Origin of the sequence: Hyphomicrobium sulfonivorans, from assembly GCF_013306565.1 — a bacterium.
Taxonomy (GTDB): Bacteria; Pseudomonadota; Alphaproteobacteria; order Rhizobiales; family Hyphomicrobiaceae; genus Hyphomicrobium_A; species Hyphomicrobium_A sulfonivorans.
This window is the reverse complement of sequence record NZ_PZPO01000008.1, coordinates 1-57,671: the sequence shown is the minus strand read 5'-3', so window position 1 is coordinate 57,671 and position 57,671 is coordinate 1. Positions and strand designations below refer to the sequence as shown.

At 61.4% G+C, this 57,671-nt stretch carries 53 protein-coding genes (1 of these 53 running past the window's edge); 21 read left to right on the top strand and 32 right to left on the bottom strand.

Annotated features, from left to right (window positions below; genetic code table 11):
- From C6Y62_RS15870 to C6Y62_RS15860, 3 genes are all read right to left on the bottom strand, one after another.
- Window positions 1-1,472, bottom strand: partial view of a sodium:solute symporter family transporter gene (locus C6Y62_RS15870; RefSeq protein WP_173954751.1) — the 5' portion only. 466 nt of this gene lie to the left of the window's left edge; 1,472 of the gene's 1,938 nt are visible here — the first part of the coding sequence; it begins with the start codon at window positions 1,470-1,472; its stop codon lies off the left edge, out of view.
- A gap of 174 nt (window positions 1,473-1,646) precedes the next feature.
- Window positions 1,647-1,949: a sodium/substrate symporter small subunit gene (locus tag C6Y62_RS16685; protein ID WP_173954750.1), complete on the bottom strand. Its 303-nt coding sequence runs from the start codon at window positions 1,947-1,949 to the stop codon at window positions 1,647-1,649.
- Between the two features lie 392 nt (window positions 1,950-2,341).
- On the bottom strand, window positions 2,342-3,001 hold the full coding sequence (locus C6Y62_RS15860; protein ID WP_173954749.1) for a tetratricopeptide repeat protein: 660 nt from the start codon (window positions 2,999-3,001) through the stop codon (window positions 2,342-2,344).
- 394 nt (window positions 3,002-3,395) lie between these two features.
- On the opposite strand from C6Y62_RS15860, the gene coaBC reads away from it, so the two are divergent.
- From coaBC to C6Y62_RS15815, 9 genes are all read left to right on the top strand, one after another.
- Complete coding sequence (gene coaBC, locus C6Y62_RS15855) at window positions 3,396-4,634, top strand: bifunctional phosphopantothenoylcysteine decarboxylase/phosphopantothenate--cysteine ligase CoaBC (RefSeq protein WP_173954748.1); 1,239 nt, start codon at window positions 3,396-3,398, stop codon at window positions 4,632-4,634.
- A 167-nt stretch (window positions 4,635-4,801) separates the two neighbouring features.
- Window positions 4,802-5,365 (top strand): dUTP diphosphatase, encoded by a 564-nt coding sequence (gene dut, locus C6Y62_RS16540; RefSeq protein WP_417999881.1) that lies wholly within the window; start codon window positions 4,802-4,804, stop codon window positions 5,363-5,365.
- 116 nt (window positions 5,366-5,481) lie between these two features.
- Complete coding sequence (cysK, locus tag C6Y62_RS15845) at window positions 5,482-6,483, top strand: cysteine synthase A (RefSeq protein WP_068462198.1); 1,002 nt, start codon at window positions 5,482-5,484, stop codon at window positions 6,481-6,483.
- Window positions 6,484-6,841: 358 nt separating this feature from the next.
- Window positions 6,842-7,795 (top strand): family 2A encapsulin nanocompartment shell protein, encoded by a 954-nt coding sequence (locus C6Y62_RS15840; RefSeq protein ID WP_173954746.1) that lies wholly within the window; start codon window positions 6,842-6,844, stop codon window positions 7,793-7,795.
- A 10-nt stretch (window positions 7,796-7,805) separates the two neighbouring features.
- Window positions 7,806-9,911 (top strand): family 2A encapsulin nanocompartment cargo protein cysteine desulfurase, encoded by a 2,106-nt coding sequence (locus C6Y62_RS15835; RefSeq protein WP_420844176.1) that lies wholly within the window; start codon window positions 7,806-7,808, stop codon window positions 9,909-9,911.
- 247 nt (window positions 9,912-10,158) lie between these two features.
- The gene (locus tag C6Y62_RS15830; RefSeq protein ID WP_173954744.1) at window positions 10,159-10,851 is read left to right on the top strand and encodes an MgtC/SapB family protein; all 693 of its coding nucleotides are present in this window, start codon (window positions 10,159-10,161) and stop codon (window positions 10,849-10,851) included.
- Window positions 10,852-10,971: 120 nt separating this feature from the next.
- Entirely contained in the window at window positions 10,972-12,009 is a 1,038-nt protein-coding gene (locus C6Y62_RS15825) for a sulfate ABC transporter substrate-binding protein (protein ID WP_173954743.1), read from the top strand.
- Between the two features lie 292 nt (window positions 12,010-12,301).
- Window positions 12,302-13,147, top strand: coding sequence for a HesA/MoeB/ThiF family protein (locus tag C6Y62_RS15820; RefSeq protein WP_173954742.1), 846 nt, complete (start codon window positions 12,302-12,304; stop codon window positions 13,145-13,147).
- 123 nt (window positions 13,148-13,270) lie between these two features.
- On the top strand, window positions 13,271-13,654 hold the full coding sequence (locus C6Y62_RS15815; protein ID WP_068462191.1) for a DUF4189 domain-containing protein: 384 nt from the start codon (window positions 13,271-13,273) through the stop codon (window positions 13,652-13,654).
- Window positions 13,655-13,778: 124 nt separating this feature from the next.
- On the opposite strand, the gene C6Y62_RS15810 is transcribed toward C6Y62_RS15815, so the two are convergent.
- The gene (locus C6Y62_RS15810) at window positions 13,779-14,777 is read right to left on the bottom strand and encodes a 2-hydroxyacid dehydrogenase (RefSeq protein ID WP_068462189.1); all 999 of its coding nucleotides are present in this window, start codon (window positions 14,775-14,777) and stop codon (window positions 13,779-13,781) included.
- Window positions 14,778-15,048: 271 nt separating this feature from the next.
- Between C6Y62_RS15810 and C6Y62_RS15805 the strand changes: the two genes are divergently transcribed.
- On the top strand, window positions 15,049-15,558 hold the full coding sequence (locus tag C6Y62_RS15805; RefSeq protein ID WP_245281905.1) for an SH3 domain-containing protein: 510 nt from the start codon (window positions 15,049-15,051) through the stop codon (window positions 15,556-15,558).
- A gap of 202 nt (window positions 15,559-15,760) precedes the next feature.
- Here C6Y62_RS15805 and irrA read toward each other — a convergent pair whose 3' ends face one another.
- Complete coding sequence (gene irrA, locus C6Y62_RS15800) at window positions 15,761-16,198, bottom strand: iron response transcriptional regulator IrrA (RefSeq protein WP_068462186.1); 438 nt, start codon at window positions 16,196-16,198, stop codon at window positions 15,761-15,763.
- A 355-nt stretch (window positions 16,199-16,553) separates the two neighbouring features.
- Between irrA and fabA the strand changes: the two genes are divergently transcribed.
- The 4 genes from fabA (at window position 16,554) to C6Y62_RS15780 (ending at window position 20,296) form a co-directional block, all read left to right on the top strand.
- On the top strand, window positions 16,554-17,096 hold the full coding sequence (gene fabA, locus C6Y62_RS15795) for a 3-hydroxyacyl-[acyl-carrier-protein] dehydratase FabA (RefSeq protein WP_068462184.1): 543 nt from the start codon (window positions 16,554-16,556) through the stop codon (window positions 17,094-17,096).
- Between the two features lie 82 nt (window positions 17,097-17,178).
- Entirely contained in the window at window positions 17,179-18,411 is a 1,233-nt protein-coding gene (fabB, locus tag C6Y62_RS15790; protein WP_173954741.1) for a beta-ketoacyl-ACP synthase I, read from the top strand.
- 133 nt (window positions 18,412-18,544) lie between these two features.
- Window positions 18,545-19,399: an enoyl-ACP reductase FabI gene (gene fabI / locus C6Y62_RS15785; protein WP_068462180.1), complete on the top strand. Its 855-nt coding sequence runs from the start codon at window positions 18,545-18,547 to the stop codon at window positions 19,397-19,399.
- A 42-nt stretch (window positions 19,400-19,441) separates the two neighbouring features.
- Window positions 19,442-20,296 (top strand): glutamate racemase, encoded by an 855-nt coding sequence (locus tag C6Y62_RS15780; protein WP_173954740.1) that lies wholly within the window; start codon window positions 19,442-19,444, stop codon window positions 20,294-20,296.
- 121 nt (window positions 20,297-20,417) lie between these two features.
- On the opposite strand, the gene C6Y62_RS15775 is transcribed toward C6Y62_RS15780, so the two are convergent.
- Window positions 20,418-21,521 carry a Spy/CpxP family protein refolding chaperone gene (locus C6Y62_RS15775; protein ID WP_173954739.1) on the bottom strand — a complete coding sequence of 368 codons (1,104 nt, stop codon included), beginning with the start codon at window positions 21,519-21,521 and terminating at the stop codon, window positions 20,418-20,420.
- Between the two features lie 24 nt (window positions 21,522-21,545).
- On the opposite strand from C6Y62_RS15775, the gene C6Y62_RS15770 reads away from it, so the two are divergent.
- From C6Y62_RS15770 to aguB, 3 genes are all read left to right on the top strand, one after another.
- Window positions 21,546-21,971 carry a hypothetical protein gene (locus tag C6Y62_RS15770; protein WP_173954738.1) on the top strand — a complete coding sequence of 142 codons (426 nt, stop codon included), beginning with the start codon at window positions 21,546-21,548 and terminating at the stop codon, window positions 21,969-21,971.
- A 318-nt stretch (window positions 21,972-22,289) separates the two neighbouring features.
- Window positions 22,290-23,312 (top strand): agmatine deiminase family protein, encoded by a 1,023-nt coding sequence (locus C6Y62_RS15765; protein ID WP_173954737.1) that lies wholly within the window; start codon window positions 22,290-22,292, stop codon window positions 23,310-23,312.
- The gene (gene aguB, locus C6Y62_RS15760) at window positions 23,313-24,173 is read left to right on the top strand and encodes an N-carbamoylputrescine amidase (RefSeq protein ID WP_173954736.1); all 861 of its coding nucleotides are present in this window, start codon (window positions 23,313-23,315) and stop codon (window positions 24,171-24,173) included.
- 116 nt (window positions 24,174-24,289) lie between these two features.
- Here aguB and C6Y62_RS15755 read toward each other — a convergent pair whose 3' ends face one another.
- Entirely contained in the window at window positions 24,290-25,441 is a 1,152-nt protein-coding gene (locus C6Y62_RS15755; protein WP_068462169.1) for a glycerate kinase, read from the bottom strand.
- 323 nt (window positions 25,442-25,764) lie between these two features.
- Here C6Y62_RS15755 and C6Y62_RS15750 point away from each other — a divergent pair, with 323 nt between their 5' ends.
- Window positions 25,765-26,004: a hypothetical protein gene (locus tag C6Y62_RS15750; RefSeq protein ID WP_173954735.1), complete on the top strand. Its 240-nt coding sequence runs from the start codon at window positions 25,765-25,767 to the stop codon at window positions 26,002-26,004.
- Between the two features lie 306 nt (window positions 26,005-26,310).
- A complete protein-coding gene (locus tag C6Y62_RS15745; protein ID WP_173954734.1) occupies window positions 26,311-26,760 on the top strand; it encodes a nuclear transport factor 2 family protein in 450 nt (149 codons plus the stop codon).
- 689 nt (window positions 26,761-27,449) lie between these two features.
- On the opposite strand, the gene pnp is transcribed toward C6Y62_RS15745, so the two are convergent.
- The 25 genes from pnp to murJ all read right to left on the bottom strand — a co-directional run bounded on the left by pnp (window position 27,450) and on the right by murJ (window position 54,645).
- Complete coding sequence (pnp, locus tag C6Y62_RS15740) at window positions 27,450-29,654, bottom strand: polyribonucleotide nucleotidyltransferase (protein WP_068462163.1); 2,205 nt, start codon at window positions 29,652-29,654, stop codon at window positions 27,450-27,452.
- A gap of 261 nt (window positions 29,655-29,915) precedes the next feature.
- A complete protein-coding gene (gene rpsO, locus C6Y62_RS15735) occupies window positions 29,916-30,272 on the bottom strand; it encodes a 30S ribosomal protein S15 (protein ID WP_420844175.1) in 357 nt (118 codons plus the stop codon).
- 119 nt (window positions 30,273-30,391) lie between these two features.
- Window positions 30,392-31,303, bottom strand: a complete 912-nt coding sequence (gene truB, locus C6Y62_RS15730) for a tRNA pseudouridine(55) synthase TruB (RefSeq protein ID WP_173954732.1) — start codon at window positions 31,301-31,303, stop codon at window positions 30,392-30,394.
- A gap of 8 nt (window positions 31,304-31,311) precedes the next feature.
- Window positions 31,312-31,665, bottom strand: coding sequence for a 30S ribosome-binding factor RbfA (gene rbfA, locus C6Y62_RS15725; RefSeq protein WP_068462268.1), 354 nt, complete (start codon window positions 31,663-31,665; stop codon window positions 31,312-31,314).
- A gap of 226 nt (window positions 31,666-31,891) precedes the next feature.
- Window positions 31,892-34,723, bottom strand: a complete 2,832-nt coding sequence (gene infB / locus C6Y62_RS15720) for a translation initiation factor IF-2 (protein WP_068462155.1) — start codon at window positions 34,721-34,723, stop codon at window positions 31,892-31,894.
- A gap of 38 nt (window positions 34,724-34,761) precedes the next feature.
- Window positions 34,762-35,403 (bottom strand): RNA-binding protein, encoded by a 642-nt coding sequence (locus C6Y62_RS15715; protein ID WP_173954731.1) that lies wholly within the window; start codon window positions 35,401-35,403, stop codon window positions 34,762-34,764.
- A gap of 32 nt (window positions 35,404-35,435) precedes the next feature.
- Window positions 35,436-37,136 carry a transcription termination factor NusA gene (gene nusA / locus C6Y62_RS15710; protein WP_173954730.1) on the bottom strand — a complete coding sequence of 567 codons (1,701 nt, stop codon included), beginning with the start codon at window positions 37,134-37,136 and terminating at the stop codon, window positions 35,436-35,438.
- Window positions 37,137-37,140: 4 nt separating this feature from the next.
- Window positions 37,141-37,773: a ribosome maturation factor RimP gene (rimP, locus tag C6Y62_RS15705; protein ID WP_173954729.1), complete on the bottom strand. Its 633-nt coding sequence runs from the start codon at window positions 37,771-37,773 to the stop codon at window positions 37,141-37,143.
- A gap of 268 nt (window positions 37,774-38,041) precedes the next feature.
- On the bottom strand, window positions 38,042-38,731 hold the full coding sequence (gene trmB / locus C6Y62_RS15700) for a tRNA (guanosine(46)-N7)-methyltransferase TrmB (protein WP_173954728.1): 690 nt from the start codon (window positions 38,729-38,731) through the stop codon (window positions 38,042-38,044).
- Window positions 38,732-38,914: 183 nt separating this feature from the next.
- Window positions 38,915-40,123: a methionine adenosyltransferase gene (gene metK, locus C6Y62_RS15695; protein ID WP_173954727.1), complete on the bottom strand. Its 1,209-nt coding sequence runs from the start codon at window positions 40,121-40,123 to the stop codon at window positions 38,915-38,917.
- 153 nt (window positions 40,124-40,276) lie between these two features.
- The gene (locus C6Y62_RS15690; RefSeq protein WP_173954726.1) at window positions 40,277-40,735 is read right to left on the bottom strand and encodes a helix-turn-helix domain-containing protein; all 459 of its coding nucleotides are present in this window, start codon (window positions 40,733-40,735) and stop codon (window positions 40,277-40,279) included.
- Between the two features lie 144 nt (window positions 40,736-40,879).
- Window positions 40,880-42,637: an apolipoprotein N-acyltransferase gene (gene lnt / locus C6Y62_RS15685; protein WP_338074375.1), complete on the bottom strand. Its 1,758-nt coding sequence runs from the start codon at window positions 42,635-42,637 to the stop codon at window positions 40,880-40,882.
- Window positions 42,638-42,648: 11 nt separating this feature from the next.
- Complete coding sequence (locus C6Y62_RS15680; RefSeq protein ID WP_173954725.1) at window positions 42,649-43,761, bottom strand: CBS domain-containing protein; 1,113 nt, start codon at window positions 43,759-43,761, stop codon at window positions 42,649-42,651.
- An 11-nt stretch (window positions 43,762-43,772) separates the two neighbouring features.
- Window positions 43,773-44,357: an rRNA maturation RNase YbeY gene (gene ybeY / locus C6Y62_RS15675; RefSeq protein ID WP_173954724.1), complete on the bottom strand. Its 585-nt coding sequence runs from the start codon at window positions 44,355-44,357 to the stop codon at window positions 43,773-43,775.
- Window positions 44,358-44,366: 9 nt separating this feature from the next.
- Window positions 44,367-45,365, bottom strand: coding sequence for a PhoH family protein (locus C6Y62_RS15670; protein ID WP_210258094.1), 999 nt, complete (start codon window positions 45,363-45,365; stop codon window positions 44,367-44,369).
- Between the two features lie 109 nt (window positions 45,366-45,474).
- Window positions 45,475-46,818, bottom strand: coding sequence for a tRNA (N6-isopentenyl adenosine(37)-C2)-methylthiotransferase MiaB (gene miaB / locus C6Y62_RS15665; protein ID WP_173954759.1), 1,344 nt, complete (start codon window positions 46,816-46,818; stop codon window positions 45,475-45,477).
- Window positions 46,819-47,000: 182 nt separating this feature from the next.
- On the bottom strand, window positions 47,001-47,918 hold the full coding sequence (olsA, locus tag C6Y62_RS15660) for a lyso-ornithine lipid O-acyltransferase (RefSeq protein ID WP_068462138.1): 918 nt from the start codon (window positions 47,916-47,918) through the stop codon (window positions 47,001-47,003).
- A gap of 68 nt (window positions 47,919-47,986) precedes the next feature.
- Window positions 47,987-48,430: a Fur family transcriptional regulator gene (locus tag C6Y62_RS15655; RefSeq protein WP_173954723.1), complete on the bottom strand. Its 444-nt coding sequence runs from the start codon at window positions 48,428-48,430 to the stop codon at window positions 47,987-47,989.
- 159 nt (window positions 48,431-48,589) lie between these two features.
- On the bottom strand, window positions 48,590-49,075 hold the full coding sequence (gene rimI / locus C6Y62_RS15650; protein ID WP_068462261.1) for a ribosomal protein S18-alanine N-acetyltransferase: 486 nt from the start codon (window positions 49,073-49,075) through the stop codon (window positions 48,590-48,592).
- A gap of 5 nt (window positions 49,076-49,080) precedes the next feature.
- Entirely contained in the window at window positions 49,081-49,800 is a 720-nt protein-coding gene (gene tsaB, locus C6Y62_RS15645; RefSeq protein ID WP_173954722.1) for a tRNA (adenosine(37)-N6)-threonylcarbamoyltransferase complex dimerization subunit type 1 TsaB, read from the bottom strand.
- Window positions 49,801-49,855: 55 nt separating this feature from the next.
- Window positions 49,856-50,449: a malonic semialdehyde reductase gene (locus C6Y62_RS15640; protein ID WP_173954721.1), complete on the bottom strand. Its 594-nt coding sequence runs from the start codon at window positions 50,447-50,449 to the stop codon at window positions 49,856-49,858.
- Between the two features lie 87 nt (window positions 50,450-50,536).
- Window positions 50,537-51,091 (bottom strand): NifU family protein, encoded by a 555-nt coding sequence (locus C6Y62_RS15635; RefSeq protein WP_068462130.1) that lies wholly within the window; start codon window positions 51,089-51,091, stop codon window positions 50,537-50,539.
- 139 nt (window positions 51,092-51,230) lie between these two features.
- A complete protein-coding gene (locus tag C6Y62_RS15630; RefSeq protein WP_173954720.1) occupies window positions 51,231-51,737 on the bottom strand; it encodes a universal stress protein in 507 nt (168 codons plus the stop codon).
- 135 nt (window positions 51,738-51,872) lie between these two features.
- Entirely contained in the window at window positions 51,873-52,931 is a 1,059-nt protein-coding gene (trpS, locus tag C6Y62_RS15625; RefSeq protein WP_068462257.1) for a tryptophan--tRNA ligase, read from the bottom strand.
- Between the two features lie 139 nt (window positions 52,932-53,070).
- Window positions 53,071-54,645: a murein biosynthesis integral membrane protein MurJ gene (gene murJ, locus C6Y62_RS15620; protein ID WP_173954719.1), complete on the bottom strand. Its 1,575-nt coding sequence runs from the start codon at window positions 54,643-54,645 to the stop codon at window positions 53,071-53,073.
- Between the two features lie 236 nt (window positions 54,646-54,881).
- On the opposite strand from murJ, the gene C6Y62_RS15615 reads away from it, so the two are divergent.
- Together C6Y62_RS15615 and C6Y62_RS15610 are read left to right on the top strand one after the other, a co-directional pair.
- Entirely contained in the window at window positions 54,882-55,544 is a 663-nt protein-coding gene (locus C6Y62_RS15615; protein ID WP_068462256.1) for a rhomboid family intramembrane serine protease, read from the top strand.
- A gap of 138 nt (window positions 55,545-55,682) precedes the next feature.
- Window positions 55,683-57,458 carry an OmpA family protein gene (locus tag C6Y62_RS15610; protein ID WP_173954718.1) on the top strand — a complete coding sequence of 592 codons (1,776 nt, stop codon included), beginning with the start codon at window positions 55,683-55,685 and terminating at the stop codon, window positions 57,456-57,458.
- The last annotated feature ends 213 nt before the right edge of the window (window positions 57,459-57,671 follow it).

Here is a 57,671-nt window from a genome sequence, read left to right as displayed (position 1 = left end):
GCCGACGCCACCACGAAGGCCAACGCAAGAGCAGCCATCGCAACCAGCAGCGACAGTGCTCGCTGGCCTGTGTTTGGCGCGTCCGCATCGTCCCTGCCGTCGTCCGCGCCATCTGCAAAAGCGCGCGTGATTGCGCGCAGCGCAGCGTTGGCGCTGACCAGCGCGGCCGCCAGCGCAACCATACCCAACACACCGAGTGCTCCGGGCGCAAAACCGGTCATCTCCGGCAGCGCTAGCAGCACTGCGTCGGCATCGATCACCACATCCTGCAAGCTGAGCGAGCCGGTGAAATCCGGCAGCTCGGTACAGGCTGCTGCTACGGTTGCAGCATCGGTCGCCGCCCGCCCGCAGATGTGCAGCAGGTCGAGGCGACCGTAGGTGAAAATCCATTCCGGCAAATCAGCCAGAGGCGTACGCTCGGCGATCAGGTTGGTCAGCGCAAATCTGGTGAACGCTGCTGCGGCGGGAATGAGGGTCAGCAGCAGCACGGCGAACGCGAGCGCCCACAAAGCCGAGGAACGCGCCCGCGTGCCAGAAGCGTCCTTTGCCGGAAGCAACCCGAACAGGGCCGGCAGAACCGCAACGCCCAGCGCCAGCCCGAGCACAAGCCCGAGAAAGTTTGTCGGCGTCAGCGCCACAAACGGCGACATCATCGGTCGCAGAAAAGCAGGATCGGCCAGGTCGCTCTCCAGCAGCATCTCCTCAAGGCCCTGCACCTGCCACAGCACGTTGGCATAGGCGATCTGAGGCACCGGCAGCCCGAACCACACCATCGACAGCACGACCAGTGGCACCAGCAGCGCAAAGATCATCAGCGCCAGCAGCGCACCGTCGCCCCAGCGCCGTCCAACAGCGCCACGGACGATGAAGCAGAGCAGCACGAAAACCGCAGCGATCGCGGTGGCCGGGAGATACGCCAGCCCCAACAGGCGCGAACCGACCAGACCGGCCGCCATCAATTGCGCGGTCAGCAGCGCCACCATGGCCACTGCCGTTGCAAGCGTGATGGCGATCTGCACGCCGCGGCCCGGCAACCTGCGCGCAAACAGATCGGGCAGCGATGTCGCGTCCGACTGCGAGAAGCGTGGCGCAATCACGAGCTGCAACAGAAGCAAGCCCGCCGCCAGACCGATGCAGTAGGCGAGCCCGTCGTGGCCAAGCGCGAACACCGCGCCGGTGAGACCGAGAAAGAACGCACCGGAGATGGCTGTAGCGCCTATTGCCATCCCTGCGACGGCATTGGATGGAGCGACGGCTGCGGTTGAAGCCAAGCGGGCATACCAGGCGGGCAGGGCAGCAAGCACGAGGCCCAACGCCCAATAGCCACTCTCGCTCTCTGACGGGAACAACCCCGAGCCGGTAGCCCACTTCCACGCGGAAGCGCCTGCAATGGCGACAAGCAGCAAAGTCGCGATCAGCAGGCCGCAGCGGCCGGACACAGCAGCTTGCTTCTCGACCGGGCCAGACACCATCTCAGCGCGCGCCTCCGTATCTTAGTGCACGATCGCTCGTCTTTGCATCGCGATGCGGCTCTAGCCCTTCGATGGGACCGATGCTTCACGCCTCGGACTGATAGGGTCCGAAGCGATCACAGAAGTTTCTCAAGACCGATGATTCACGCTTCGGACTGATAGGGTCCGAAGCGATCATGGTCTAGTGGCACGGCGATTTTGCCAGCGAGCCGAACCCCACGCCACGAGCAGGAGACCAAGCAGGATGCCCTGCGCCGCCATGAAATATCCGAGCGGAAACGCCAGCACGTCGACCAGATTCAGCGCTTGCACGAAGCTGGGTACCAGAAACGCGAGCGCTGCCCACATACACAGCGCAAATAGCGGCAGGCGCGCGGCGCGTACGGAATTTTCCGTCGGGTTTGATTGCCCTTGCACGCTCTCATCCGCTCCGACAATGCGGGGCGCATCGCTTTCCGAAATCGGTCTGTCCTGCACCACGATCCCCCGCACAGCGCGCGGTGCGCGCACCGCCAGTGGCAACTTCAACGCCGTTTGCGACAGCGTCGTGGCGCGCGGCTATCGCAGCGGACAGAAACCGGTGATTTGCGGCTTCCCCCGCCTCGCCCTGGCCCCGCAATCGATGGCTGCAAACACACAAAAGGCGGGGCGATACGTACCCGCATCCCCCCGCCTCTCGGGATAGCTCCCTAGACTTGGACCTTTTATTTTTCAGGACTGACAGAATGGTCCGAGGATTCGCCAGCGGCCGCACCATGTGCGACCAAACGACCTGCGTCAAGCCATGGGTTGGGCCAAAGACTGGGGATGAATCGCTGATGTAAAGCAGGAGCTTGTACAGCGAACATTTCGAGCCGCTGTCAACTGGCTCAGGAAACCTCAGGCCGGCATTCAGCGTCGGATGGCAGGGGATCACATTGGCGCATGCCGGAGCATGTGCGCAGCGCCTTTTGGAGTGTTTCAGACCGCTCACCATCCACCGCGCCGAAGTACAGCCCGTTAGCCTTCAGCCCGCACTGATACATCTTCACCATGCTTTTGCCGCCCAGCCGCATCGCGAGATTGTAATCTTCGTAAGCGGCGTCGCTCTGGCCAAGGGACTGGCGGATGTGCGCCCGCGTATCGAGCGCGAACGGGCTGTCCGGAGCCAGCTTTAGCGCCCGTTCAACATCGGCGATGCCCTCCGCGGCGCGGTCCAGCTTGTAGTAGGACCAGGCGCGATTATTCAGCGCCAGCGGAAAATCCGGTGTTATCGCAAGCGCGGCGTCATAATCCTGCAAGCCTTTGTCGAAATGGCCGACGAGCGAATAGGCCAGGGCGCGCATCGCATAGGCGAGGCTGAGCTCATCGCTTGGCAAGCCGGGCGTTTCGATCAGGATCGAGCAGCCCTCGATGCGGCGCTCATTGTCCTCGCTGTGGCAGTCAACCTTCGCGTTGGAAGCGGCTGCTCCTGCCGGGGCCGCCACAGACACGGTGACCGCGACGGCAACGCTTGCCAGCATCGCAACAGCACGACGGACGCCCACCATAGTCTCTCCCCATTCACACCGGATCGATCCACATACGGCCAAGCGGATGTTGGGCCCAAGCATATGTTGGGCATTGAGCGGACCCTCGCTAGTCCAGGCCCCTCAAAAATCTTGAGCCATGCCGGCCCCACGATCCGAGTACCCCCTGAAGTGCCGAGATTTTACGTGTAGCACTTCGGCAAGGGTGGCCTAATTCATCCAGTGCGGCAGCAAAAAAATACCGCTGACCCGCAGCCCTAACGCCATCATACTTCGGCATGTTCCGGCCCAGCAATCGCGGTTCACGGTTCCGCATGCTAATGAGGCAGCACCTCTGCCGCGCTGCCTGCTCCTTAACCCATTTTCCGTCGGCAGCGTGTTAGCCTTAACGCCTTCCCAAAGGTGAGCGTGCCACGTGAAACAGCGGCGAATACTACTGATAATCGGCGGCGGCATTGCCGCTTACAAATGCCTCGAACTCATCCGCCGCCTGCGCGATGAGGGCGCCAGCGTGCGCGCGGTGATGACCAAAGCCGCCACCGAATTCGTCACGCCGCTTTCCGTCGGCGCGCTCAGCAACGGCCCGGTGCTTACCAACCTGTTCGATCTCAACGCCGAGCAGGAGATCGGCCACATCCGCCTGTCGCGCGAGGCCGACCTGATCATCGTCGCGCCCGCCACTGCCGATCTGCTGGCCAAGATGGCTGGTGGCCATGCCGACGATCTTGCATCGACCGTGCTGATGGCCACGGACAAGCCTGTGCTGGTCGCCCCGGCAATGAACCCGCGCATGTGGATGCACCCCGCGACCCGGCGCAACGTCGCGCAGCTGCTCAATGACGGCATCCATTTTATCGGTCCCAATGTTGGCGAGATGGCCGAGAGCAATGAAGCCGGTCCAGGTCGTCTCGCAGAGGTGCCCGAGATCATCGCAGCAGCGTCACGTCTGCTGAATGCCGACGGCGCATCAGCCGCGCAAGGCGGTCCGCTTGCGGGCAAGCATGTGCTTGTGACCAGCGGGCCCACGCACGAACCAATTGACCCAGTGCGCTACATCGCCAATCGCTCCTCCGGCAAACAGGGACACGCGATCGCACGCGCAGCAGCTGCGCTTGGCGCTGACGTCACGCTTGTGACCGGGCCGGTTGCGCTGGCCGATCCTGCCGGCATCAATGTGGTGCACATCGAAACGGCGCAGGAAATGGCGCAAGCCGTTGCTAACGCGCTACCCGCCGATGTCGCGATCTTCGCCGCTGCAGTTGCTGACTGGCGCACCAACGCGCAAAAGCAGGCCAAGATCAAAAAATCAGCGGGTGGCAAACCGCAACTCGAACTCACCGAAAATCCTGACATCCTTGCAGGCGTCGGCAATCGCACCGAAGGGCGTCCGACCCTGGTCATCGGCTTTGCAGCCGAGACGGAAAACGTTGTGGCGGAAGCCACGCGCAAACGTCAGACCAAGGGCGCGGACTGGATCGTTGCCAACGATGTGTCCCCCGCACGCGGCGTGTTCGGCGGTGACGGCAACACCGTCCATCTCGTTACTGCGCACGGCGTCGAGGATTGGCCAACACTCAGCAAGGATGAGGTGGCCGCGCGGCTGATGGCGCACATCGCAGATCATTTCAATTCAAAGGCGTCGGTAGCGGAATGACAACGAAGGGCAAACCTGCATCAAAAGCTGCAGCCGTGCGCAGGGCTGCCGTCCGCGCCACAAAACCGACGCGCGTCTCCGCACCCGGCAAACCGGCGCGAACCGCGGCACCGGCGCAATCGAAGCAAAAGAAATCATCGACAGCCACGCGGGCGGTAAAGAACAAGGTGAAGGTGCGCGTCGTTCAGCTGGCCCACGGACAAGGCCTGCCCCTGCCTGCGTATCAGACGTCGGGCGCAGCCGGCATGGATCTGCTGGCAGCCATCGATGTCGCCCACCCGATCACGCTTGCTCCCGGCGCGCGTGCTTTGGTGCCAACCGGCCTGACGATAGAACTGCCACAGGGTTATGAGGCCCAGGTGCGCCCGCGCTCAGGGCTGGCGCTTAAAAACGGTGTCACGGTTCTCAATAGCCCCGGCACCGTCGATAGCGACTATCGCGGTGAGGTGGGCGTCATTCTCGCTAATCTTGGCCAGGCGCCGTTCGATATACGCCGTGGCGATCGCATTGCGCAGATGGTCATCGCAGCTGTTCTGCAGGCGACGCTGGTCGAAGTTAAAACCATTTCAAATACGGCGCGCGGCGATGGTGGTTTTGGTTCCACCGGAAAGACAATCGCAAAACAAAAAGCAACATTACGCAAATCACGCGATAAAAAGAAAGCTATCCCTCCGCTTGCTGCGGCGCCAAAAAAATCAGGTTCAAGCAAAGCCCGTACCCGCAATCGATGATCGGATGCCCGACTTGACAGCACGAGCCAATCACTCAACGTGAGAAGATGAAGCTGAGGCGTTTAATCCGTGCACCCGGCGGATCAGCCGATATCGCTCAATCAGAAGGCTCCTCGATGACCAACACCACCGAGTTCAAAACCCTGGCTGCAACGCAATCGTGGGGGCGCGGCCGCGTCTATGATTCAATCGCGGAAACGATCGGCCACACGCCGCTCGTGCGGCTGTCCAAGATAGCGAACGCCGCAAAGGTGAAAGCGGACATTCTGCTGAAGCTTGAATTCTTCAATCCGCTTTCGTCGGTGAAAGACCGCATCGGCGTTGCGATGATTGACGCGCTCGAAGCGGAAGGCCGCATCACCCCCGGCCGCACCGTGCTGATTGAGCCAACATCGGGCAACACAGGCATCGGCCTTGCATTCGTTGCTGCGGCCCGCGGCTATCGACTGATCCTTGTGATGCCCGAGACAATGTCGCTTGAGCGCCGCAAGATCCTTTCGCACCTTGGCGCCGAACTTGAGCTGACGCCAGGAGCTGGCGGCATGCCCGCAGCGGTCGAACGCGCAGCCGAGCTGGCGAAGACAATCCCCGGCGCCATCATTCCGGGCCAGTTCGACAACCCCGCAAATCCGCTGGTTCACGAAAAGACGACGGCGGAAGAAATCTGGAACGACACCAACGGCAATGTCGATGCGATCGTTCTTGGCGTCGGTACTGGCGGCACGCTTACCGGCGTCGGCCGCGCGCTGAAGCCACGTAAGCCGGGCCTCAAGATCATCGCGGTTGAGCCATCGACAAGTCCGGTTCTTTCCGGCCAGCCACGCGGCCCGCACAAAATTCAGGGCATCGGCGCAGGCTTCATTCCGTCCATTCTCGACACCGGTCTGATCGACGAGATCGTTACCGTTTCGAGCGAACAGGCGTTTGAGGTTTCGCGCCTGGTGGCGAAGGTCGAGGGGATTCCGGGCGGCATTTCGACGGGCGCCAATGTGGCCGCTGCTCTGTCGATCGCCGAACGCCCTGAGTTCGCCGGCAAGACCATCGTCACCGTCGCGCCTTCGTCGGCCGAACGGTATTACACCAGCGATCTGTTCCTTGATCCGTCAAAGCCCGCCTGATCGTTTGCACAGCGGAACAGCGCTACTCTTCAAAAAAAGGCGGCTCCTAAAAGGGGTCGCCTTTTTGCTAACAACGTCACCTTCAAAAAAACGAACAACCCCGCGCAAAACGACAATATAACGCCCCTTAAAAACTCGAATTTCAATTAAACGAACGTCCATCCGTAATAATGAACCAAAACTGTTTTGGGAATGCTTATTTCCATTGCGAGTGCCAATATTAGAATATAAACCCGCCTTCAGACGCTAAGTCGAAAAACTTCATATTTCCAAATGCAGGCCGAAACAAAAAGGCCCGCATATACCGCGCTGCCCGCAGGTCAGCGTGCGAGCCAACGTGTGCAAGAAAGGTTTCTCAATGGCTGAGGAAGGCGTAGGTCGCGGAACACTGGCAGAAGGGGCGGCGAGGCAATTAGCCAACGCCACCAAGACGCGGGCGCAATGGGGTGGAATTACGCCGCGCTGGCTCATTCCGTTCCTGCCGTGGACACCAGTGGAAGCCGGCATCTACCGCCTCAACAAAGTGAAGGAAACGCGCGGCGCAACTGCAAGCTCCACTCTGGACGTACAGTGCAGCCCGCCGCGTGACAGCGACCCGGATCTGCCTGAGACATTCGTCGACTACGAAGAGCAGCCGCGCGAATACTTCCTGAACGCGGTCACGACGGTGCTCGACGTTCAGACCCGCGTATCCGATCTTTACAGCCACCCATTCGATCAGATCCAGGAGCAGTTGCGCCTGCTGATCGAGAAGGTGAAAGAGCGGCAGGAAAGCGAGCTGATCAACAACAAGGAATATGGCCTGCTCGCCAACACTGCACCGTCGATGCGCATTACCGCGCGCAGCGGCGCTCCGACGCCTGACGATCTCGACGAGTTGATCGCGAAGGTCTGGAAAGAGCCGTCATTCTTCCTCGCGCATCCGCGTGGCATCGCCGCCTTCGGGCGCGAATGCACTCGCCGTGGCGTACCGCCGCCCACCGTCAATCTGTTCGGCTCACCGTTCCTCACCTGGCGCGGCATCCCGCTTGTTCCGTCGGATAAGGTTCCGCTGACGCCGGAAGGAAAGTCCAAGTTCCTGCTGCTGCGCACTGGTGAGAAGAAGCAGGGCGTCGTCGGCCTGTTCCAGCCCGGCGTGCCCGGCGAAGTTGCTCCCAGCCTTTCGGTTCGCTTCATGGGTATCGATCGGCGCGCAATCGCATCATACCTGATCTCGCTTTACTGCTCGCTTGCCGTTCACACGGAAGACGCACTGGGCGTTCTGGATGATGTTGAGGTGGGCAAGTACCATGACTACCCCGCAGCGAAGTGAAGTGAGCGCCGTGGCCGATACGGCAGAAAACGCGACGCCATCCGTCGCAGGTGACGCGGTGCAATCTGCACCGCCCACCGCCGTGCCAGACGTGGCAGCAATTGCTCGTCTGGCTAATGCGTTGTATGCGACGCCGCCAGCCAGTCCCTATCCTGGGCCTGGCGCGGCGCTGCCGTCGGCGCACGTGTTTGCATCGGAGTCTGCCTATAACTCCGTTCCCGGCACGCCAACGCTGCATCCGCCGCTGACGCCGAACCAGAATCCCGGCCGGCCAGCGCTGCCTATTCCGGAGTCGGGAGCGGCGCAGCCATCAGCGCATGTGTTTGCCGCCGAACCGGCGTCGCGTAATCCGCAACAGATCCAATCCGCACCGGCGCTTGCCAGCGGCAGCCCGACAGGCCCCGGCCTGGATACGCTTGAGCTGCCGTCATTCTCTCGGTCACCACAGAACACACCAAGCACAGGTGCAGCGGCACCTGCACGACCAATGTCAGGTGCTCCCGCACCGTCGCGGCCCGCGACCAACGAGCTCGACTACGCAGCCGTGCCGTTTTCTCTTGGCGGCACGCTATCGCTGGTGCCCGAATTTGACGACGGCGATCTGTCATACGGCAACGACACGCTGACGGGGCCGGCCTATGGCGCTGCATCACCCGGCAACAGCTTTGCGTTCCTTGACCGTTCGACGGCGGCGCCATTCGATCCCGCGCCGAAGTCCGGCAATGGCGCAACACCCGCTGCAAAGTCGGCGTCTACGCCCGCGTCAGGCACGCCGTTCGCATACGCTTACAGCGCTTCTCCGCTCGATGTCAGCGCGCTGGATCTGAACGCGCTCGGCTACCAGCATCAGCCTGCCGTCGCCGGCTCACCGCAGGCCATATCGGGCGTGCACCCATTCGATCCGCGCGCCATCCGCAGGGACTTCCCGATCCTGCGCGAGCAGGTAAACGGCAAGCCGCTTGTCTGGCTCGATAACGGCGCGACGACGCAGAAGCCCCAGAGCGTTATCGACCGGCTGGCGTATTATTACGCGCACGAAAATTCCAACATCCATCGCGCGGCGCACACGCTGGCTGCACGCTCAACCGATGCCTATGAAGATGCGCGCGCCAAGGTGCGCACCTTCATCAACGCGCCGTCACCGGAAAGCATCATCTTTGTCCGCGGCACAACCGAGGGCATCAACCTGATCGCCAAAGCGTGGGGCGGGCGCAATGTCGGCGAAGGCGACGAGATCATCGTCTCGCATCTTGAACACCACGCCAACATTGTGCCATGGCAGCAGCTCGCCGCCGAGAAAGGTGCGATCCTCAAGGTTGCGCCGGTTGATGACAGCGGCCAGATCATACTGGAGGAGTTTGAAAAGCTCTTCACGCCGCGCACGCGCGTCGCTTCGTTCAGTCAGGTGTCGAATGCGCTCGGCACGGTGACGCCCGTTGCCGACATGGTTGCGATTGCACACCGGCACGGCGCCATTGCCATCGTTGATGGCGCGCAGTCGGTTTCGCACATGCCCATCGATGTGCAGGCGCTGGACGCAGACTTCTTCGTGTTCTCGGGACACAAGATGTTTGCACCCACCGGCATCGGCGCTGTTTACGGTCGTCCCAGCATACTGGAGGCGATGCCGCCATGGCAGGGCGGCGGCAACATGATCAGCGATGTCACGTTCGAAAAGACAACCTTTCATGGCGCCCCGGCGCGCTTTGAAGCTGGAACCGGCAACATTGCGGACGCTGTCGGCCTTGGCGCTGCGATCGATTATCTGTCACGCATCGGCATGTCGAACATCGCCGCTTACGAGCACGAATTGCTGGAGTATCTGACGCGCGGCCTGTTGACCGTTCCAGGGCTGCGTATCATCGGCACCGCAACCGAAAAGGCCGGCGTCGCATCGTTCGTTCTGGATGGATGGCGCGTCGAAGAAGTCGGCAAGGCGCTGGCGCAGGAGGGTATCGCTGTGCGCGCTGGCCACCACTGCGCGCAGCCGATCCTGCGTCGCTTCGGACTGGAAGCTACCGTGCGTCCATCACTGGCGCTTTACAACACCACCGACGATGTCGACGCCTTGATCACAGTGCTGCAGCGCCTTCAGGCCAGCCGCGCTCGGCGCTAAAACAACATCAGACGGCGGGCGAATACGTTTCGCCCGCCGCTCGTGCCTCTTCAATACGCCGCTGAATACGCTCAGCCAGCGCCGCGTCGGCCGCTTGACAGATCGCGGCGGCGGATCTCCCCGCACCACTAATCAACTGATTGAAACTTTCATCGCCCTTCGGCGTTTTCCGCGAACACTCTGCGTTGTCCGCGCGGACGTATATCTTTGCGCGGCGCACTTACCGATTTCACCGCGCGGGGCAAAAATGCCCGATCACTACCCGGAAATAATGCTGCACCTTGGCGCCGCCCTGCTCGCTGGCAGCCTGATTGGTTTGGAGCGCTCCATTCATGGACGCCCTGCGGGGTTTCGCACGCACGCGCTTGTATGCCTTGCATCGGCCCTGCTGATGCTCATCACGCTCTATCAGGACGAGTGGCTCGAAACGATCGCGCGCGAAACCGTTCGTGCCGATCCGACGCGTGTTGCGCAAGGCATCATGACCGGCATCGGCTTTCTGGGTGCCGGCGTGATCTTCAAGGAACGCTTCACCGTGCGTGGGTTGACCACTGCGGCTTCGATCTGGATCACCGCTGCCATCGGCATCATGTTCGGTATCGGGTTTTATTTCCCGGCCATTCTCGCCACCGTCGCGACGCTGATCGTGCTGGCGGTGTTCCGGCATGTCGAAGGCTGGCTGACGATCCGCACCTCAGCCTACAATGTCATCCGCTTTACGCGCGATTCCATTCTGCCCGAAGCTGAACTTCGGGCATTGCTCGATCATCACGGCTTTACCATTTCCAAGATCAGCTATCGGCTGATCGCATCGGGAACGATGTTCGAATATCGCATGCTGATCTATTCAGAGGAGGCTGATGCGCCCCAGCGCTTGGTGCGCACCCTTGCCAGCATGCCGGCGGTTCTGGAATTTCGCCTATCGATGACCGGAGAGTGAAGCTGCACCCCGCAAACTTAGCGCATCATCTGTCGCCTTCATAAGCACAGCTATTTTTCTTCGTTCCGCCCTTCGCCTGCATCCGGCTAGCTAGCAATCCGAACCGGGCTGGAGGGATAAATGCTTGCACGAACCATATTGGCTGACCACCGCGTCAAGCCTGTCAGAACCGCCGTCGTCGCCGCTGTTGCCCTGTTAGCAGGTGCGGGCGCAGTTCTCGCGGAAGACCAGAAAACCTTGCTCAACGCCTCCTACGATGTTTCGCGCGAGCTCTACAAAGACATCAACGCGGCATTCATCGCGGCGGAGAAAAGCGCCGGCAAAGACGTTGCCGTCAACCAGTCCCACGGTGGATCGACCAAGCAGGCGCTCGCGGTTGCCAACGGCCTTGAGGCCGATGTCGTCACCTTCAATCAGGCACCCGATATCGACATTCTTGCCAAGGCTGGCGTTGTCGATGCCGACTGGCGCGCCAAATTCCCGAACAACGCTTCCCCTTACACAACCACGTCCGTTTTTCTGGTCCGCAAAGGTAATCCCAAACAGATCAAGGATTGGGATGATCTGGCCAAGCCCGGCATCGAGGTGATCGTGCCGAACCCGAAGACATCGGGTAATGGCCGCTACACTTATCTCGCCGCATGGGGCGATGCGCTGCGCAAGACAGGCAGCGAAGAGGGCGCGCAGGATTTCGTCGCCAAGCTGTTCGCCAACGTGCCCGTTCTCGATGGCGGCGGACGCGGCGCCACGACGACATTCACCCAGCGCGACAAGGGCGACGTGCTCGTTACATTTGAAAATGAGGCTGCGCTCATCGGCCGTGAGATCGGCGCCGACAAGTTCGAAGTTGTGTATCCCAAGGCCAGCATCATCGCCGAGCCTCCGGTTGCAATCGTGAACCCGGTTGTAGACCGCCGCAACAGCCGCGAACTGGCCAAGGCCTACATCGACTTCCTGTATTCACCAGCTGGGCAGGAAATCATCGCCAAGCACGACCTGCGTCCCCGCGATGCCGATGTTCTGAAGGCAAACGCCGCCAAGTTCCCGCCAATCGAAACCTTCTCGGTCGAGGAGCTGCTGGGCGGCTGGGAGGCCGTGCAGAAGAAGCATTTCGCCGACGGCGGCATCTACGACACCATCACTATCGGCAAACAGTAGTTCTACCCACGCTTTCCCTAGCGCTTTTTCCCTAGCTACCCAAACTTGCCCCGGATGCACCCGCATCCGGGGCTCTTTATTTTCAGCCGCATCGCTTTTTTCGACGTTCGTAAAACGCCCGCACCATAACCATGTTTATTGCACGGTGCCGTCATCGGTCGGCATCGGTGGCGCAAGCGGCCAATTTGGCTAAGGTGCCCGTCAGTGAAATCAGACGCGCACCGAACGGCCATGAAGCATAACCATGGTGCTTTGGCTTGGCGCAGCACTCAAACGGCACGGCACAGAAAACATGACTTCCGTTTCACTCTCCGCAACGGAGATCGAGCGCTACAAAAGACATCTGGTCCTCAAGGAAGTTGGCGGCCAGGGACAGCAGGCGCTGAAGCGCGCCCGTGTTCTGCTGATCGGAGCAGGCGGCCTCGGCTCGCCGCTAGCGCTTTACCTTGCCGCGGCGGGCGTCGGCACAATTGGCATTATCGATGACGATCACGTCTCGCTCGATAACCTGCAGCGCCAGATTGCCCACACCACCGCCAGCGTCGGCGCTCCCAAGGTAAACAGCGCAGCGGAAACGATGGCGGCCATAAATCCACACGTCACTGTCGAACCGCTCAACATGCGCCTTGATGCTGACAACGCGCTGGACGTCATCTCCCGCTACGACATCGTCGCCGATGGGTCTGACAATGCCGCAACACGTTACCTTGTCTCAGATGCCTGCTATCTGGCTCGACGCACACTCGTTTTCGGCGCTGTAGGTCCGTTCGACGGATACGTGTCGACCTTCAAGCCACACCTGCGCGGCACCGACGACACACCTTTCCCGAGCTATCGCTGTTTGTTTCCGGAACCGCCACCAGCCAACGAAGGCCCGAACTGCTCCGACGTAGGAGTGTTGGGCGCTGTTGTAGGCGTCATCGGTACTTTGCAGGCAACAGAGGTACTTAAGGAAATCCTGGGATTGGGCACCACGCTCGCCGGTCGGCTGCTAATCTATGATGCACTCGCCGGGCGCTTTGAAAGCGTTTCGGTGGGCTGGGATCCGGAGAATGCCATCAGCGGCGTCAACCCTTCGATAACCGATCTATCAATTCATGCAGCGGCGGCGAATCGCAACTCGACATGCGCGGCATGACAGGATACCGCTTTCATGTTCCACATTTGGACATTGCGTACCGTGTATATTGCCCTTATCGCAGCCCTGCTTCTCCCCTTGCCCGAGTATCGCGAGGCACACGCGCAGCCTGAGCAACAGCAGATGTCTGTGGCTCCCGCGCCCTCCGACGATACGCTCGAGTACGGCGCCATTGCGTTTACGCCCGATGGCTCCTTCTTCGCAGTCTGGAAGATCGGATCGCGACTGGAAGCGGAAGAAAAAGTGCGCGCCGAATGCGCGGACATGGGGCGCGGTGATTGCGAAGCCGTCAGCTTTCGCGGCGAGGTGTGTGCCGCGATTGCCTCCGGGCGCGTTTCCAAGCAGCGCAAGGTCACCTACTCTGGCGGCGGCTTGACCCCACGCGAAGCCGAACGTGTCGCCCTCGACCGCTGCAACAAAAACCGCCGCGCGCGCGGTTCCTGCCAGCTTCGGACAACCGTTTGCGGTGATGGAAGGCTTGATTCAGCAACCGCCAAGGCGCCCTGAGCTGAGCTTGCTTGCCTGCCTGCTTGCCCGCCCGCCCGCCCGCCATGACTCCCTGGTCTAATCGCAAATGCAATAAGGGCGCCCCTCACGGAGCGCCCCAAATAATCTCAACCGAAGCTGCGGCTCAGAACATGGCCGGATGCACACGGTCCGGCGGCGCGTGGCCATCAAGGAAGGTCTTGATGTTGATGATGACCTTCTCGCCCATGTCGATACGACCCTCAACGGTCGCCGAGCTCATATGCGGCAGCGCCACGACGCGATCCGAGTTGAGGATCTTCGGATTGACGGCCGGCTCGTTCTCGAACACGTCCAGACCCGCGCCGGCAATGGCACCTGCCTCGATCAATCGGGCAAGTTCGTTCTCGTCGATCACTTCGCCGCGCGAGGTGTTGACGACATATGCCGACGGCTTCAACAGACGCAACCGCCGCGCCGACAGCAGGTGATAGGTGCCGGGCGTATGCGGGCAGTTCACTGAAACGATATCAACGCGGGTCAGCATCTGATCGAGGCTTTCCCAATAGGTCGCCTCAAGCTCGCGCTCGACATCCTGCGAAACGCGGCGCCGATTGTGATAGTGGATCTGCAGTCCGAATGCTTTCGCGCGGCGTGCTACAGCCTGACCGATGCGGCCCATGCCGATGATGCCGAGACGCTTGCCAAAAATGCGGTGCCCCAACATCCAGGTCGGCGACCAGCCAGTCCAACCGGCGTGGTGCTCCTTAAGGTAGGCAGCGCCCTCGGCGAGCCGACGCGGCACCGCCAAAATCAATGCCATCGTCATGTCGGCCGTGTCTTCGGTCAGCACGCCGGGCGTATTGGTGACGGTGATGCCACGGTTACGGGCGGTGTCGAGATCGATGTTGTCGACGCCGGTGCCGAAGTTGGCGATCAGGCGCAGCTGCGGCCCCGCCTGCGAGATAACCGCGCGGTCTATCCGATCCGTGACAGTCGGAACCAGAACATCGGCGATCTTGAGAGCTTCGGTGATCTGGCCTTGGCTCATAGGCTGATCGTCAACGTTGAGCCGTGCATCGAACAGCTCACGCATGCGCGTCTCGACGACATCCGGTAGCTTGCGCGTTACAATGACGATTGGTTTTCGGGCGCTGTTCGGCATTGGGGGATCGCTGTTGTCTCTTGAATATGCAGGGAATTGTTCAGGGGAAGCACGCTAGGAACCGGCTCCGAACGGCCCCCTACTCAGGCAGGTCTAACAGAAGGCCATTGCAATGACAAAGTGCGGGATTTTCTATCTACTGCAATCGCATCACATTGCCTTCACAGTTTCATATCGGTGCCGGGCGATCTAGGCGGAAAAGCTGTCACCAACGAGGCAAGGAAGACGAATGCGAGCCTTTTTCGCACAATGGCGGATTTGCTTGTTTACGGTGGCTGCGGCCACGCTGACCGTAAGCGCCGTCGCCCAGCCGGCCGGTCCCGGCTCCAGCATTTCAAGCAGCGGCCTGCCGTTACCGCGTTTCGTCAGCCTGAAATCCGACCGGGTCAACATGCGGCAGGGCCCGGGGACCGACTATCCCACCGCCTGGGTATATCGCCGCGCAGGCCTGCCGCTGGAGGTCGTCCGGGAATTCGAAGGCTGGCGCCAGGTGCGCGACGCCGACGGATCAGCGGGATGGGTACTGCAATCGTTTCTTTCCGGGCGCCGCACCGCACTGGTGCTGCCGTGGGAAATCAAGCAGGGGCAGAAAGCACCCAAGGTTGCGCTGCGCAGAAACGATAGCGAGCGCTCCGCCGCGGTCGCGATGATTGAAGCCGGTGTGATCGCCAATCTGGTGAGCTGCGACAGCCGCTGGTGCCTAGTGAATATCGATAAGTATCAGGGCTATATCGAGCAGAAAAAGCTTTGGGGCGTCTATGAAGGCGAAGTGCTGAGATAACCGCGCCCGGTTAGCGGCGCAGCAGATTGGGAGGCCCGTTCCGGCTCTTGGCCTGAAGCGCAACGGCAGCCCGCAGCCTGATATCGCCGTCGGTGGGAAACGAAGCACTCCCCCCCCCCCCCCCAAACCCCAGAAACAAAAACGGCCGCTGATGCGGCCATTTTCTTATTCGATATCTCGACACCACGTGGAGGCGGGTGGCTCAGGCCTTCTTCAGGCGAATGACCACGTCGATATGCGTGATGCGCATGCCCTCGGGCGGCTCCGGCACGCCGTCCACGCGGATTGCATGGCCCGGAATATCGTGCAGCTCACCCTCTTCCTCGTCGAAAAAGTGGTTATGGTTCGAGGTGTTGGTGTCAAAGTACGCCTTGGCGCCATTGATCGCCAGCTCGCGGACCAGACCAGCACGCTTGAACTGATGCAGCGTGTTGTAAACGGTGGCCAGCGAGACGTGCTGTCCGGCTGCCGTAGCTTCCGCGTGCAGGGATTCCGCGCTTACGTGGCGGTCCTCGCCCTCAAACAGCAGGCTGCCAAGTGCCATACGCTGACGCGTCGGCCGCAGTCCTGCCTTGCGGAGAACCTGAGCAACGCCACCACGGGAGGGCTTACCCTCCGAGTGACTATGCGAGTGTGTCATTCTATCGGTCATTCGCTTGCGCCAGATGCCAAATTGATGGGCCACGAAAACATGCGCAGCCTGTCTGATGGGGCTTGATCTGACCGCGTCTCACCGCAGGCGACGTCGGCTCAAGCTAACATTACTGGTGTAGTATAGTCAGACCACCGCCAGCCTGCAACACGGCAGAACGTCAGATATGTGCGCACATCGCCTCTCCCAACCTGACAGGGGCTGCAGGCGCCCTTTTGAAGCCAACATGACTGTGTTAGGAACCCCCACCGGGTTGCGGATGAGCACAACGCGTGCTGCTGGCAGCCTTCGATTAAGCACCCTTATGGGCGCACGCTGTGAATAGAGACTGGGCCAAGAAATCATGACAGAACGCCGCACGAGCTTCGAATATGAGGATCTGCTTGCCTGCGGGCGCGGAGAATTGTTCGGGGCCGGCAATGCCCAGCTGCCCCTGCCGCCGATGCTGATGTTCGACCGTATTAGCCTTGTTTCGGAAAACGGCGGCCAGCATGGCAAAGGCCAGATCGCGGCCGAACTTCAGGTTGCAGGCAATCCCAACCTCGACTGGTTTTTCCGCTGCCACTTTGAAGGCGATCCGGTGATGCCGGGCTGCCTTGGCCTTGATGCCCTGTGGCAGATGACCGGCTTTTTCCTTGGATGGCTTGGCGCACCGGGACGTGGCCGCGCGCTTGGTGTTGGCGAAGTGAAGTTCACCGGCATGGTGGTGCCGACCACTGGCCGCATCGAATATGTCATCGACATGAAGCGCGTGATCCTGCGCAAACTGAAGCTCGCGATTGCCGATGGCGTCATGAAAGCCGACGGCCAAGTGATTTACACAGCTACCGATCTGCGCGTCGGCCTGTTTGAGAGCGGCGAAACGACCGCCCCGGTCAGTTCTTGATCTTGGTGCCGTTTCGTGCTCGCTTCCGCCGAAGAAAATTGCCGGCAGGCGTCATGAGCGCCGGGCGCAAGGGGATGTGCGGATGAGACGTGTCGTCGTCACGGGAATGGGCATCGTTTCCTCGATCGGAAACAATAGCCAAGAGGTGCTCGCCTCCCTGCGCGAAGGAAAATCCGGCATTGTGCGCGCTGACAAGTACGCCGAGCTGGGTTTCCGTTGCCAGGTGCACGGCGCGCCCAACATCGATTGGGAATCGCAGGTTCCGCGCAAACCGCGCCGCTTCATGAGCGATGGCGTGGGCTGGAACTATGTCGCAATGGATCAGGCGATTCGAGACGCAGGGCTGGAAGAAGCCGACATCATCAACGAGCGCACCGGCATCATCATGGGCTCGGGTGGTCCGTCGACGCGCGCCATCGTGCAGGCAGCCGACGTAACGCGCGAAAAAGACCCCAAGAAGGTTGGCCCGTTCGAGGTGCCGAAAGCCATGTGCTCGGGCCCATCGGCCGCGCTGGCAACAAGCTTCCAGATCAAGGGCGTGAACTATTCCATCTCGTCCGCCTGTTCCACTTCCGCCCACTGCATCGGCAATGCCGCCGAACTCATCCAGTGGGGCAAGCAGGATGTGATGTTTGCCGGCGGCTGCGAGGAGCTGGACTGGACGCTGTCGGTGCTGTTCGACAGCATGGGCGCGATGTCTTCCCGCTTTAACGATACGCCAGCCAAGGCCAGCCGTGCCTATGACAAGGACCGTGACGGCTTCGTGATCGCAGGTGGCGCCGGTGTTGTCGTGCTTGAAGAGCTTGAGCACGCAAAGGCACGCGGCGCACGGATTTATGGTGAGGTTGTCGGCTACGGCGCCACTTCAGACGGCTTCGACATGGTTGCGCCGTCCGGCGAAGGCGCGGTGCGCTGCATGCAGTCGGCGCTGAAGGGCCTCGACGGCAAGGGCATCGCGGAAAAGATCGACTACATCAATCCGCATGGCACCGGCACGCCCATCGGCGACCTGCGCGAGATCGAAGCCATCCGCCAGGTCTTCAAGGACGAGATCCCTTACATCGCCGCGACGAAATCGCTGACCGGGCATTCGCTCGGAGCTGTCGGCGTTCAGGAGGCGATCTTCTCGTTGCTGATGCTAAACAACGGTTTCATCTGCGAAAGCGCCAACATCGAAGAGATCGATCCGGCACTGGCAGATGTTCCAATCGTGCGTCAGCGCATGGATAACGTTAGCCTTAATTGTGTGATGTCGAACAGTTTTGGCTTCGGCGGTACTAATGCCACCCTCGTTTTCCGCCGCCTGCCAAGCTAGAACGGCTATAATCTTCCGGCAGTCCGTATGAGACGCGCAAACCGGAAGAGCCAGATAAGCGCGCAAGCACGATCATGATCCAAGTAGCGGACGGATTCGCCGATCCGCATGTAATGGAACGACAGGAACCCCCATGACCGCAATCGACTTCGCCAATCCCGGCCCCATCATGGCAGGCAAGCGCGGACTGATCATGGGCGTCGCCAACGAGCGCTCGATCGCCTGGGGCATCGCCCGTATTCTCGCCGGCCAGGGTGCCGAGCTGGCATTCACCTATCAGGACGGCGCATTCGGCCGCCGCGCCCTGCCGCTGGCACAGTCCATCGGCGCTGAAATCATTGAGCCGTGCAACGTGCTCGATCTGGAGAGCGTTGATCGCGTGTTCGAGCGCGTCACCGAAAAGTGGGGCAACCTGGACTTCGTGGTCCACGCGCTCGCCTTCTCCGATCCGCGCGAGCTTTCCGGCCGCTACGTCAACACCACGCGCGAGAACTTCTCCAACACCATGGTGATCTCGTGCTTCTCCTTCACCGAGGTGGCCAAGCGCGCGCTGCCGCTGATGAAGGACGGCGGCTCGCTGCTGACGCTCAGCTACGGCGGCGCCACCAAGTCGGTGCCTTCCTATAACGTTATGGGCGTTGCCAAGGCGGCGCTTGAAGCTTCGGTCCGCTATCTGGCGGCCGACCTCGGTCCGCAGGGCATTCGCGTCAATGCGCTGTCCGCTGGTCCGATGCGCACGCTGTCCGGCGCCGGTGTTTCCGATGCCCGCGTGATCTTCAATTTCCAGAAAGAGAACTCGCCGCTGCGTCGCACGCCGTCACTGAACGAAGTCGGCGGTTCGGCCCTTTACCTGCTGTCGGATCTGTCCGGCGCGGTCACGGGCGAAGTCCATTTCGTCGACTGCGGTTACTCCACCGTGTCGATGCCGAGCCTCGATGCGCTGAAGCACTTCGATGCCGAATCCGGTGGCCGCAACGCCGCCGAATAAGCAGTCTCTTGACGCCGCGCAATTGCCGGATCACACACGCGCATGATCGGCGTCTTCGACTCAGGTCTGGGTGGACTGACGGTGCTACGGGCACTCGTCAGTCGCTTCCCGGATAAGTCCTTCATATATCTCGGGGATCATGCCAACGTCCCCTATGGCGACCGCTCATCGGCGGAAGTCATCGATCTGACGCGCGCCAGCGTGGAAGCGCTGTTCGCCGAAGGCTGCAAGCTGGTGTTATTGGGCTGCAATACCGCAACCGCGGTAGCCGCCCGTCATCTGCAGCAGACATGGCTGCCCGCCAGCCAATGGCGCGAACACAACGTGCTGGGTATCGTCGCTCCAACTGTCGAAGCGGCCACGCAGACGCCGTGGGCAGTGTCGGCGCCGCAATACCCCCAGAAATACAACACTGACGTCATCGGCGTATTCGGCACCACGCGCACCATCTCCTCGGATGTCTACCCGGAGGAGATCCGCAAGCGCTGCCCGAAGGTCACCGTCGTGCAGCAGGTGTGCTCGCGCCTTGCCGGTGCCATCGAGCACGAAGCGCCAGAGCCAGAGCTGGAGCAGCTTGTCGAGGAAGGCGTGCGCGGACTGCTTGCGCAGACCGATGGCATTCCTCCGCATCGGGCCATTCTGGGTTGCACACACTTCCCACTGGTCGAGCACCTGTTCCGGCGCCATCTGCCGCCGTTCACGCGCATTCTCTCGCAGCCTGAGGTCGTCGCTGACAGCCTTGAGGATTATCTGGCGCGGCACACGCGCTTCACCGCCGGCGATCCCGCTGGCCGGCTGACGCTGCTCACCTCCGGCAACCCGGATGAGATCAGCGCACGCGCGCAGGTGTTCTGGCCGGACGTCGCCGCCTTCACCTGCGCGAAAACGAAAGTCTGATCGGTTCGCTGCGTTGCGCGTTGCGGATTATCGTTTCGCTCTGCGCCGCAAAAACGAAAACAGCCGGCGAAGCTGTGCGCTCCACCGGCTGCATTCGATACAATCAACAGTGTCCCGCCGATCAGTTACCCGGCATGGTGTTGAAGCGGGCCTTCTGCTCGTCGCTCAGCGAGTCATAGAAGCCAGACAGCGCGGGCCGCACTTCGTTCATCGCAGTGACGGTTGCCTTGAGGCGCTTGCCCATCGCGTCGAGACGCGCTTCCGTTGTGGCTGGAACCTGCGCCGGGCAAGTCTCCTGAAGCATCGCGGCCGCCTTGGCAGAAACCGCGTCCAGCTTGTCCAGCGCCGCCTTCTGCTCCTCGTTCGGATCAACCGTTGCGATGATCTCCTGCGTCGGCACGTTCACGAACGCTTCGTTCTGGTTGGAACACAGCGCAGCCGGGCTGGCCGCCTTGTCACCACCCAGCACATCAAGCGCCTGACGCTGTTCGGCGGTCAGCGAAGCATCGAAGCGTGCCAGCGGACCGCGCACCAGATCGATGCCCTGCACCATCGCGTCGAGACGCTTCTGCAGCGCGTCGAGGCGACCAACAGGCGTCAGCGGCGGCGACTTCGGGCATGAATTGCCCAGCACGTTGCCAGCCTCATTAGACGCCGCTTCCAGCGCCTTCAGATCCGCAAGCTGCGTGCCTGTTGGGTTCACGCTCGACTTGATCTGCGCGATCGGCAGGCCCGATACACCGGGTGCAAAGCCGCTGCACGTCGACAGATCGGCGCTCTGGCTTGCAGCTGCGTTGCTGTTGCTATCGCCATTGTCACCGCCATCGGATGCAACCGATGAGCCCGCTCCCGATGCATCCGAAGCATCGCTCGGCGCAGCAGCCGCGCTGTTCGACGGGCCGGAGCTGTAAATGTCCTGATGCGAAGACTGCGCATAGGTGTAGCTGCTATCGGTGTTGGTCCAGGCCGTTGCACCATAACCGCCGCTCGGCCAGGCATAGGCGCCATTCGGCCAGAACAGACCGCCCATGATGTAGTCAACGTTGTAGTTCCAGAACGGCGCCGTTGCAGCGTATGGCCACCACGCGAACGACCACATATCACCCAGCGCGAACGGCCAGAACACCGGGCCAGCCCAACCCCAACGGCAGTTGAAGCAGTTGAAGTTGCGGGCGTTCCAATGGCTGTTCCAGAAGCCGTTGTGATCCCAGCGGCCCCAGTTCACCGGACGATTCCAGTTGTTCCAGTGATGGTTCAGCTCATCCCGGTGCGCCAGATCGCGGTTCAGGTCGTCACGGTCGCGAATGCGGTCTCCGGCGTGATCATCGGGACGATGATCACCGATGTGGTCCGCCGGACGGTGATCGCCTGCATGGTCATCCGGCCGATGGTCGTCATGGTCCGGGCTATGGTCGTCGGCGCGGTGCTGATCGCGGTCGCGAACATCGCGCCGATCATCCCGGGCATGATCCCGATCAATGTCGCGGTGTTCCATGCGCGGAGCGGAATGCATTTCGGGCCGGAATTCCGGATGAAACTCGGGCCGGAAGCCACCGCCCATGCGGCCAAAGTCGGCCCGACCGCCAAAATGACCACCGCCGAAGCCGCCGCCGAAATGACCGCCACCGCCAAAGCCACCGAAGTGACCGCCGCCGCCGAAACCGCGCGCCTGTGAATCGGTCGCCGATACCAGTGCGCCCACGGAAATGCTTGCCGCCAGCGCAATAATTGAGCCGCGAACCATGAGTTCCCTCCGGGAAATAAGCTATTTTCAGGCCAGCGCCCGATAAGCCATGCATACACGGCAACTCGTAATGGCCCCCCAACACCGGCAGGAACGTTGCAGGACGGCAAATAAAGCATTGAGAAGCGAGTTATCCGGGTATGTGACAGCGTCATTTGCAATGGTGACGCTGCGGCACGATATGAGGCTCCCTATCGGGTGCCGTGGCGGCTATTGATCGTGCCAACGCACCGACAACAGGAAGTGATGATGCAGCCCGACGACCTAAACACCACCGTAGTCGTTCCGCCGGAATGGGCGATTCTGAAGGCGGTATGGACCGCCTGGCCGGCCAACGCCGATGAATGGAACGGCGACCTCGAATCCCCCCGTCGTGACGTAGCCGAGCTGGTGCGTGCGCTGGCCGAGACGAACACCGTGCGGCTGCTGGTCAATGGGGCGGAGGCTGAAGCATCGGCACGCGCGGTGCTGGGCGGCACGGCCGACATCATTCAGGCGCGGTATGGCGACATCTGGCTGCGCGATACCGGACCGATCTTTTCGCGCTCGGACCTCGGCCCCATCGCACTGCGCTTCGCCACCAACAGCTGGGGCGGCAAATACGACCTGCCCGACGACGCTACCGTCGGCGACGACATCGCGCGCATCGCCGAAGCGCCCGTGCGCCGCTTCGACTTCGTGCTTGAAGGTGGTGCCGTCGATCATGATGGCGAAGGCACAATCCTCACCACGCGGCAGACACTGCTGAACCCGAACCGCAACGGCTGGTCGAAAGAGCAGGCTGAAGCTGCTCTGGCGCAGGCATTCAGCACCCGCAAGGTGATCTGGATCGATGAGGGCCTGCACAACGATCATACCGATGGCCACGTCGACAACATCGCGCGCTTTGTTGGCCCCGGCCGCGTGGTGTGTCAGGCGCCGGCCGGCGATGACGATCCCAACCGCGAGACGCTGAACGCCATCGCTGCGTCGCTGGAAGCTGCAACGGATGCATGCGGTCGCAAGCTGGAGGTGACGCGCGTTCCGGGCGTTGGCCTCTATCGCAACGCGCTCGGCGAAATCTCGCCTGCTTCGCACATGAACTTCATCATCGCCAACGGACTTGTCATTGTGCCGGTGTATGGAACCTCAACGCAGGAAGCGGCGCTTGAAGCTTTGCGGGGCGTGTTCCCCGACCACAAGGTAATCGGCGTATCCTCGAAGGGCTTGCTCGGTTGCGGCACCGCAGGCGGCGGCTCCTTCCACTGCATCACCCAGCAGGAACCACGATAAATGGCCAATCGCACCATCACCGTCGCCGCCATCCAAACGCATTTCGGCAACGATGTCGCCGACAACATCGCGCGCACGGAAAAGTTCGTGCGTGCGGCGGCGGCTGAAGGCGCGCAGGTCGTGCTACCGCCTGAACTGTTTCAGGGCATCTACTTCTGCACACGGCAGAACCCGAAGTGGTTCGAGACCGCATTCGCAACGGAAGAGCATCCGTGTGTGATCGCGATGCGCAAGCTGGCCGCTGACCTCGGCATTGTAATTCCAGTGTCGTTCTTCGAGAAGGACGGCCCGCGCTATTACAACAGCATTGCCATTGCCGACACCGACGGCAGCATCCTCGGCGTCTATCGCAAGAGCCACATTCCCGATGGCCCCGGCTATCAGGAGAAGTATTACTTCCGGCCGGGCGACACCGGCTTCAAGGCCTGGAAAACGCGCGCAGGCAACATCGGCGTCGGCATCTGCTGGGATCAGTGGTTCCCGGAATGCGCGCGCGCGATGGCGCTGGCCGGAGCAGAAGTGCTGTTCTACCCGACCGCGATTGGCTCTGAGCCCTACGACACCAGCCTCGACACGCATCTGCAGTGGCAGCGCGCGATGCAAGGCCATGCGGTTTCGAACGCCATTCCCATTGTGGCCGCCAACCGCATCGGACTGGAAAAAAACGAAGGCGCGGAGCAGCGCTTTTACGGCCATTCGTTCATCGCCGACCATCGCGGCGAGATCGTTGCGGAGCTGGGGCGCGATACCGAAGGCGTGCTTGTGCACACGTTCGATCTCGATGAGATCCAGAGCTACCGCGCCGATTGGGGTTTCTTCCGTGATCGCCGCACCGAGCTCTATGAAAAGAGCATCATCTAAGCGATCACACACACCACATAAGCACAAAAAAAATCGGGCCCATCAGGGCCCGAAATTTTGTGTTCGATACTGTGTGTGCTTCGCCCACTTCCGCCCGGAAGGCAGAAGACTAAGCATCACTTCGCCATCTGCTGACCGATCGCGATCAGACGCGCTGAGCGCTCAGCCGCATTCTGAAGATTCTGCCGCGTCTTCTCGATCGCGGTATCGAGCGTCATCACGTTAGCCGTCGCCGCTTCAAGCCCGGCGATGCCGTGCTCGAAAATTCCGCGCGCGTCGTCTGACAAACCGCCACCGATAGCAATCACCGGCACGCCATGCTTGCCGGCTGCGTTGGCAACACCCGACGGCGTCTTGCCGAACGCTGTCTGGAAATCGACGCGGCCTTCGCCCGTGAACGCCAGCGAAGCGCCTTTCATATGCTGCTCAAGACGCGTTGCCGCGACCACAAGCTCCACACCGCGCTTCAGCGTTGCGTTGGTGAATGCCATCAGCCCCGCGCCAATGCCGCCGCCTGCGCCGGCACCGGCGCGGTCAGCCACATCGACACCAACGGAACGCTTAATGACCTTGGCGAAATGCTGCAGATTGCTGTCGAGCTGCTCCACCATTTCCGGCGTTGCGCCCTTCTGCGGTCCGTAAACGCGCGAAGCACCGGTCTCGCCACACAGCGGATTGGTGACGTCGCACGCAACGTTGATGCGCACCTTCGCCAGCCCCGGATTGATGGTGGACATGTCCACTGCCTGGATCTTGTCGAGGTCGCCGCCAGCGATCAGGTCGGGAATGATGGTGCCGCCGAAATTGACGAAGCGAACACCCAGCGCCTGCGCAAGCCCCGCGCCACCATCGTTGGTAGCTGAGCCCCCGATGCCGAGAATGATCTCCTCCACGCCACGGTCGATCGCATCCGCAATGAGCTGCCCCGTGCCGAACGTCGTGGCCTTCAGAGGGTCGCGCTGGTCGCGCGGCACCAGTGGCAAACCGGACGCCTCTGCCATTTCGATGACGGCGGTCTTGCCGTTGCCCAGCAGGCCATAGGACGCCAGCACCGGCGCCCCCAGCGGACCGCACACCTCAACCTTGACGATTTCGCCGCCCGTCGCATCGACAAGCGACTGGACCGTGCCCTCGCCGCCGTCGGCCATCGGCACCTTTACGTAGGTTGCGTCCGGCCAGACCCTCTTGAGACCGGCTTCGATCTCACTCGCCACTTCAAGCGAGGAAAGGCTTTCTTTGAAGGAATCTGGGGCAATGACGATCTTCATATGGCACTTCTTCTGACGGACGCTCGCGCGCCAACGGCTAATGGGCGAAAGGGTGTGGTGAAAGCCTGCACTGTGTCGCGCGGCTGCTTAAAGTTGCTTTCTTCCAGCACCCGTGGCTGGGGGGCCATCATGGCACATAGTTAAGGCGAACAAATTGATTGTTCAGTCCTGGGTAAACTGCAAGCAGGAATGTCGTGCGTTACAACCGGGGCTCAGCATGTCACTGCCGGACACCGGTCCCCGCCAATGCCTGCAAGTTTCTCTCAGCTTAGCAAGCCGTCGTACAATCCGCACAACCCAAGTTCGCAAAGGATACAGCCCACGTGACCAACTTCACCGTACGCCAAGGCTGCCGCTACCGCGCCACCCTCACCCTCGGCATGCTGGAAAGCCTCGCCAGCAACACCATGATCGCTTCGAAGCTGGAGGATGCCGGCTTTGCGGAGGTGAGTGTTGAAGGACAAGGCTCCGTTCGTCAGGCTACTGCCCTTTGGCCCAATGGCGATACCAGCGCCGCAATGCCAAAACAGGTGACCTCAGTAGAAGAGATTGGCGCAGCTTGAAGCCATAGGTTGTGCGCGACAAAATGGCATAAATCCATCCAGCCTGTAGTTTCTACGTCGAATTCATTATTGAACAATCGGCATTTGGCATTAAATCACAGTGATTTAAACGTGGATCATTGACCGCGATGACCTAGGTTTGCCCTGCAACGGTTGACCGATACGAGACTTGCCATTGAAACGAAACGGGTACATTCTACAACCTTAGGGCGTATGCGACGGCTCGCACTAAATGCGGGCCGTTACATTACGGGCTGGACTTATGTGGGCAGCCCATGATTGCCTGTTGCAGGAGGGAGGGCACGGATGCTGGATACCTATCAGGCCAAACTGACATTGTATGCGACGCATTCTGCCTGGAGCGAGGGCGATATCGAAGGCGTCCTCAATTGCTATACTGACGACCTCATCTACTATTCCAACGCCAGCGCTACCGGCGATGCACCTTTGATCATCCATGGCCGAGAGAACTTTCGGCTGATGCTTGAGCGGATCAGCGGCGCCGCCGAAAGCATGTCCATCGTCGACTTTTTCCGCTTCGGCGACGACAACGTTGGGCGCGCCACCGTTCAGGGCTTCATCAAGCACCGCGTCACGCGTCACACGCTGACGGGCACCTTCCGCCAGGAAGTAACCTACCGCGGCAATCGGATCTGCCAAATGCGTGAATATCACGATGCCGCCCGGATGCGCACATTCTGGCACATCGTATCGCAGGACGAGATCATCGACCGCGTGTTGATGTCCGCCTGCTGACGCTGCCCCTTCAGGCCACCTCGCTTGCCTTCCTCTTTGGCGTCGGGAGCCTAGGCGCCACCTCTTCACAGCCCAGAATTTCGGTCTCCGCTCTACAGAAGCTATCTTCCGCTACCATGTCGCTTTTATGCGATACCAACTGAACGACAGTCCGACACGGGGTTTGTCTGCCCCCCAATCGGCACTCCGCACGCGTTTGATGTATAGGGTTCCAGCCCGCGTTTGGTGGATAGCAGTCGCGCTGCAATGCGCCTCCGCGACGGTCGAATACTGCAAGCAACGGGGTCGCCTAAGGGTCTTGTCATCTTTTGACAGCACCGCGGACGTGTTTGCGTGCGGATAGTTTCCGCATCTGCTTGGTGCCTTCGACAAATCAGCGAGTTGCGACGTCGTGCAGCTCCTCGACGGAGCGGGCCGCGGCCGTGCATTGCCAGTGCTCCACCTTGGCAAAGATCTGCGCAGTGGGATTGGGGGCGTACGAGTAGCGCGGCAGTAGCCAAGCGTGGTCTCGCGCATCCGAGGTTCCAGCGCGACCAGTTCCAACCGGAGCAGTAATCTAAAAAGCGAAAGGCCCCGCTCGAGACGGGGCCTTTGCCATATTCAGAAGCGCGCGAGAACACCCGCCGCTTTTCATTCATCTGCGCAGGCAAGTCTGAAGCCGTTAGATCCTCAGAACTGCCAGCAGTGCTCTAGCCGTTATCGCGACGCGGACGACGGTCGCGACCGCCACCATTGTCACGACGCGGCGGACGCGTTGCGGACATTTCCGGCTCCGGCTCTTCGCCCTCAGCGCGCGGAATTTCCTGACCCGTGGTCTGATCGACAATCTTCATCGACAGGCGCGTCTTGCCGCGCTCATCGAAGCCGAGCAGCTTCACGTAGACTTCCTGGCCTTCCTTCACAACTTCGCCGACAGTCTCAGGACGACCCTGCGAGAGCTGCGAAATGTGAACCAGACCATCCTTCGCGCCGAAGAAGTTCACGAAGGCGCCGAAGTCCATGATCTTGACGACCTTGCCCTTGTAGATCGTGCCGACTTCCGGCTCCGAAGCGATCTCCTTGATGCGCTTCAGAGCAGCTTCGATCGATTCACGCTTCGAGGCAGCGACCTTCACCGTGCCGTCGTCACTGATGTCGACCTTGGCGCCGGATTCAGCAACGATCTCGCGGATCACCGAGCCGCCCGAACCGATCACTTCACGGATCTTGTCGGTCGGGATCTTGATCGTCTCGATGCGCGGTGCATGCTCGCCCAGTTCGGTGCGTGCCGTGCCGAGCGCCTTGCCCATCTCACCAAGAATGTGCATGCGGCCGTCGCGCGCCTGATCGAGCGCAACACGCATGATCTCTTCGGTGATGCCGGTGATCTTGATGTCCATCTGCAGCGCGGTGATACCGTTTTCGGTACCGGCTACCTTGAAGTCCATGTCGCCGAGGTGATCTTCGTCGCCAAGGATGTCGGACAGAACGGCGAAGTCTTCGCCTTCCTTGATGAGGCCCATGGCGATGCCCGCCACCGGCGAATTCATCGGAACGCCTGCATCCATCAAAGCCAGCGACGTGCCGCAAACCGTGGCCATCGATGACGAACCGTTGGATTCGGTGATCTCCGAAACGACGCGGATCGTGTACGGGAACGCTTCCTGCTCCGGCATCACCGGATGGATGGCGCGCCAGGCCAGCTTGCCGTGGCCGATCTCGCGACGACCTGGCGAGCCCATGCGGCCCGTCTCACCCACCGAGTACGGCGGGAAGTTGTAGTGCAGCATGAAGCGCTCTTTGCGGGTGCCTTCAAGTGCATCGATGAACTGCTCGTCTTCGCCGGTGCCAAGCGTGGCGACAACCAGCGCCTGCGTCTCACCGCGCGTGAACAGCGCCGAACCGTGCGTGCGCGGAAGAACATGCACATCCGAAACGATCGGACGCACGGTCTTCAGATCGCGACCGTCGATACGGCGGCCGGTCTTCACGATGTCGCCGCGCACGATCTCGCTTTCCAGCGCCTTGAACGTGTCGGACAGCAGCACCTGCTCGTTCGGATCGTCGGGGATCTCGATACCAGCCTTGACCTTGGCCTTGGCCTCAGCCTTCAGCTCATAACGCTTCTGCTTCTCCTTGGTGGAGAACGCAGCGCGCAGATCGGCCTCTGCCAGCTCACGCACCTTCGCAGCATACTTCTGCGAGTCCGGAAGCTTGATATCCCACGGCTCTTTCGCGGCCTTCTCGGCCAGCTTGATGATCGCCTGGATGACCGGCTGGAAGTGGTTGTGACCGAACATCACCGCTTCAAGCATCTGCTTCTCGGAAAGCTCCTTGGCTTCCGATTCAACCATCATCACGGCATCGGTTGTGCCGGCGATGACGAGGTCAAGCGCACTTTCAGCCATCTCGTCGAGCATCGGATTGAGCACGAACTCGTTGCCGATGAGGCCAACGCGGGCTGCACCGATCGGGCCGAGGAACGGCACACCGGACAGGGTCAGCGCAGCGGAAGCCGCAACCAGACCCAGAATGTCCGGATCGTTCTCCATGTCGTGCGAAAGCACGGTGATGACGACCTGCGTCTCGTTCTTGAAGCCCTCAACGAAGAGAGGACGGATCGGACGGTCGATGAGGCGCGAGGTCAGCGTCTCCTTCTCGGAGGGACGGCCTTCGCGCTTAAAGAAGCCGCCGGGGATCTTGCCCGCAGCGTAGGTCTTCTCCTGATAGTTCACGGTAAGGGGGAAGAAGTCGATGCCGGGCTTCGGCGACTTGGCGGCAACAACGGTCGCTAGAACGCTGGTTTCGCCATACTGAGCATACACAGCAGCGTCTGCCTGACGCGCCATACGCCCGGTCTCAAGCGTAAGCTTGCGGCCGCCCCAGTCGATTTCTACACGATGGATATCGAACATGATCGTTCTTTCTTTCTCTCGTCTCGTGACGTTGCACAACCGACCGGATTGCCGGCTGCGCTATGCTCCGGCATCAGGCCGGTCGAGAGGCTCATTGCCTCTTCGTCAGGGCTCAGAAATGCGTAAGCGCAAATTTCTGACTAGAACTTTCAAACAAAAACCCCAGACCCGCTTGGCATCCATAAAGGAATGCGGCGGGATCCAGGGGTTGCGGCGGATAGCCGAATTTTAGGGGATCACAGCTATCCGCGCGCCTGTCCTTTAGCGGCGGATGCCGTGCTTTTCGATGATGGTCTGATAGCGCTGTACGTCCTTGCGCTTCACATAGTCGAGAAGCTGACGGCGCAGACCGACCATCTTAAGCAGACCGCGACGCGAATGGTTGTCTTTCTTGTGCGTCTTGAAGTGCTCGGTGAGGTGATTGATGCGAGCCGTGAGGATCGCGATCTGCACTTCAGGCGAACCGGTATCGTTGGCCTTGATAGCGTTTTCCTGAATGAGCGCGCTCTTGCGCTCAGGAGTAATCGACATCGGGCATCCTTTCAGTTGGAAGTGGAAAATGAGGGCCAAACCCTCGGGCTGCGGCCACTGCCGGGATGTCGTCCAGCAGGGTCGCAATTAGGTGGGCGTCTTATACACGAGCCGGGCGCTCGGGCGAGCACAAAACCGACGCGCACAGTGCCTTACTCGTTAACCGGTGGTTGCACTCTGTCCCCGCCGGATCTTCTTTCACGGCCTCAGCCGAAATTGAACACGCGGGTCGGACGGAACTCGCCCTTTTCCAACTCGCCCAAGGCAAGAATGCGGCCTTTGAAGTGAGCCCAGGCGGCGCCCGTCATCACCGGCGCGTCACGCCCGCGCACCAGCACAGACTGCCCACGCGACAGATTTGCCGCATCGTTCTGGCTCATGCTCAGCCCCGGAATCTCGTCCAGTGCCGCCTCGACGGGTTGCAGATAGCTCATCACATCGCCCTGCTCGGCAGCTTCAACCAGTTCGACAAGCGGGATTGCGATTTCTTCGTCGAAGCCACCGACTCTGGTCCGGCGCAACGCCACAACATGCGCCGCGCTGCCCAGCATGCGGCCCATATCGCGGGCCAGCGCACGAACATAAGTGCCCTTGCCGCAGTCCGCCTCAAGCACGGCGGTTGCTTCATCCGCCATTGCAACGAGACGCAGGTCGTCAACCACAATGGTGCGCGCTTCCAGCACCACCTGCTCGCCGCTGCGGGCCAGATCGTAGGCACGGTTGCCGTTGATCTTGATGGCGGAGAATGCCGGCGGCACCTGGCTGATCTCGCCGATGAAGTCCTCAAGGATGTCTTCGATCTCAGCCGGCGATGGCAGCACGTCGGACGTGCGGACGACCTTGCCTTCAGCGTCGTCGGTGTCGGTCTCAGCGCCAAAGCGCACCGAAAACCGATACGATTTTTCGCCATCGACGGCGAACGGCACGGTTTTCGTCGCTTCGCCAAGCGCGATCGGCAGAATACCGGTTGCGAGCGGATCGAGCGTGCCCGCATGCCCCGCCTTTTGCGCACCGAACAGGCGGCGAACCGCGCCGACGGCCTGCGTTGACGTCATGCCAATAGGTTTATCCAGCACGACCCAGCCATGCACCGGGTTGCCTTTTTTACGTCGCGCCATGCGAGGGATCAGTCCTTGTCCACGTCCTGTCGAACCTTCTGGCTGGCCAGCAGCGCATCGATGCGGCAGGCCTCCTCGAAGGTTTCGTCGCGGCGGAAACGCAGGTCAGGTGCAAACTTCAGGTTCACCGACCGGGCAACTTCGCCGCGAATGTATTTCTTGTTCCGATTCAACGCAGCGATGACCTCATCGGTGCCGCTGTCGCCCAGCGTAACGATGTAGACGGTCGCGAGCTTGAGATCCGGCGACAGGCGCACCTGAGGCACGGTGATCACATGCCCGGCGATGACATCGTCCTGCACTTCACTGCGCGAAAGCATCTCTGCCAGCTTGTGCCGGATAAGCTCACCCACACGAAGCATACGCTGCGTTGGCGCCGCCGCCGACGCCGTTTTTTTTGATCTTGTCACTGGAAATAATCCATTGCCATGACGGGATTGAACCACCATTGGCATCGAACAAAATGCCTGTGCCGCCATTACAGGGGAACACAGACCACGAAGCCGGCCAGGCACTGAGACAGCTGCCAGTCCGGCCTTTTAAAGCCTTCCCGCCCGCTTCGATGCGGACGGGAAGAAACATCTGTCGTCAGAGCGTGCGCTGCACCTTCTCGATGGTAAAGCATTCGATCTGATCGCCGGCGCGCATGTCCTGGTAGTTGGCGAATGCCATACCGCATTCCTGACCGGCCGGAACTTCCTTCACCTCGTCCTTGAAGCGACGCAGCGTCGAGAGCGTGCCCTCGTGGATCACCACGTCGTCGCGGATGAGACGTACCTTGGCGCCACGCTCCACCTTGCCTTCGGCGATGCGGCAACCGGCAACCTTGCCCGTCTTCGTGATGTTGAAGACTTCGAGGATCTGAGCCTTGCCCAGATAGATCTCGCGGATCGTCGGCTCGAGCAGGCCGGACATCGCCGCTTTCACATCATCGATCAGGTCGTAGATGATGTTGTAATAGCGGATCTCGATGCCATCACGCTCAGCGAGCGCCTTGGCCTGGGCGTTGGCGCGGACGTTGAAGCCCACGATGACAGCCTTCGAGGCACTGGCAAGCGCCACGTCGGATTCGGTGATGCCACCGACGCCGGAGTGCACGATCTGCGCAGCGACTTCATCCGTTCCAAGCTTGCGCAGCGAGCCGGCGATAGCTTCCACCGAGCCCTGCACGTCGCCCTTGACGAGCAGCGTGAAGTCCTTGCGGCCAGCTTCCTTGAGCTGCTGCATCATCTGCTCGAGCGTACGGGCGGAGCCAGCAGAGCCGAGCGCATCGCGACGCTTGCGGACACGGTAATCAGTGATCTCGCGGGCGCGGCCTTCGTTCTCGACGACAGCGAACTGATCGCCAGCTTCCGGAGCGGAGTCGAAGCCCAGGATCTCAACCGGAACCGACGGACCGGCCGCAACCGTATTGGCGCCACGGTCATTGATGAGCGCGCGCACACGCCCCCAAGCCGTACCTGCCACAACGATATCGCCAACCTTCAGCGAGCCGCGCTGAACCAGCACGGTGCCCACAGGGCCACGGCCGCGTTCCAGCTTGGCTTCGACAACAATGCCTTCCGCCGAGCGATCGGGGTTGGCCTTGAGGTCGAGAATTTCCGCCTGCAGATGGATGGACTCAAGCAGCTTGTCGAGGTTCATGCGCTTGAGCGCCGAAACTTCAACGTCCAGCGTGTCACCCGAAAGGCTTTCCACGACGATTTCGTGTTGCAGCAGCTCCGTCTTCACGCGGGTCGGGTCGGCCTGCGGCTTGTCGATCTTGTTGATCGCAACGATGATCGGCACACCCGCCGCCTTGGCGTGGTTGATGGCTTCCACCGTTTGCGGCATCACGCCGTCGTCAGCAGCCACAACCAGCACGACGATGTCGGTCACCTTGGCACCACGCGCACGCATGGCGGTGAACGCCTCGTGGCCCGGCGTATCGATGAAGGTCACCTTCTCGCCGGACGGCGTCGTCACCTGATAGGCGCCGATGTGCTGGGTGATGCCACCCGCTTCACCGGAAACGACGTTAGCCTGACGAATTGCGTCGAGCAGCGATGTCTTGCCGTGGTCGACGTGGCCCATGATGGTGACAACAGGAGCACGCGACTCCATTGCACCTTCATCGTCCTTTTCGCCGATAAAGCCGGTTTCAACGTCAGCTTCCGAAACGCGACGCGGCGTATGCCCAAATTCCTGCACGATGATCTCGGCCGTATCGACATCGATCACATCGTTGATTTTGTGCATCGCGCCTTCTTTCATCAAATACTTGATGACGTCGACGGCACGCTCGGTCATGCGGTTCGCGAGTTCCTGAATTGTGATCACTTCAGGGATCACAACCTCACGCACGATCTTCTCGCGCGCCTGCGAAATGCCCATAGCCTTGAGCTTTTCGCGCTCGCGCTTACGACGCAGCGAGGCAAGTGAGCGCTCACGCTGCTTCTCGTCGAAGGCGTTATTGATCGTCAGCTTGACGCGCTCGCGCTTCTCGTCCGGCTTCACGGCAGGCGTGCGGACACCGGGCTTGCTATTGCGATTGCCGCCCTTGGCGCCACGATTTTCGTCGTCGTCATTCTTCTGCGGCGGCGGCGCAACGCGATTGACGCGCGGCTTCGTAACTTCCGGCTGTGATACCTCGGCCGGCTTCGCCCGCGAATGCAGCGGCAGATCGAGTTCACGCGGACGTCCACCCTCGCGCGGTTGCAGCGCGGGGTTATACGACGCGCGCTGACGCGGGGCCGAATGATCACGGTCACGTTCGCCACCGCGATCCGATGCCGGACGCGGAGGACGACCACCGCCAGATCCGGCAGGCCCGCGGCCTGCGTAACCCTGCGATGTGCCAGACGAAGATGACGGTGCACCACCACGGCGATCGGGCGCACGGGCAGGCTCTGCTCTTGCAGCCGGAGCTGGGGCGGGCGCGGGAGCTGGGGCCGGTGCGGGCGCAGCAGCAGGCGCCTTCGCTTCCGGCTCTACCGGTGCTGCGGGTGGCGGCGGCGGAGCTGCGGCAGCAGCAGCGGCACGCGCGGCAGCTGCCTTGCGCTCTTCTTCGGCGCGATGCTCCGCTTCCACACGCTCACGGTCATCGCGCTCACGGGCTGCGGCCAGGGCACGGGTCCGGGCATCGCGCTCCTCGTTCGAGAGACCACGTCCCTGTGAGCGATCAGCAGCCGGAGCACTTTCAGCACGGGCCGGTCTGCGCGGCGGTGGCGTAGTCTCAGAGGCTGGTACGGGCGAAGTGCCCCCCGCCTCGGCTGGACCAGCCAGCTTACGCGTCTTGCGCTTTTCGACGACAACCGACTTGGAACGGCCGTGGCTAAAATTCTGCCGGACATGGCCGCTCTCGACCGTCCGCTGCAGGGACAGTGGCTTGCGCCCGCCTCCCTGGAGGGTCTTGTCGGAGGTGTCCTTGGTTTCTGTCATGCTGTGCTCGTTCGACTCCGAAGATCCGCATCCTGCCTTCAGGATACGTTTAAGCCAGACCGATAGCGCCTCAAGCGCTCAGCCTGGCCAAGAAACGTTTTCGTGGCTCCGCCTTGTATGAGGCCAGCATGTACCACATTTGACCGCCCCATGGCCAAGCTCAATTGTTCGATGGTGAGCCAATCAACAATGGTTGAAGGCTTTTCCTTATCCCGTTGGATGGCCGAATACTTGCGATCAAGCTTTCGCCGGCCTTCTGCGGTGCCATCGCTACCGTGCAAAATCGCCACGGCACGCCCACTATCCAACAGCTTCTCGACCTTTTCGGCCCCCGTGACAACCAGTCCCGCCTTATTTGCAAGGGACAACGCACTCACCAGCCGCGCCTCAAACAGCGCGTCGATGCGCTCCGGCAGGTCTTCTGCCGCTTTCACCTGACGCTTCAGGCCCTTGGCGAACGCATTTGTTTTGACCGCAGAACGAACTGCGTCGCGTTCGCAGGCAACCCAAACCCCTCGGCCGGGGAGCTTGCAGGCCACATCGGGTACAATTTCACCCGCTGGGTCAGCAACAAAGCGGATCAGATCGTCCGGAGCAAGCTCACGGCGCGTGGCGACACAACGGCGGAGCGAACCCCGCACCTCGTCATCGTCCGCATCTTTGAGCGCCTTCGAACCCAATCCGCTGCTCCTTTCCCGGCCTGCATCCCAAATCAGCCTTCGGTGCCGGCAGTATCGCCGGAACCATCGGCCACGGCTTCGGCTGCGTCTTCCGCGTCAGCGTCAGCCTCACCCTCAGCAAATTCTTCGCCCTCAGCCGGCTCATCGGCGACCTGAGGCTCCAGATCCTCAGCCGATATCCAACCGGCCAGAACGCGGGCCGACATGATCATGTCTTCCGCTTCCTTGCGGCCGACATCGAAGCTGTCGAGCACGCCCTTATGACGCACCGGCTCGGAATCCTTGTCCTTCTTGCGCTCGGTCCATCCGATCAGATCATCGGTTGCGCAATCGGCCAGATCCTCAAGCGTCTTGATGCCATTCTCGCCCATCGCCACCATCATGGCAGTGGTGACACCGCTCACCTTGGCGATCTCGTCATCGACGCCCAACTCGCGGCGGCGCGCATCACGGTCGGCCTCCTGCTTCTCCAGGAACTCGCGCGCACGCGTCTGGATCTCGTTGGCCGTATGCTCGTCGAAACCTTCGATATTAGCAATCTCTTCAAGGTCGACGTATGCGACCTCTTCAATCGACGAGAAGCCTTCGGTGACGAGAAGCTGAGCGATCACCTCGTCAACGTCGAGGGCCTCCATCAGCATGTTCGACCGCTCAGCGAATTCCTTCTGGCGGCGCTCGGACTCTTCCTGCTCGGTCAGGATATCGATATCCCAACCGGTCAGGTTCGAAGCCAGGCGCACGTTCTGACCGCGGCGGCCGATCGCGAGCGAAAGCTGGCTCTCCGGCACCACAACTTCAATGCGGTTGGAGTCTTCGTCCAGAACAACCTTGGTCACTTCAGCCGGAGCCAGAGCGTTCACGATGAAGCTCGCCGCATCCGGATTCCACTGGATGATATCGACCTTCTCGCCCTGCAGCTCGTTCACAACGGCCTGCACGCGGCTGCCGCGCATACCGACGCACGCACCGACGGGATCGATAGAGCTGTCCTTGGAGATAACCGCGATCTTGGCGCGGCTGCCCGGATCGCGGGCGACGGACTTGATCTCCACCACGCCGTCATAGATTTCCGGCACTTCCTGCGCGAACAGCTTGGACATGAACTCCGGCCGGGCGCGCGACAGGAAAATCTGCGGACCGCGCGGCTCACGGCGCACGTCATAGATGTAGGCGCGGATGCGGTCGCCGTAGCGCACGTTCTCGCGCGGGATCATCTCATCGCGACGGATGATGCCTTCGGCGCGACCCAGATCGACGATGACGTTGCCGTACTCGACACGCTTCACCGTGCCGTTGACGATCTCGCCGATGCGATCCTTGTACTCGTTGAAGTGACGCTCACGCTCGGCTTCGCGCACCTTCTGCACGATCACCTGCTTGGCGTTCTGCGCGGCCACGCGGCCGAAATCCAGCGGCGGCAGCGGCTCAGCAATAAGGTCGCCGATCTGGGCGTCCCCGTTGCGGCGCTGCGCATCCTCAAGGTTGATCTCGGTGGAGTCGTTCTCGACGACCTCAACCACTGCCAGCACGCGCGAAAGGCGGGCCTCGCCGGTCTTCGGATCGATCTCGCAACGGATATCATTCTCGGCGCCGTAGCGCGATTTGGCAGCCTTCTGGATGGCGTCTTCCATCGCCTCGATAACGATCTTGCGATCGATCGATTTCTCGCGCGCAACCGCTTCGGCGATCTGCAGCAGCTCCAGCCTGTTTGCGCTGACACCAGCCATAGACATGGTCTTATTCCTCCTCGGACTCCGTCACCGGCGCTTCTGCGCCATCGGAGAGTGCCTTACCTTTTTTTGCGCGGCTCAGAGCCTCGCGGATCAAATCGTCGGTCAACATCAGTCGAGCTTCGTCGATCAGGTTGACAGGAATACCGATGACAGCCTTGCCCGTGTGCTCAGCGAACTTGCCGGCAGCGCCCAGGTCCACTTCGATGCGCACCTCGCCGTCCTCGAACCCTTCGAGGAAACCACGGAAACGCTTGCGCCCGTCGATCAGCTCCTTCAGCTCGATCTTGGCCTCATGGCCAGCCCAATCCTCGAAGTCGGAAGGGCGCACGAGTGGGCGATCGATGCCGGGCGAAGAAACTTCCAGCCGATACGCGCCATCAATCGGATCATGCACATCGAGAAGCGGCGAGACCTCTTTCGAGATCGTCTCGCAGTCGTCGATCGTCATCGATCCATCGGGACGCTCAGCCATGATCTGAACTGTATTGCCGTCCTGCCCCGTGATGCTGACACGCACGAGCCGGAAACCCGCGCCCTCAAGCGCCGGTTCGATCAGTTCGGCAATACGCGCAGCAGACCCGCTCTCCGAAAAGAAGCGATCCGTTGCAACGGTCTTGTCACTATCGTTTGTTTTCAATGTGTTAACCGGGCAGCTTCGCTGTACCGTCAGCGCAATACAAAAAGAGCGGACCCGGCGGGCCCACTCCTGACAGTCAAGATGATCATGAGCGTGCGGATACTACGGGATCACAGACTGGCTTGCAAGTGGGGACGAATCGCCAGCCTGCAACCGGAGTCGGCTATCTGGCATGCGGCACGCCCCAGATTGCAGGCAGCCACCGCCAGATAGTGCTTACTCTTTAATAAACAATGATTTACGCGCCAGTCGCCACCTGACGCTCTTGTCACACCCGCCGAAAGCGCAGGAAATACCGTCGACGCCCTTCGCGCACCGCCTTCGCCTCATAGCGCGTCTGCGGCCAGTCATCCCCGCGCACGCGCCAGTCTTCAGGGCTATCCGCCAGCCATCGAAAATCGACGCGTCCCCGGAACGCCATCAGAATGGTCCGCAAATAATCACCGATGTCGGTGGCGATGCGCAGCTCGGCACCGGGACGCATGGCCCGCGCCAGCTCGTCCAGCAGCGCAGGATTGATCAGCCGCCGCTTCACATGCTTGCGCTTCGGCCACGGATCGGGAAACAGGATAAACGCACGCGAGAGGCTTGCGGGTGGCAGCCATCGCAACACCGCGCGCGCATCTTCGTCGCTGACCCGGACATTGCTCAGGCCGAGCGTATCGACAGCCGACAGAACCTTGACGACGCCTTCCTCGAATACTTCACACCCGATCAGGCCAACATCAGCATTCGCCTGCGCCTGCCAGATAAGATGCTCGCCGCCGCCAAACCCGATCTCAAGCCACACATCTTGAGGCGCGTGCGGGAACAGTTGCCCGATCGGTTCAGGCGCGGGTTCAGCCAGAGGAAGGGCCAGTTTCGGCATCACTTCGTCCAGTAGATGCTGCTGGCGCGCGCTCAGTGCACGGCCGCGTCGACGGCCGAACGAACGCAACTCGTGCTCCGGACGGGTCAACGTTTTGCTCCGAAGAGTATGGGGTTAATCGGCAACGGAACCGGTTTCCACTTTTCCGGAAACACTCTAGGCGAAGTGCGCCAAATCCTTGCCGCCGCGCGTCGTGCTCGTCAAACCAGAGCACCGCAAATCAATGCAAGAGCAGACGGCGGCGGCTGACCGCCGCCGTCTGCAAGCGTAAGATTAGGCAACGGCCTTCTTGATCGCATCAACCAGATCGGTCTTCTCCCAGGAGAAACCGCCGTCAGCTTCCGGCGCCCGGCCGAAGTGACCGTAGGCAGAAGTGCGCGCATAGATCGGCTTGTTGAGATCCAGATGCGTGCGGATGCCACGAGGCGACAGATCCATCACCTCGCCCAGCACCTTTTCGAGCTGGGCTTCGTCAACCTTGCCGGTACCGTGCGTGTCGACATAGATCGACAGCGGCTTGGCAACGCCGATCGCATACGACAGCTGAATGGTGCAGCGATCAGCAAGACCTGCCGCAATGACGTTCTTGGCCAGATAGCGCGCTGCATACGCCGCCGAGCGATCCACCTTGGTGGAATCCTTGCCGGAGAACGCACCGCCGCCATGGGGCGCCGCGCCGCCGTAGGTGTCGACGATGATCTTGCGCCCGGTCAGGCCGCTGTCGCCATCGGGACCACCGATGAAGAACTTGCCGGTCGGGTTGATGTGCCAGACAGTGTCCTTCGAGATCCACTCAGCCGGCAGCGCCTTGCGAACATATGGCTCGATGATGTCGCGGATCTGCTTGGAGGAAAGATCCTCCTTGATGTGCTGATGCGAAACCACGATCTGCGTTACGCCGACGGGCTTACCGTTCTCGTAGCGCACCGTAACCTGGCTCTTGGAGTCAGGGCCGAGCAGCGCCGCGTCGCCTTCCTTCTTGTGACGGGCAGTCGCAAGATCGCGCAGGATGTTGTGCGCGTAGTAGATCGGCGCCGGCATCAGTTCCGGCGTTTCATTGCAGGCATAACCGAACATGATGCCCTGATCGCCTGCGCCTTCTTCCTTGTTGTCGCCCGGCTGCAGCGCATCAACACCAGCAGCAATGTCGGTCGACTGGGGATGCAGCAGAACTTCGATGTCTGCCTTGTCCCAGTGGAAGCCGTCCTGCTCATAGCCGATGTCACGGATCGCCATGCGCGCAACGTGCGCGATCCAATCCTTGGTGACAGTCTCAGGGCCACGGGTTTCGCCAGCGATCACAACCTTGTTCGTGGTCGCGAGCGTTTCACATGCAGCGCGGATCGCCCACGGATCGATGCCTGCCTTCGGCCCTTCGCGAAAGAACAGATCGACGATCTCGTCGGAAATGCGATCACAAACCTTGTCCGGATGTCCCTCGGATACAGATTCGCTGGTGAAGAGATATGATTGGCGTGACAATCCGGGCCCCTTGTGTGCTTCGGTCGGCGTCTACTTAAAACGCTGGGTTTGTCTCAAGCTTTTTCAGACGGGTCAAGGGACGTGGGCGGACATGGCGCAACCATATCCCAACCGGCAGGACACTGATCATCCAGCTGAAAGATATTGATTTGCTTATTCAGCCTGAACGGTTTCGCCTGCGAATGCGCGAACCAGATCGACGATGGAGCGGCGCACGCGGGGGTCGGTGATGCGTGCAAAAGCCTTATTCAACTCAAGCCCTTCACGACTGCCGAGGAACTCCACGGCATAGCTTTCGGCGGGACGTTCGCCAAAACCTGCAACCGCATCTGCACCACCAGCAGACAGCTCTTCGTAAAAGAACTGCACCGGAACACCCAGCACCTGCGAAAGGTCGAACAGTCGGCTCGCGCCTATCCGGTTGATGCCCTTTTCGTATTTCTGGATCTGCTGGAACGTCAGGCCCAGATGCTCGCCAAGCTTCTCCTGGCTCATCCCAAGCAGCATACGGCGCAAGCGGACCCGCGCACCAACGTGGACATCTACAGGATTGGCACGACGCGAACCGCGCTCCTCGACCCCGAGCTCGCCCAATCCGTTTTCTCTCGACATTCCCATTTACCTTCAAGACCGCGTCAGATCAGCGGCCACCTGCATTGACGTGCCGAACGTGCGCGAATTCTAAAGATGCGCCGCCTACGTCCCATGCCTTTATGACTACTGCCATCCCACGGAACAATAAGCAAATTGTCCTCATCAACGTTTCTGAAATCTGAGCATAAGAGCAACGCCAAAACCGAGTGCGGCCAACAGTGCAAATATGCCGTCTCCGTATCGCGCATAGATTGGGGATGCAGCCGCCTTCGGGACGTCACTGTCCAAAACGCCGCGCACATTCAGCCCAAGCATTGCGACAACACGCCCCTGGGGGTCGATGACTGCAGACACCCCGTTGTTGGCTGCGCGGATGATTGGCAGCCCCTCTTCGACTGCGCGCACCCGGGTCTGATGGAAGTGTTGCCATGGCCCCGTGGTGTCACCAAACCAACCATCGTTGGTCACGTTCACCAGCAACCCAGGCCGCGTCGCCCCTTGCACGACCTCCGCAGGAAAGATTGCCTCGTAGCAAATCAGCCCGCTAACCGGCGGTAGCCCTGGAACCTGCAGCAATGGCCTCGGCTGTTGTCCAGTGGAGAAACCACCGCGCCAGCGGGTCAATTGCTCAAGACCAATACTCTCCAAAAGCCCCTGCATTGGCAAGTATTCGCCAAACGGTACCAGATGAATTTTATCATACAACGCGTGTAAACTTCCGTGGCCGTCGAAGACCATCAGGCTGTTGAAGCCCTCACGCGCCGCCGCGCCATGACGCGGCAATTCCGCTCCGCCCTCAGGTCGTGCAAGTCGCAGGGCGCCCGAAAGAAGATGCAGCGTATCCGGCAACATAAAGCCGATAGCTTCCAGCGCCTCGGGGTGTTCCAACGGCAGAAACGGCATCGCCGCTTCGGGCCAGATCAGATGCGTGATGCCCGCCAGATTGTCGACGCGGCCGGTGGGTCCGGTCAGCGATAGCGACAGCTGATCGTCGAAAATCTGCCGCTGCTTGTCCTGCCGCCACTTGTCCCGCTGCGGAACGCTGGCCTGCACGATGCGCACGCGCACGCCCTCAAGCATCGCCGGAGGCACATCGGCCAAGCGCCATGTGCCCACCGCATGCAGCACCGCAATAGGCCCAACCGCGATTGCCAAAGCCGCCAGGATCGCGCGGGCCGATATCAGATTGACGCTGCGGCCAGCGCTGGCCGCAGTTGCCGACGCCGATGGCTCAATGGCTTTGGCGGCATCCGCAACAAGCACCAACGGCGCGGCAAAAATCACCACAGCCAGCAGCGTCAGGCCATAGATCCCGAGCACCGACGCCGACTGCATCAACGGCACAGGCCAGGTGAGCGCATAGCCAATGACGTTCCAGGGGAAGCCCGTGAGGATGTGGCCACGCAGCCATTCCGTTGCCCCCAGCGCCACTGCAAGCATCAGCACGCGGGAAAATCCGCCGCCCCACAGCAGGCGCGCAAAGCCGGTGGCCGCGGCCACGAACAGCGCCAGTCCGGCGGGCAGCATCACCACGGCAAACGGCAGCAGCCAGGCGAATTTTTCAGCTTCGACGAGGAATGCCTCGCCAATCCAGAACAGCCCGACCAGGAAATAACCGAACCCGAACCACCACCCGACCGCTGCCGCCGATCGGAACAGCAGCCACCGCGATGCGTCTGGCTGCGGCGGCTGAACGCCATCGATCGACCACACCAGGATCGGCAGCGTGATGAAAAGCACTGCCGCGACATGGAACGGCGCCATCGCCAAGGCGGAGATAGCGCCAACAACCAGCAGCAACGCAGCGCGACGCCAGCCGCGCAGATCGGCGACCGAGGCAGCCACCCACCCCAGCGCGCCGACGATGCGCGCCGGGAGTCCGCTAGCGCCCGAGCCGCGACGGGTCTGTCCTGAAGCCACCCCCGCCAACTTCACCCTTTATCTGCGTTTGGCTGCGGCGCCGCCAAAGAGCGCGGCTGATGGATTTTCACCTTTTTCAGGCGGCGCGCATCGGCATCCAGCACCTCAAGCTCAACGCCGCTGGGATGACGGACATGCTCGCCCCGAACTGGAACGCGGCCAAGCAGCGAGAACATCAGCCCGCCCAGGGTGTCGATGTCCTCTTCCTCGTCCGGCGTCAGCAGCTTGATGCCAAGGTGCTTTTCCAGCTCCTTCACTGGCGTGCGCGCTGAGGCGACAAGGCCGAGCTTGGGCTCGCTGACGATGTAATCGTCCTCGTCCACATCGTGCTCGTCCTCGATCTCGCCGACGATCTGCTCAATCAGATCCTCAATGGTGACGAGGCCGTCCGTGCCGCCGTATTCGTCTACGACCAGCGCCATATGGATGCGCGTCGCCTGCATGCGGATCAGCAGGTTGGTTGCCGGCATCGAAGGCGGCACATACAGCACCGGGCGGCGGATTTTTGCCGACGTTATCGGCCGCGAAAGATCAACGCTGCCGAAGTCGAGCATCGGAGGCTCGGCGTTGCTGTCATCGCCATTCTTTTTGGCCGAAGCAGGTGCCTTATCGTCAGCGCTGGCGGCTTCGGCTGACACTTCAGATGCCGGCGGAGCAATCACTATCGCCGAGTTGACGGCATCGTTGGCCGCCTCCTGCGTAAGCCAGCGGAACAGATCCTTCACGTGGATCATGCCGCGCGGATCATCCAGCGTCTCACTGAACAGCGGGATGCGCGAAACGCCTGCCTCGCCAAACGTGCGCAGCAGCTCCGCCAGGGAATCACTTTCTTCAAGGGCGATGATATCGGCGCGCGGCACCATGATGTCATCGACGCGCTGGCCACCGAAGCGCAGCAATCGGCGCAGCATCTCGCGCTCTTCATTGGAGAACGCCGCGGCCTCAGCTTCGGCCTCACCCTTGAGATCGGCCTCCAGCATTTCGCGAAGGCTAGGGGAGCGCAGTCCGATACGGGTGAGCAGCGCGTTCAGCAGACTCTGCGTGCTGCTACTCTGCGGTTCAGTGGTCGAGCTGGAAGCGGTTGCGCTTTCAGAAACTTCCCTGGGGGAGTGGGAGTTACTCATGGCTTTTTGCATCAACTCCCCTGCTCGCGGGAATCTGCCAGTTCCTCTGCCGCAGCATAGGGATTAGCGATCCCAAGGCGCGCAAGGATTTCAACTTCCAGGCTTTCCATCGCGTCGGCTTCCTCGTCGGTTTGGTGGTCATAACCCAGCAAATGCAGCAACCCGTGCACAACCAGATGTTGCATGTGATGTTCTAGCGGAATCTTTAAATCGGCCGCCTCGCGCTGCAGCGTCTCAACGGCCAGAATGATGTCGCCCAGAAACGGAGCCGCATCCTCGCCCTCGATGGGCGGCGGCGGAGGAGCGGGAAAAGACAGCACGTTCGTCGGCGTTGGCTTGCCGCGATAGTCCGCATTCAGGCTTGCAACCTGCGCATCGTTCGACAGCGCCAGGCAGACCTCACCGCTTCCGATGGCCATATGTTCAGCCAGCGCGGCACCGGAACGGGCGACGAGCGCTTCGACGTCGGGCATGCAGGTCCAGTCGCCGTCCTCGTGCACGACGTCGATCTGAAGACCTATCGGAGGCTCTTCGGCCTGAGGCTCGCCCGATTGGTTAACGGGCAGAGTACTTGAATTGGAGCTTGAAGCTGGCATGGCCGGATTTTACTTCGGCCGATCGTAAGCTTCAACGATGCGTGCAACGAGGTCGCGGCGAACCACGTCCTTGCCGGTAAACCGCACCGCCTCGATGCCCTGGACACCGTCCAGCAACCCGACCGCCTCCTCAAGCCCGGATTTCATGCCGGAGGGCAGATCGATCTGGCTGGGATCACCCGTCACCACCATTTTAGAGTTCTCGCCCAGGCGGGTCAGGAACATCTTCATCTGCATACTGGTGGTGTTCTGCGCTTCATCGAGAATGACGCAGGCGTTGGTCAGCGTGCGGCCGCGCATGAACGCAAGCGGTGCGATCTCGATGGTGCCGCTTTCCAGATCGCGCTCCACCTTTTCGGGCGGCAGCACGTCGTAAAGTGCGTCGTACAGCGGCCGCAGGTAGGGATCGACCTTGTCGCGCATATCGCCAGGCAGAAAGCCGAGACGCTCGCCCGCTTCAACCGCAGGACGCGACAGAATAATGCGCTCCACCATGCCCCGTTCGAGGCAATGAGCGGCATAGGCCACCGCGATATAGGTTTTGCCGGTGCCGGCAGGACCGATGCCGAACACGAGATCGGATTGGTTCAGGGCGCGCATATATTCGGTCTGGGTGGTCGTGCGTGCCTTGATGACGCGCTTTCGCGTCGCAATCTGCGCCTGCCCATCACCCGGCACTTCGGCCTCACGCACATGGCGGATCAGGCCGTCGAAATCGCCCGGACCGATCGGCTCGCCTCTGGCGGCGCGCTTGTAGAGAGCCTCCAAAACCGAACGGGCGGTCTCGCAGGCGGCTTCAGGGCCGCTCAGCGTAACGAGATTGCCGTTGGCATGCGCCTCTATCCCGAGACGGTCCTCCAGCAATGCCAGATGGGCATCAAATTCGCCCAACAATCGAGTGAGATGTCGGTTGTCCTCAAATGGGACCACAAGACGCTTGTTGGCGGGTGCCTGAACCTTAGGTGACCGCCCCGGTCCAGCGACCGGATTCCCGCGAAATGCTGCCAATAGGCGCTCCAGACGTCGTTCAATACGAATCGTCACATCGTTTGATCAGGATAGCACAGGAGCCGCTACCCGACGCCAGTGCATATCAGACCCAACCCTAGCCGGAACATCACTCCGGCCGTATGACACCGTTCAAACTATTGGGGCCAAATCCAGAAATTTCAACAGGTACGATTCGGCCCAGCATTTCCGCCGGCGCTTCCGCATAGACCGACTGCAAATAGGGCGAGCGGCCGATCAACTGCCCGGGGCGGCGTCCGGGGCGTTCAAACAGCACCGGCAGCGTGCGCCCGACGCATCCGGCCGCGAATGCCTGCTGCTGCTGCTCAACCAGCTTTTGCAGCCGCGCCAGCCGCTCGGCCTTCACGTCCTCCGGCACCTGCTGGTCCATCTTCTCGGCCGGAGTGCCCGGACGCGGGCTGTATTTGAAGGAATAGGCCGCCGCAAAACCAATCTGCGAATAGAGATCCAGCGTCGCCTGGAATTCCGCATCGGTTTCGCCGGGGAAGCCGACAATGATGTCGGTCGAAAGCGCCAGATCCGGCTGCGCGGCGCGGATGCGGGCCACCAGCGCGGAATATTCAGCCGCCGTATGCTTGCGGTTCATCGCCGCCAGAATGCGATCGGCGCCGGACTGGAACGGCAGATGCAGATACGGCATCAGCTTCGGCTCATTGCCATGCGCGGCGATCAGATCGTCATCCATGTCACGCGGATGGGATGTGGTGTAGCGCAACCGCTCCAGCCCCTCGATGCCGGACAGATGCCGCACCAGATCGGCCAGCGAATACGTGCGCCCGTCCGGCCCTTCGCCATGATAGCCGTTGACGTTCTGGCCCAGCAGCGTCACCTCGCGCACACCGCCTGCAACCAGCGCCCGCGCTTCCTTCTCGACCTCCACAACGGCGCGCGAATATTCCATGCCGCGCGTGTAGGGCACGACGCAGAAGGTGCAGAACTTGTCGCAGCCTTCCTGCACGGTCAGAAATGCCGTCACACCACGCGATGGCGTGCGCTGCGGCAGATGGTTGAACTTTTCCTCTTCGGGGAACTGCGTCTCAACCAGCGAACGGTTTTCAGCCCGCGTGCGCGCAATCAGTTCTCCCAGACGATGATAGCTCTGCGGGCCAACCACCAGATCGACCGTCGGCGCGCGGCGCACAATCTCTGCGCCTTCCGCCTGCGCAACGCAGCCCACGACGGCAACGACCGTGTCGCTGCCGACCTCGGCCCGCGCATCCTTCACCTGCCGGATGCGGCCGAGATCTGAATAGACCTTCTCGGCAGCCTTCTCGCGGATGTGACACGTGTTGAGGATGACGAGATCGGCCTCATCCAGGGTTTCCGTTTCGGCATAGCCCTGCGCCGAAAGCGCCTCCGTCATGCGCTCGGAATCGTAGACGTTCATCTGGCAACCGAACGTGCGCACATAGACCTTACGCGCATTGCCCATGACAGCAGGTTCCGCCGCGCCAGCAGGTGTCGCCGTAGCCATCACCGCCTGCGCCGCCCCACGCTGTGCCATAGTCGATTGGTTGCTCATCGTTCTGCGCGCTCGCCCGTCATTGCCACCGCCGCTGCGGCGTCCGGTTGTGCCTCGTTAAGGCCCGCCTGCTTCTTACAAAGGGTGGGCCCTCACGTCCACTTGCGACCGTCTTGCCCGGCCTGATCGGCCAATCGGCTCCGCACCGCCGATTGAGCGCTCTCCGGCGCGACCACTGCAACCGGCTCGTCCGCCGGGCGGCCACGCAGAATCCGTACCACGCCTTCCCTTACCTGGGCCTCACTGTGGCGCGCCAACTCCTTGCGATCGGCAAAGCTTGTTAACGGCACCGGAGCGCTGACCCGAATTGTTACATCCAGCGGCCCCGCCTTCAGCAGCTCCCAGGCATGGCTACGCATTTCCATGTCGCCATACCAGGCGATGCGCGGGCGCCCCTCGCGTCCAACCGGGATGCCGTGCAAATGCGTGTAAACCGCCGACAATGTCTGCACCACAGCCTGCTCATCCTGCGCGCCAGCAGCGCCATCGCCACCAACCGCCGCATCACGCGGGGCAGGCTTGGCCGCAGCGAACAGCGAAGTCATGAACGGCAGCACACGATTGCCGTCGCTGGAGGTGCCTTCCGCAAACAGCACGATGGTGTCGCCCGCAGACAGCCGCTGCGTTATCTCGCCCGCCGTCTGACCAACCGCTGTGCGCCGTGTGCGATCGACGAACACGGTGCGCTGCAGCCGCGCCAGCGACGACACAAACGGCCACGTGCTGACCTCGCGCTTGGCAACGAACGAGAGCGGCGCCACCGCCGACAGCACGGGAATGTCGAGCCAGGTGGAATGATTGGCGATCAGCAGCACCGGGCGTTGCGGATCGACCTCGCCCTCAATGTGCAGCCGGATGCCCAGCAGACGGCAGACCTGGCGATGATACCAATGCGGAAATGTGCGGGCGCGCTTGGAACCGCTGCGCACAAGCAGAGCCTGCACCGGCATCAACGGCAGCGTCAGCGCCAGGAAGCTCGCCAAAACGGAAGCGCCGCGGATTGCACCCATTGTTCGCTCCGTCAACGGCCGTCACTTACATCCGATCACGCCGGTTGCGATGACCAATCATGATACCATCAGCCCTTCTTCTCAGGCTTGATGCGCTCGCCGAAAAGCTCCAGCCGATGGCCGACCAGCTTGAAGCCCAGCTCTTCAGCAATTTTTTCCTGCAGCGCTTCGATCGCTTCGCTGTGAAACTCAATCACAGTGCCGGTATTGATGTCGATGAGATGATCGTGGTGATCGCGCGAGGCTTCCTCGTAGCGCCCACGCCCGAGCCCGAAGTCGTGCCGCTCCAGAATACCATGCTCAGCAAACAGCTTTAAGGTGCGATACACCGTCGACAGCGAAATCCGCTGATCCACGGCATTGGCGCGCTGATAGACTTCTTCGACGTCCGGATGATCGTGCGCCTGCGACAGCACGCGGGCAATGACACGGCGCTGCCCAGTCATGCGCAGGCCGTGCTCCACACACAGCCGCTCAAGGGCGCTTTCGATATGGCTTGAAGACTGCTCCATAGGACGGCGCCTGCTCGCTGTCACCCGGTCACGGATGGGAAATTTTCTTCTCGAACAAGCTTATAGGAAAGTGACGCGGGACCGTCCAGCCGCACACGTGGGGCCACGGTTCTCCGGTCGTGAAGGCCAATGGCGGGGCGGCTTATTAAAGATCCCGGCCTAAAGATCGAGCGCAAGAATTGCGGCATCGACGTTCGGCTTGCCGGCACGCTCGTAATAGGCCTTGCGGCCACCGACGCACACAAAACCAAGCCCCGTATAAAGCTCCAGCGCTGCCTCGTTATCGACGGCGACTTCCAGAAACAAGCGCTTGACCTCAGAGCGGCGCGCCGCACGTGCCAGCCCTTCCAACATCCGCTTGGCGATGCCCCGTCGCTGCCACTCCGGCGCGACACCGATCGAAATGATTTCAGCCTCGTCGGCAGCAATACGCCCGATAACAAAGCCTACGATCTGCATCGGATCGCGCAGCTGTGCGATGAACGAAGCCGACGTAGGATCCTCTATCGAAGCTGCGACGCTCTCGGCATTCCAGCCCGGAGAAAACAGCCTGCCATGCAATGCAGCTATTTCTTCCGCGCGTTCAGGACTGGCCCACAACAGGCTCAGATTTCTTGGGTCGAGCGGAGTTGCGGTCGTGGCCATGTCGGTCAAACCCTCGCGATCATCTTGCCCTCCTGCGGACGCGCATCAGGCGGCCGCAGATAGAAGGGCAGAAGTGGTGCATCCGAAGGCGCAACGCCTACGGCAACATGCGCCAACGCTACCGCATCCGGCAGCAGGTCAGGCAAAGCAGCGCGTGCGTCGCGCCCGTGCTCGGTGGCTGTGGCAGTGGCAGTGGCAGTGGCAGTGGCAGCAATCTGCTCTGCGGCCGAACCAACAAACACAACAGGATGGGAACCGCCCAGTTCGGCAGCGTCTGCGACAGACAACAACTGCGGCGGCGATGCGCCTTCTGCGCCGTGTTCAGCGTCAAAAAGTTGCGCATAAACTTCGCCGCGCCGCGCGTCGACGACAACGGCCAGTGTGCGGGCGTCGATCTCGCGACGCGCAACCTCGGCCATCACAGCCAGACTGGAAATGCCGGTTGTGCGCGCGCCCGTAGCCAGCGCGATCGCCCGCGCGGCCGCGATGCCGATGCGGGTGCCGGTGAATGTGCCGGGGCCGGTGGTGACAGCGATATGGCCGATCGCGTTGAAATCGATCCCGGCCTGCTGCACCGCTTCGCCGATCATCGGCACAAGACGCGCGGCATGGCCGGTCTCGAAGCGCTCCATGGCGGAGCTGAGCACACGCAAACGATCGCCCTGCTGCTCGGCAACGCAGACCGAGCAGCCATCAAAGCAGGTATCGAATGCCAACAAAATCATAGGCCGCACCCTATACGCTGAGCGCGACAGATTCATCATCCGATTTTGCTCTGCGTCAGACTATCTTCGCACAATCATCGAACGGCAGACGCGGCAGGCGCTGCATCAACGCTGAAGGCTCACCATAGCCGAGGTTGCAGAGGAAATTCGCCTTGATATCGGTGCCTGCGAAATAGGCTGCATCTACCGCAGCATGATCGAAGCCGGACATTGGACCGACATCCAGCCCGAGCAGGCGCGCCGCCAGAATAAAATAGCCGCCCTGCAGCGTGCCGTTACGGAAAGCGCTTTCCTCGATCTTGTCGGGCGCTCCGGTGAACAGCGGTCGCATGTCCTTGTGCGGGAACAGGCGCGGCAACTGCTCGTAGAACTTGAGATCGAAACCGATGATCGCGCACACGGGCGCCTGCTGTGTCTTGACGCGATTGCCCGAGCTGAGCATCGGCAGCAGACGCTCTTTCTCCTCAGCGGACTTCACGAATACGAAACGCGCCGGCTCGCAGTTGACGCTGGTGGGCCCCAAATTCACAAGCTCAACCAGCTTGTGCAGCACGCTGTCTGGCACGTCCTTTTGCTGCCAGGCGTTGTGCGAACGGGCGTTGTCACCCGAAAAGAGCTGCTCCAGCGCAGCATCGTTTATCGGTTGCATTCGTTAGGTCTCCTGCATGTATGAAAAAAGAAAGCTCCGCCCGGGGGGAGCGGAGCGTGCGTTGTCGGCTGATCAACCCGAAGGCTATCAGACCGCCTGAACTTCCTGAACTTCAGGGCAGAAATGCCGGAGCAGGTTTTCGATGCCGTGGCGCAGCGTGGCCGTCGAGCTGGGGCAGCCGGCGCATGCACCGCGCATATGCAGATAGACGACACCATCGCGGAACGATGAAAACGTAATGTCGCCGCCGTCCTGCGCAACTGCAGGGCGCACGCGCGTTTCCAGCAGTTCCTTGATCGTGGCGACGACCGCTTCATCTTCGGGGTCGTAGGCGGCGGTGCCGGTATCGTCGTTCGCCGTTTCGGCCACGACCGGTGCGCCGGACATGAAGTGCTCCATGATGGCGCCAAGGATCATCGGCTTCAGGTGCTGCCATTCCTCGTCGCCCTTGGTCACCGAAATGAAATCGGAACCGAGAAACACGCCGCGCACGCCCTTGATATCGAACAGGCGCGATGCAAGCGGAGACGCCAGCGCTTCACCCTTGTCGGTGAAGTCAGCGGTTCCCTCCGCGAGCACGGCCTTGCCGGGAATGAACTTCAAGGTCGAAGGATTAGGGGTCGCTTCGGTCTGTATGAACATGGCCTTGGCCTTTCCGCATTTGCCTTCACCGCCCCGTTTGGTGGCCGAAAATCAGGACTGGTGAGACGAAACCTCTATTTAGAATTGCTCTAATGTAGCTATTCCGCCCGAAATTTCAAAGTGGCCCTCAAGCCATCTTTTAATCCAGCGAGCGCACATCCTCCAGCGCGAGCGTACCGGGCACGATTGTAATCGGGATCGGGAAGCTGCCCATGGCGCCACTTGTCGCCAGCGACGAGACCAGCGGGCCGGGACCGGCGGCTTCGGAAGCTGCGCCGAGCACGAGCACGGCGATGTCTTCGTCCTCGTCGATCAGCTTGCGGATCTCATCGACCTCAGTGCCCTCGCGGATGATCTCTTCGCACGCGATGTTCTCATAGCCGGCGAGATTGAGCTTGCGCCGCATGAGCCGAAACAGCGCCTTGGCCTTCGCGGTTTCTTCCTCGACGTGTTGCTGGCGCACGTTGATCCAGTGCTGAAAATCCTGCGGAACAATGATGTACAGCATCACCAGCGAGCCATGCGAACGCTGCATGCGGTTGGCCGCATAATACAATGCGCTATCGACTTCCGGCTTCCCGTCGATGACGAGAAGAAACTTGCGGAAGTGATCAGCCTCAAAGGATCGGCGCTTTTGTACTGTCATATAGGCATGCTGCCATGCTGCTCCGAGGCCCACAACAGCGCCATGCCGATGCGGCTACCGCAAATAGTGGGCAGCGTTTTTCCAATCGCAAGGTGAAACGCCGCAAAAAGTGGAGAAGCGGCGCGGTTTTGTCCGTCAGGAACGGACAAAACCGACGATATCCTTCACCTTGTCCATGACCGGAGCCGCGATGGTGCGGGCACGCTGCGAGCCATCGGCCAGGATGCGATCGATCTCGGCCGGGTCAGCCATCAGACGCTGAACCTCGGTGCGGATCGGGCCCAGCTTTTCAACGGCAACTTCCGTCAACGCGCGTTTAAGGCCCGTAAAGATGCTCGGCCCCTCGTTCGAGGTGCTGATGAGCGTTTCGAGGCCCTTTTCCTTGGTTATCCCCGCCAGCGCCGCATAGATCCCGACCAGATTGTCGATCTCGGGACGCGCCTTCAGCTCCTCCAGATTGGAGGGCGGAGCGGGCTCCATGTCGGTCTTGGCGCGCTTGATCTTGTCGGCGATGACATCGACGTCATCCATCAGATTGATGCGCGACATATCAGATGGCTCGGACTTCGACATCTTGCGCGTGCCGTCGCGCAGGCTCATGACGCGCGTCGCCGGACCGGTAATGACCGGCTCGGGCTGCGGAAAGAAGATGCCGTCGTCATAACCGGCGGCGATGATCTGATCGCGGAAATCGTTGTTGAACTTCTGCGCGATGTCGCGCGCGAGTTCCAGATGCTGCTTCTGATCCTCGCCCACCGGCACGTGGGTGGCCTGATAGGCGAGAATGTCAGCGGCCATCAGATTGGGATAGGCATAGAGGCCAACGGACGCGTTCTCGCGATCCTTGCCGGCCTTCTCCTTGAACTGCGTCATGCGGTTGAGCCAGCCGAGGCGGGCGACGCAATTGAAGATCCATGCCAGCTCGGCGTGCTGTGCGACCTGGCTCTGATTGAACACGATGCTTTTCTGCGGATCGAGGCCCGACGCGATGTAAGCCGCTGTCACCTGGCGGATCGACTGGCGCAGCTCGGCCGGATCCTGCTTGACGGTGATCGCGTGCAAATCCACGACGCAATAGATGCACTCGTGCGTCTTCTGCATCTCGATCCACTGCACCATCGCCCCGAGGTAGTTCCCCAGGTGCAGGCTTCCGGTCGGTTGCATGCCGGAAAACACGCGTTCTTTAAATGCCATGAGAGCCCCTTCCGCGTTGGCGCGCGGGTTTATGGCGCGGCTAGGCCAAAGGCGCAAGGCTTTGGGCCGCGAAAGCAGTGATGTGGACTGGCAGCCGCCGCCCTGCGTGTGCGCTCCCGCATCAGCAAAGGCTGCAATATCAGCGCTTGATGAAGCTGCGGAGCTGCCGTCGATCTAGGGCACCGGTGAGAAAAACGGCCACCGCGTACGTGATGAGGCCCGCGCCGACGACACCAAACAGCGCCAGGAAGCGCGACCATTCGGCGGCTTCCGGCCCAAAATGGTGACTGAGCGTGCGGGCGACGAGCCACAGCACGACACCCATCAGCGCACTGGCCAGCACGATGCGCGGCAACGTGCGCTTGACCCGCCGGTCCAGAACGAAATCGCCGCGCCGCGCCAGTGTTGCATAGAGCAGGCTTGCGTTGAGCAACCCGCCCAGCGTGGTGGCAACGGCGATGCCGAGATGGGGCATCCAGCCATAGGAGCGGAACAGGAAGAACAACCCGATGGAGCCGAGCGTGTTCGCCGTCAGGCTGATCATCGCGTAGTACATCGGCGTCTTGGTGTCCTCACGCGCGAAGTATGACGGCGAGAACACCTTGATGAGCACGAAGCCGGGCAGACCAATTGCGAACACAGCGAGCAGAGCTGATGTGGCTGCGGTGTCGCTGGCGAGGAACATGCCGCGCTCAAACAGCGCTGACACAATTGGCTGCGGCACCACCGCCAACGCGACAGCAGCCGGGAACGTCAGCAGCATGGAAAATTCCAACGAGCGGTTCTGCGCATCGTGCACCGCCTCGTGATTGCCCGCACGCAAATGACGCGACACATCCGGCAATAGCACCACACCGATAGCGATACCCACGATGGCGAGCGGAAGCTCATAAAGCCGATCAGCATAATAAAGCTGCGAGACGGCGCCGCCCTGCATCGAAGCGATGATGGTGCCTATGAGAATGTTGATCTGTGTGACGCCACCGGCAATGACGCCGGGAATGCCCAGCTTGACGAGGCGCCACATGCGCGGCGTCATGCGCGGACGGCGCAGTTTGAGCGTGAAATTGTTGCGCCTGAGACCATCAATCAACAGCCAGAGCTGCAACACACCGGCCACGAACACGCCGATGGCCTGCACGATGCCGCCCGCTGGATCGTTGTGAAAGCCGAGCGCGAAGCCGGTGAAAATTGCGGCCAGCAAAGTGAGGTTGAGAACGATTGAGACCGACGAGCTTTCAACGAACTTGCCGAACGTGTTGAGCACGCCGGAGAACAGCGCCACCAGCGACATGCACAACAGATAAGGAAACGTGATCTGCGTGAGCAGCACCGCGAGATCAAACTTCTCCGGCGTTGCCGCAAAGCCCGGCGCCAGGATGTACATGAGCCACGGCATCGTCAGAATGGCGACTATGGTGAGCCCGATCAACACCGCGAACAAACCGCTCATCGCTTCTTCAGCGAAGGCGCGCGCCTCGTCCTTGCCGTTGCCCTCCAGCTCCTTGGCGAACAGCGGAATGAAGGCGGAGTTGAACGCCCCCTCACCGAACAGGCGGCGGAACAGGTTGGGAAAGCGGAAGGCCACATTGAAGGCGTCGGCCACCATGCCGGAACCGAAGGCCCACGCGAACGCGATGTCGCGAATGAAGCCAAACACGCGGCTGACCATGGTGAGGCCGCCGACGGTTGCAAAGGAGCGGTAAAGTTTCATCGGCGCCGAGCTGTACCGTGGTTTCCATGGACAAACAGCCAGATGGCCTATCAGGGCAACGGGCTGCTGTGCAACGCCTATTGGTGGCGCGACACTGTTTCTAGCGGCCGATGCTGCGTTCTTTAGGACGAACGACGCCATCGTGCCCTTGCTATCTCGCCGTTTTGCGAGCCGGACCGTTGACATACGATCCCGACACCGCACAACCTGACGGCAACCAGGGAGGAGCAGGCCGCATGTTCCCGTTAGGCGATGACAATTCTGCACGGCGCACGACGCCCTATGTCACCTATGCCCTGATCGCCATCAACGTGCTGGTGTTTCTGCTGGAATTGCAGGAAGGCGATGCCTTCATTCAGCAATGGGCATTTATTCCGGCGCGCTTTTCTGCTGACCCTGCCGGCAACATTCCAACGCTGTTCACCGCCATGTTCATGCACGGCGGCTGGATGCATCTGGGCGGCAACATGCTCTACCTCTGGATCTTCGGCGACAACGTCGAGGATCGGTTTGGGCATCTGAAGTATCTGTTTTTCTATCTGGTGGCGGGGCTGGCAGCGACGTTCGCGCAGTATCTGGTGCTGCCGGGCTCGAACGTTCCGAATGTTGGCGCCTCGGGTGCGATTGCCGGCGTTCTGGGCGCCTATCTGCTGATGTTCCCGCGCGCCAGGGTAAACGTTTTGTTCGGGCGCGATGTGGTGGCAATGCCGGCCATTGTAGTGCTGGGCTTCTGGATCGTGCTGCAGCTTTTCAGCGGCGTCGGATCGATCGCCTACACCGATGAATCTACTAAAGATATGGGCGGCGTCGCCTACATGGCGCACGTTGGCGGGTTCTTCGCCGGCTTCCTGATGGCGTTTCTGTTCCGGGGCGCAGGCAACCGGCAGATTTCATCCTGATGGCTGGCGGCCAGCGGCGGTTGCCGAACGCGGCGTTGCTTTCAGGCTGAGCGGGGCCTCTGACGGCCTTGAATACAGGCCCTAAATGCCGGACACTCCGCCCCGCTGGGGCCGGGGGGCCTGTGCCGGAATTTATTCATGCTGTTCAAGTTCGTTGTTCCTGTGGTGCTGGGGCTGCTGTCGCTGTTTGGCGGCGCCGTGTGGCTGCTCGATGTAAACCCGCTGCCGCAACAGGCTGAGCGCGAGGCGACGCAGAAGGAAGCGGCTGCCGAAGCGACCGCACCGAAACCGGCAGCTGAGAGCCCTGCGAGTGACCTGGAAGCCCTGAAGGAAGCGCTGGCGCCGGCCGATGCGAAGGCCCCGGGTGATGCGCCCGCATTCGATATCGCGCGTATCGATCCGGAAGGGGCATCGGTGTTCGCAGGTACCGGCGAGCCGAACAGCCGCGTGACGATCACGGCGGACGGCGAGGCAATCGGCACGGCGGACGTTGACGAGAACGGCGAGTGGGCGCTGACGATCGATAAGCCGATTTCCAATCCAGATGCGAAACTGGCGCTGTTCAAGGCCTCGCAAAGCGGGTCGGCGCATGACAGCGAACGGGATCGGGTGACGGGTGCGGGCGAACAACGTGGCGGACCCGAGCAGCGCGACCACGGAGCTGTGGTGGCTGACGCCGGCGATGCTTCAGGCCGTCCGCAAGCACCAAGGGCAGCACGGGCACTGCCGCTTTCGCCGCCCAACATCGCTGGCAATGGTGGTGCCGGGGCTGGGAACGCTGCGCAGGCTGCGGCTGGGTCGGCGGAACATGCCAACGCCACAACGCCAGCCGGAAGCGCGGGCGACGCCGCTGCCCCAGCATCAAGCGCTGCGGCTGCCGTCAAGGCCGACCAGATGAAGAACCTGGAAGGCATGGTGGCGGAGGCACGCGCAGAGGCTGAAGCGAAGGCTAAGGCGGAGGCGGCGAAGGAAGCGCACGGCGGCGAGGCCGAGGCCCATGCTCATCATGCGGAAGCTGGGCACGCGGATGCAGGTGGCGCCGCTGCAGGGTCAGGAGCTGAGCAGTCACAGGCGCTGACGCCGTCGACGGAAGGACCAAACGCAGCGGCCAAGGCAGAAGCCGAGACGCCTGCTGGCAATGCGGCCAGCGTCAATGGCCATGCGGAAGCTGCGCACGATCATGCCGATGCCAATGGCAGCGCAGAAGCGCAGTCGGCGCAGGCGCAAGAGCCAACTCCTGCTGCTGAAGACGCGGCCAGCCAGCATGCCGACACGACACCCGCGACGACGCAGCCGGAGAGTGTTGCGTCCGGCAGCGCTGCACCGGCTGTCGCGGTAGAGGCACAATCCGCAGCGCCAGCGTCGGCAGCAACAACGGTTCAAGCGGCAGAGACACCTGCAGCCGCTACGGCTGCTGCGTTGCCACCCGCCACCGCGCTGGCCAGCGAGCCACCGCAGAGCGCCGCCACCGCCAGCGAATTATCGCCAACGACGGAAGTGGCCGCTGCTGATCTTTCGCCCGCGACCACGGCCAGCGAGGCCCGCGCTAACCTGGCGGCCACCAGCCTTTCCGTGCCGGTGCCGGTGACGTTCGTCTACAATCAGGCAACGTTGACGGCGGAGGGGCGACGCGCGGCCGGATTGCTGCTGGAATACCTGCAGATCAAACGCTTTCCGAACGTGACGCTGACCGGCCATGCCGACGAACGCGGCTCGCACGATCTGAACATGCGGCTTTCCCGCGATCGTCTGGAAGCTGTGGCGACGTTCCTGCGCGAGGGCGGCTACGAAGGACCGCTGGAACTGGTGCCGAAGGGCAAGACGGAGCCATATCTGGGCGTGGTCCGCGGTGACTTCGCGCAGGACGACCTATGGCAGCTTGACCGACGCGTGGAGCTTGTCATCTCGCACTGAGGCGCATTCCAATGTGCCATGTTCGCGCTCGGCGGCGGGCCGCCCGATTGCGCCAGATGCAGATGCGGCAACTGACGTGGATCCCAGGGATTCACGAATCAAGTGCAACGGCCATAATCGGTCGCTGCGATGGGAACCCGATACAATCAGCTCCGCTTGGCGGAGCGCTGTGAGATATTCCGCCTGCGCGCAGGCGGAATATCTCTGCGCCGC

What these genes read in the sequence shown, in the direction of transcription:
- C6Y62_RS15860 (WP_173954749.1), bottom strand. Translation starts at nt 3,001, where the DNA reads ATGGTGGGCGTCCGTCGTGCTGTTGCGATGCTGGCAAGCGTTGCCGTC.
- cysK (WP_068462198.1), top strand. Translation starts at nt 5,482, where the DNA reads ATGACCAACACCACCGAGTTCAAAACCCTGGCTGCAACGCAATCGTGG.
- C6Y62_RS15840 (WP_173954746.1), top strand. Translation starts at nt 6,842, where the DNA reads ATGGCTGAGGAAGGCGTAGGTCGCGGAACACTGGCAGAAGGGGCGGCG.
- C6Y62_RS15830 (WP_173954744.1), top strand. Translation starts at nt 10,159, where the DNA reads ATGCCCGATCACTACCCGGAAATAATGCTGCACCTTGGCGCCGCCCTG.
- C6Y62_RS15825 (WP_173954743.1), top strand. Translation starts at nt 10,972, where the DNA reads ATGCTTGCACGAACCATATTGGCTGACCACCGCGTCAAGCCTGTCAGA.
- C6Y62_RS15820 (WP_173954742.1), top strand. Translation starts at nt 12,302, where the DNA reads ATGACTTCCGTTTCACTCTCCGCAACGGAGATCGAGCGCTACAAAAGA.
- C6Y62_RS15815 (WP_068462191.1), top strand. Translation starts at nt 13,271, where the DNA reads ATGTCTGTGGCTCCCGCGCCCTCCGACGATACGCTCGAGTACGGCGCC.
- C6Y62_RS15810 (WP_068462189.1), bottom strand. Translation starts at nt 14,777, where the DNA reads ATGCCGAACAGCGCCCGAAAACCAATCGTCATTGTAACGCGCAAGCTA.
- irrA (WP_068462186.1), bottom strand. Translation starts at nt 16,198, where the DNA reads ATGACACACTCGCATAGTCACTCGGAGGGTAAGCCCTCCCGTGGTGGC.
- fabA (WP_068462184.1), top strand. Translation starts at nt 16,554, where the DNA reads ATGACAGAACGCCGCACGAGCTTCGAATATGAGGATCTGCTTGCCTGC.
- fabB (WP_173954741.1), top strand. Translation starts at nt 17,179, where the DNA reads ATGAGACGTGTCGTCGTCACGGGAATGGGCATCGTTTCCTCGATCGGA.
- fabI (WP_068462180.1), top strand. Translation starts at nt 18,545, where the DNA reads ATGACCGCAATCGACTTCGCCAATCCCGGCCCCATCATGGCAGGCAAG.
- C6Y62_RS15780 (WP_173954740.1), top strand. Translation starts at nt 19,442, where the DNA reads ATGATCGGCGTCTTCGACTCAGGTCTGGGTGGACTGACGGTGCTACGG.
- C6Y62_RS15770 (WP_173954738.1), top strand. Translation starts at nt 21,546, where the DNA reads ATGGTTCAGCTCATCCCGGTGCGCCAGATCGCGGTTCAGGTCGTCACG.
- C6Y62_RS15765 (WP_173954737.1), top strand. Translation starts at nt 22,290, where the DNA reads ATGCAGCCCGACGACCTAAACACCACCGTAGTCGTTCCGCCGGAATGG.
- aguB (WP_173954736.1), top strand. Translation starts at nt 23,313, where the DNA reads ATGGCCAATCGCACCATCACCGTCGCCGCCATCCAAACGCATTTCGGC.
- C6Y62_RS15755 (WP_068462169.1), bottom strand. Translation starts at nt 25,441, where the DNA reads ATGAAGATCGTCATTGCCCCAGATTCCTTCAAAGAAAGCCTTTCCTCG.
- C6Y62_RS15745 (WP_173954734.1), top strand. Translation starts at nt 26,311, where the DNA reads ATGCTGGATACCTATCAGGCCAAACTGACATTGTATGCGACGCATTCT.
- pnp (WP_068462163.1), bottom strand. Translation starts at nt 29,654, where the DNA reads ATGTTCGATATCCATCGTGTAGAAATCGACTGGGGCGGCCGCAAGCTT.
- truB (WP_173954732.1), bottom strand. Translation starts at nt 31,303, where the DNA reads ATGGCGCGACGTAAAAAAGGCAACCCGGTGCATGGCTGGGTCGTGCTG.
- rbfA (WP_068462268.1), bottom strand. Translation starts at nt 31,665, where the DNA reads ATGCTTCGTGTGGGTGAGCTTATCCGGCACAAGCTGGCAGAGATGCTT.
- infB (WP_068462155.1), bottom strand. Translation starts at nt 34,723, where the DNA reads ATGACAGAAACCAAGGACACCTCCGACAAGACCCTCCAGGGAGGCGGG.
- nusA (WP_173954730.1), bottom strand. Translation starts at nt 37,136, where the DNA reads ATGTCTATGGCTGGTGTCAGCGCAAACAGGCTGGAGCTGCTGCAGATC.
- C6Y62_RS15690 (WP_173954726.1), bottom strand. Translation starts at nt 40,735, where the DNA reads ATGTCGAGAGAAAACGGATTGGGCGAGCTCGGGGTCGAGGAGCGCGGT.
- C6Y62_RS15680 (WP_173954725.1), bottom strand. Translation starts at nt 43,761, where the DNA reads ATGAGTAACTCCCACTCCCCCAGGGAAGTTTCTGAAAGCGCAACCGCT.
- ybeY (WP_173954724.1), bottom strand. Translation starts at nt 44,357, where the DNA reads ATGCCAGCTTCAAGCTCCAATTCAAGTACTCTGCCCGTTAACCAATCG.
- miaB (WP_173954759.1), bottom strand. Translation starts at nt 46,818, where the DNA reads ATGGGCAATGCGCGTAAGGTCTATGTGCGCACGTTCGGTTGCCAGATG.
- olsA (WP_068462138.1), bottom strand. Translation starts at nt 47,918, where the DNA reads ATGGGTGCAATCCGCGGCGCTTCCGTTTTGGCGAGCTTCCTGGCGCTG.
- C6Y62_RS15655 (WP_173954723.1), bottom strand. Translation starts at nt 48,430, where the DNA reads ATGGAGCAGTCTTCAAGCCATATCGAAAGCGCCCTTGAGCGGCTGTGT.
- rimI (WP_068462261.1), bottom strand. Translation starts at nt 49,075, where the DNA reads ATGGCCACGACCGCAACTCCGCTCGACCCAAGAAATCTGAGCCTGTTG.
- tsaB (WP_173954722.1), bottom strand. Translation starts at nt 49,800, where the DNA reads ATGATTTTGTTGGCATTCGATACCTGCTTTGATGGCTGCTCGGTCTGC.
- C6Y62_RS15640 (WP_173954721.1), bottom strand. Translation starts at nt 50,449, where the DNA reads ATGCAACCGATAAACGATGCTGCGCTGGAGCAGCTCTTTTCGGGTGAC.
- C6Y62_RS15635 (WP_068462130.1), bottom strand. Translation starts at nt 51,091, where the DNA reads ATGTTCATACAGACCGAAGCGACCCCTAATCCTTCGACCTTGAAGTTC.
- C6Y62_RS15630 (WP_173954720.1), bottom strand. Translation starts at nt 51,737, where the DNA reads ATGACAGTACAAAAGCGCCGATCCTTTGAGGCTGATCACTTCCGCAAG.
- trpS (WP_068462257.1), bottom strand. Translation starts at nt 52,931, where the DNA reads ATGGCATTTAAAGAACGCGTGTTTTCCGGCATGCAACCGACCGGAAGC.
- murJ (WP_173954719.1), bottom strand. Translation starts at nt 54,645, where the DNA reads ATGAAACTTTACCGCTCCTTTGCAACCGTCGGCGGCCTCACCATGGTC.
- C6Y62_RS15615 (WP_068462256.1), top strand. Translation starts at nt 54,882, where the DNA reads ATGTTCCCGTTAGGCGATGACAATTCTGCACGGCGCACGACGCCCTAT.
- C6Y62_RS15610 (WP_173954718.1), top strand. Translation starts at nt 55,683, where the DNA reads ATGCTGTTCAAGTTCGTTGTTCCTGTGGTGCTGGGGCTGCTGTCGCTG.